The organism is Microbacterium saperdae (genome assembly GCF_006716345.1).
Lineage (GTDB): Bacteria > Actinomycetota > Actinomycetes > Actinomycetales > Microbacteriaceae > Microbacterium > Microbacterium saperdae.
Map to the genome: position 1 here is coordinate 842,998 of NZ_VFOX01000001.1, position 56,356 is coordinate 899,353.

The 56,356-nt window shown below is 68.7% G+C and carries 53 protein-coding genes (2 of these 53 running past the window's edge); 40 read left to right on the plus strand and 13 right to left on the minus strand.

The features are described from left to right. The 7 genes from FB560_RS04035 to lysA form a co-directional block, all read left to right on the plus strand. Positions 1–851, plus strand: the 3' portion of a protein-coding gene (locus FB560_RS04035; protein ID WP_170198036.1) for an ABC transporter substrate-binding protein. Its footprint begins 934 nt before the window's first position; 851 of the gene's 1,785 nt are visible here — the last part of the coding sequence; its start codon lies off the left edge, out of view; the stop codon is at positions 849–851. Between the two features lie 5 nt (positions 852–856). Continuing rightward, positions 857–1,915, plus strand: coding sequence for an ABC transporter permease (locus FB560_RS04040; RefSeq protein WP_141871180.1), 1,059 nt, complete (start codon positions 857–859; stop codon positions 1,913–1,915). Then, a complete protein-coding gene (locus tag FB560_RS04045; protein ID WP_141871181.1) occupies positions 1,912–2,826 on the plus strand; it encodes an ABC transporter permease in 915 nt (304 codons plus the stop codon). The genes FB560_RS04040 and FB560_RS04045 overlap by 4 nt, the downstream gene beginning before the upstream one ends. Continuing rightward, the gene (gene nikE, locus FB560_RS04050; RefSeq protein WP_141871182.1) at positions 2,826–4,553 is read left to right on the plus strand and encodes a nickel ABC transporter ATP-binding protein NikE; all 1,728 of its coding nucleotides are present in this window, start codon (positions 2,826–2,828) and stop codon (positions 4,551–4,553) included. The genes FB560_RS04045 and nikE overlap by 1 nt, the downstream gene beginning before the upstream one ends. Further along, the gene (locus FB560_RS04055; RefSeq protein ID WP_211349943.1) at positions 4,550–5,473 is read left to right on the plus strand and encodes a S66 peptidase family protein; all 924 of its coding nucleotides are present in this window, start codon (positions 4,550–4,552) and stop codon (positions 5,471–5,473) included. The genes nikE and FB560_RS04055 overlap by 4 nt, the downstream gene beginning before the upstream one ends. Beyond that, positions 5,470–6,753, plus strand: a complete 1,284-nt coding sequence (locus FB560_RS04060) for an NAD(P)/FAD-dependent oxidoreductase (RefSeq protein WP_170198038.1) — start codon at positions 5,470–5,472, stop codon at positions 6,751–6,753. Before FB560_RS04055 ends, FB560_RS04060 begins: the two co-directional genes overlap by 4 nt. Before the next feature lie 70 nt (positions 6,754–6,823). Continuing rightward, positions 6,824–8,290, plus strand: coding sequence for a diaminopimelate decarboxylase (gene lysA / locus FB560_RS04065; RefSeq protein ID WP_229673277.1), 1,467 nt, complete (start codon positions 6,824–6,826; stop codon positions 8,288–8,290). Positions 8,291–8,301: 11 nt separating this feature from the next. Here lysA and FB560_RS04070 read toward each other — a convergent pair whose 3' ends face one another. Together FB560_RS04070 and FB560_RS04075 are read right to left on the minus strand one after the other, a co-directional pair. Further along, positions 8,302–10,605 (minus strand): arylsulfatase, encoded by a 2,304-nt coding sequence (locus FB560_RS04070; RefSeq protein ID WP_229673275.1) that lies wholly within the window; start codon positions 10,603–10,605, stop codon positions 8,302–8,304. Positions 10,606–10,806: 201 nt separating this feature from the next. Then, a complete protein-coding gene (locus FB560_RS04075; protein ID WP_141871185.1) occupies positions 10,807–11,349 on the minus strand; it encodes a helix-turn-helix domain-containing protein in 543 nt (180 codons plus the stop codon). 524 nt (positions 11,350–11,873) lie between these two features. Between FB560_RS04075 and FB560_RS04080 the strand changes: the two genes are divergently transcribed. The 6 genes from FB560_RS04080 (at position 11,874) to FB560_RS04105 (ending at position 17,446) form a co-directional block, all read left to right on the plus strand. After that, the gene (locus tag FB560_RS04080; RefSeq protein WP_170198039.1) at positions 11,874–12,722 is read left to right on the plus strand and encodes a helix-turn-helix domain-containing protein; all 849 of its coding nucleotides are present in this window, start codon (positions 11,874–11,876) and stop codon (positions 12,720–12,722) included. 202 nt (positions 12,723–12,924) lie between these two features. Beyond that, on the plus strand, positions 12,925–14,241 hold the full coding sequence (locus FB560_RS04085) for a hypothetical protein (RefSeq protein ID WP_141871187.1): 1,317 nt from the start codon (positions 12,925–12,927) through the stop codon (positions 14,239–14,241). Positions 14,242–14,388: 147 nt separating this feature from the next. Further along, positions 14,389–14,685 (plus strand): hypothetical protein, encoded by a 297-nt coding sequence (locus FB560_RS04090; RefSeq protein ID WP_141871188.1) that lies wholly within the window; start codon positions 14,389–14,391, stop codon positions 14,683–14,685. 330 nt (positions 14,686–15,015) lie between these two features. Further along, positions 15,016–15,429, plus strand: coding sequence for a hypothetical protein (locus tag FB560_RS04095; protein WP_170198040.1), 414 nt, complete (start codon positions 15,016–15,018; stop codon positions 15,427–15,429). Then, positions 15,429–16,316, plus strand: coding sequence for a hypothetical protein (locus tag FB560_RS04100; RefSeq protein WP_141871190.1), 888 nt, complete (start codon positions 15,429–15,431; stop codon positions 16,314–16,316). The genes FB560_RS04095 and FB560_RS04100 overlap by 1 nt, the downstream gene beginning before the upstream one ends. 110 nt (positions 16,317–16,426) lie before the next feature. Continuing rightward, entirely contained in the window at positions 16,427–17,446 is a 1,020-nt protein-coding gene (locus FB560_RS04105; protein WP_141871191.1) for a hypothetical protein, read from the plus strand. A gap of 2 nt (positions 17,447–17,448) precedes the next feature. Here FB560_RS04105 and FB560_RS04110 read toward each other — a convergent pair whose 3' ends face one another. After that, on the minus strand, positions 17,449–18,060 hold the full coding sequence (locus FB560_RS04110; protein ID WP_141871192.1) for a flavodoxin family protein: 612 nt from the start codon (positions 18,058–18,060) through the stop codon (positions 17,449–17,451). Between the two features lie 137 nt (positions 18,061–18,197). Between FB560_RS04110 and FB560_RS04115 the strand changes: the two genes are divergently transcribed. Beyond that, complete coding sequence (locus FB560_RS04115; protein ID WP_141871193.1) at positions 18,198–18,401, plus strand: hypothetical protein; 204 nt, start codon at positions 18,198–18,200, stop codon at positions 18,399–18,401. Here FB560_RS04115 and FB560_RS20650 read toward each other — a convergent pair. Then, positions 18,344–18,853 (minus strand): hypothetical protein, encoded by a 510-nt coding sequence (locus FB560_RS20650; protein ID WP_170198041.1) that lies wholly within the window; start codon positions 18,851–18,853, stop codon positions 18,344–18,346. The two genes, FB560_RS04115 and FB560_RS20650, sit on opposite strands and share 58 nt — an antisense overlap. A gap of 185 nt (positions 18,854–19,038) precedes the next feature. Between FB560_RS20650 and FB560_RS04125 the strand changes: the two genes are divergently transcribed. Next, positions 19,039–20,133, plus strand: coding sequence for a fatty acid desaturase family protein (locus tag FB560_RS04125; protein WP_141871194.1), 1,095 nt, complete (start codon positions 19,039–19,041; stop codon positions 20,131–20,133). Here the strand turns inward: FB560_RS04125 and FB560_RS04130 are convergent, their stop codons facing one another. Genes FB560_RS04130 through FB560_RS04140 form a run of 3 tightly spaced genes read right to left on the minus strand, consistent with a single transcriptional unit; the run spans position 20,134 to position 21,604 of the window. Beyond that, on the minus strand, positions 20,134–20,736 hold the full coding sequence (locus FB560_RS04130; RefSeq protein ID WP_141871195.1) for a GNAT family N-acetyltransferase: 603 nt from the start codon (positions 20,734–20,736) through the stop codon (positions 20,134–20,136). It abuts the gene before it with no gap. A 42-nt stretch (positions 20,737–20,778) separates the two neighbouring features. Further along, positions 20,779–21,219 (minus strand): ImmA/IrrE family metallo-endopeptidase, encoded by a 441-nt coding sequence (locus tag FB560_RS04135; protein ID WP_141871196.1) that lies wholly within the window; start codon positions 21,217–21,219, stop codon positions 20,779–20,781. Positions 21,220–21,226: 7 nt separating this feature from the next. Continuing rightward, positions 21,227–21,604 carry an XRE family transcriptional regulator gene (locus tag FB560_RS04140; protein ID WP_229673272.1) on the minus strand — a complete coding sequence of 126 codons (378 nt, stop codon included), beginning with the start codon at positions 21,602–21,604 and terminating at the stop codon, positions 21,227–21,229. Positions 21,605–21,698: 94 nt separating this feature from the next. Between FB560_RS04140 and FB560_RS04145 the strand changes: the two genes are divergently transcribed. The 4 genes from FB560_RS04145 (at position 21,699) to FB560_RS04160 (ending at position 24,365) form a co-directional block, all read left to right on the plus strand. Next, positions 21,699–21,935 carry a helix-turn-helix domain-containing protein gene (locus tag FB560_RS04145; RefSeq protein ID WP_141871197.1) on the plus strand — a complete coding sequence of 79 codons (237 nt, stop codon included), beginning with the start codon at positions 21,699–21,701 and terminating at the stop codon, positions 21,933–21,935. A 101-nt stretch (positions 21,936–22,036) separates the two neighbouring features. Further along, positions 22,037–22,966, plus strand: a complete 930-nt coding sequence (locus tag FB560_RS04150; RefSeq protein WP_141871198.1) for an aldo/keto reductase — start codon at positions 22,037–22,039, stop codon at positions 22,964–22,966. A 38-nt stretch (positions 22,967–23,004) separates the two neighbouring features. Beyond that, positions 23,005–23,388 carry a PLDc N-terminal domain-containing protein gene (locus FB560_RS04155; protein ID WP_141871199.1) on the plus strand — a complete coding sequence of 128 codons (384 nt, stop codon included), beginning with the start codon at positions 23,005–23,007 and terminating at the stop codon, positions 23,386–23,388. Next, positions 23,385–24,365: an epimerase gene (locus FB560_RS04160; RefSeq protein WP_229673271.1), complete on the plus strand. Its 981-nt coding sequence runs from the start codon at positions 23,385–23,387 to the stop codon at positions 24,363–24,365. Before FB560_RS04155 ends, FB560_RS04160 begins: the two co-directional genes overlap by 4 nt. Here the strand turns inward: FB560_RS04160 and FB560_RS04165 are convergent, their stop codons facing one another. Further along, positions 24,366–25,562 (minus strand): ROK family transcriptional regulator, encoded by a 1,197-nt coding sequence (locus FB560_RS04165; protein ID WP_141871201.1) that lies wholly within the window; start codon positions 25,560–25,562, stop codon positions 24,366–24,368. It abuts the gene before it with no gap. Positions 25,563–25,677: 115 nt separating this feature from the next. Between FB560_RS04165 and FB560_RS04170 the strand changes: the two genes are divergently transcribed. From FB560_RS04170 to FB560_RS04210, 9 genes are read left to right on the plus strand one after another with little or no spacing between them, the layout of a single operon-like run. Beyond that, a complete protein-coding gene (locus FB560_RS04170) occupies positions 25,678–26,790 on the plus strand; it encodes a Gfo/Idh/MocA family protein (protein WP_141871202.1) in 1,113 nt (370 codons plus the stop codon). Between the two features lie 16 nt (positions 26,791–26,806). Continuing rightward, positions 26,807–28,291: a GMC oxidoreductase gene (locus FB560_RS04175; protein ID WP_141871203.1), complete on the plus strand. Its 1,485-nt coding sequence runs from the start codon at positions 26,807–26,809 to the stop codon at positions 28,289–28,291. Positions 28,292–28,330: 39 nt separating this feature from the next. Beyond that, entirely contained in the window at positions 28,331–29,641 is a 1,311-nt protein-coding gene (locus tag FB560_RS04180; RefSeq protein ID WP_170198042.1) for a sugar ABC transporter substrate-binding protein, read from the plus strand. Positions 29,642–29,649: 8 nt separating this feature from the next. Further along, on the plus strand, positions 29,650–30,603 hold the full coding sequence (locus FB560_RS04185) for a carbohydrate ABC transporter permease (RefSeq protein WP_211349944.1): 954 nt from the start codon (positions 29,650–29,652) through the stop codon (positions 30,601–30,603). Next, the gene (locus FB560_RS04190) at positions 30,600–31,427 is read left to right on the plus strand and encodes a carbohydrate ABC transporter permease (RefSeq protein ID WP_229673270.1); all 828 of its coding nucleotides are present in this window, start codon (positions 30,600–30,602) and stop codon (positions 31,425–31,427) included. Before FB560_RS04185 ends, FB560_RS04190 begins: the two co-directional genes overlap by 4 nt. Positions 31,428–31,444: 17 nt before the next feature. Next, positions 31,445–32,392, plus strand: a complete 948-nt coding sequence (locus FB560_RS04195; RefSeq protein WP_141871205.1) for a sugar phosphate isomerase/epimerase family protein — start codon at positions 31,445–31,447, stop codon at positions 32,390–32,392. Between the two features lie 31 nt (positions 32,393–32,423). Beyond that, the gene (locus FB560_RS04200) at positions 32,424–33,386 is read left to right on the plus strand and encodes a sugar phosphate isomerase/epimerase family protein (RefSeq protein WP_141871206.1); all 963 of its coding nucleotides are present in this window, start codon (positions 32,424–32,426) and stop codon (positions 33,384–33,386) included. Next, positions 33,383–34,393, plus strand: a complete 1,011-nt coding sequence (locus FB560_RS04205) for a sugar phosphate isomerase/epimerase family protein (protein ID WP_141871207.1) — start codon at positions 33,383–33,385, stop codon at positions 34,391–34,393. Before FB560_RS04200 ends, FB560_RS04205 begins: the two co-directional genes overlap by 4 nt. A gap of 21 nt (positions 34,394–34,414) precedes the next feature. Beyond that, on the plus strand, positions 34,415–35,644 hold the full coding sequence (locus FB560_RS04210; RefSeq protein ID WP_170198043.1) for an MFS transporter: 1,230 nt from the start codon (positions 34,415–34,417) through the stop codon (positions 35,642–35,644). A 19-nt stretch (positions 35,645–35,663) separates the two neighbouring features. On the opposite strand, the gene FB560_RS04215 is transcribed toward FB560_RS04210, so the two are convergent. Together FB560_RS04215 and FB560_RS04220 are read right to left on the minus strand one after the other, a co-directional pair. After that, on the minus strand, positions 35,664–36,635 hold the full coding sequence (locus FB560_RS04215) for an NYN domain-containing protein (protein ID WP_141871209.1): 972 nt from the start codon (positions 36,633–36,635) through the stop codon (positions 35,664–35,666). Next, entirely contained in the window at positions 36,628–37,635 is a 1,008-nt protein-coding gene (locus FB560_RS04220) for a Gfo/Idh/MocA family protein (RefSeq protein WP_141871210.1), read from the minus strand. The genes FB560_RS04215 and FB560_RS04220 overlap by 8 nt, the downstream gene beginning before the upstream one ends. 106 nt (positions 37,636–37,741) lie before the next feature. Between FB560_RS04220 and FB560_RS04225 the strand changes: the two genes are divergently transcribed. From FB560_RS04225 to FB560_RS04260, 8 genes are all read left to right on the plus strand, one after another. Beyond that, positions 37,742–39,127 carry an NtaA/DmoA family FMN-dependent monooxygenase gene (locus tag FB560_RS04225; RefSeq protein WP_141871211.1) on the plus strand — a complete coding sequence of 462 codons (1,386 nt, stop codon included), beginning with the start codon at positions 37,742–37,744 and terminating at the stop codon, positions 39,125–39,127. Positions 39,128–39,269: 142 nt separating this feature from the next. Then, positions 39,270–40,904, plus strand: coding sequence for a TIGR04028 family ABC transporter substrate-binding protein (locus FB560_RS04230; RefSeq protein WP_141871212.1), 1,635 nt, complete (start codon positions 39,270–39,272; stop codon positions 40,902–40,904). Between the two features lie 16 nt (positions 40,905–40,920). Continuing rightward, entirely contained in the window at positions 40,921–41,907 is a 987-nt protein-coding gene (locus FB560_RS04235) for an ABC transporter permease (protein WP_141871213.1), read from the plus strand. After that, positions 41,904–42,797 (plus strand): ABC transporter permease, encoded by an 894-nt coding sequence (locus FB560_RS04240; protein ID WP_211349945.1) that lies wholly within the window; start codon positions 41,904–41,906, stop codon positions 42,795–42,797. Before FB560_RS04235 ends, FB560_RS04240 begins: the two co-directional genes overlap by 4 nt. Further along, positions 42,794–44,422 (plus strand): dipeptide ABC transporter ATP-binding protein, encoded by a 1,629-nt coding sequence (locus FB560_RS04245; RefSeq protein ID WP_141871214.1) that lies wholly within the window; start codon positions 42,794–42,796, stop codon positions 44,420–44,422. Before FB560_RS04240 ends, FB560_RS04245 begins: the two co-directional genes overlap by 4 nt. Next, a complete protein-coding gene (locus FB560_RS04250) occupies positions 44,419–45,441 on the plus strand; it encodes a putative FMN-dependent luciferase-like monooxygenase (RefSeq protein ID WP_141871215.1) in 1,023 nt (340 codons plus the stop codon). The genes FB560_RS04245 and FB560_RS04250 overlap by 4 nt, the downstream gene beginning before the upstream one ends. After that, positions 45,438–46,058, plus strand: a complete 621-nt coding sequence (locus FB560_RS04255) for a CMD domain protein (RefSeq protein ID WP_141871216.1) — start codon at positions 45,438–45,440, stop codon at positions 46,056–46,058. Before FB560_RS04250 ends, FB560_RS04255 begins: the two co-directional genes overlap by 4 nt. Further along, the gene (locus FB560_RS04260; RefSeq protein WP_141871217.1) at positions 46,055–46,663 is read left to right on the plus strand and encodes an alkylhydroperoxidase domain protein; all 609 of its coding nucleotides are present in this window, start codon (positions 46,055–46,057) and stop codon (positions 46,661–46,663) included. The genes FB560_RS04255 and FB560_RS04260 overlap by 4 nt, the downstream gene beginning before the upstream one ends. 10 nt (positions 46,664–46,673) lie before the next feature. Here FB560_RS04260 and FB560_RS04265 read toward each other — a convergent pair whose 3' ends face one another. Further along, positions 46,674–47,618 carry a quinone oxidoreductase family protein gene (locus tag FB560_RS04265; RefSeq protein WP_141871218.1) on the minus strand — a complete coding sequence of 315 codons (945 nt, stop codon included), beginning with the start codon at positions 47,616–47,618 and terminating at the stop codon, positions 46,674–46,676. A 23-nt stretch (positions 47,619–47,641) separates the two neighbouring features. Continuing rightward, complete coding sequence (hrpA, locus tag FB560_RS04270; RefSeq protein ID WP_141871219.1) at positions 47,642–51,583, minus strand: ATP-dependent RNA helicase HrpA; 3,942 nt, start codon at positions 51,581–51,583, stop codon at positions 47,642–47,644. A 43-nt stretch (positions 51,584–51,626) separates the two neighbouring features. Between hrpA and FB560_RS04275 the strand changes: the two genes are divergently transcribed. The 4 genes from FB560_RS04275 to FB560_RS04290 all read left to right on the plus strand — a co-directional run bounded on the left by FB560_RS04275 (position 51,627) and on the right by FB560_RS04290 (position 56,249). Next, positions 51,627–52,853 (plus strand): heparan-alpha-glucosaminide N-acetyltransferase domain-containing protein, encoded by a 1,227-nt coding sequence (locus tag FB560_RS04275; protein WP_229673269.1) that lies wholly within the window; start codon positions 51,627–51,629, stop codon positions 52,851–52,853. 67 nt (positions 52,854–52,920) lie between these two features. Further along, on the plus strand, positions 52,921–53,757 hold the full coding sequence (locus FB560_RS04280) for an aldo/keto reductase (RefSeq protein ID WP_141871221.1): 837 nt from the start codon (positions 52,921–52,923) through the stop codon (positions 53,755–53,757). Positions 53,758–53,830: 73 nt separating this feature from the next. Further along, positions 53,831–54,400, plus strand: coding sequence for an FMN reductase (msuE, locus tag FB560_RS04285; RefSeq protein ID WP_141871222.1), 570 nt, complete (start codon positions 53,831–53,833; stop codon positions 54,398–54,400). Positions 54,401–54,437: 37 nt separating this feature from the next. After that, a complete protein-coding gene (locus FB560_RS04290; protein ID WP_141871223.1) occupies positions 54,438–56,249 on the plus strand; it encodes a thioredoxin domain-containing protein in 1,812 nt (603 codons plus the stop codon). 12 nt (positions 56,250–56,261) lie between these two features. Here FB560_RS04290 and FB560_RS04295 read toward each other — a convergent pair whose 3' ends face one another. Then, positions 56,262–56,356, minus strand: the 3' portion of a protein-coding gene (locus tag FB560_RS04295; protein WP_141871224.1) for a hypothetical protein. 124 nt of this gene lie beyond the right edge of the window; only the last 95 of its 219 coding nucleotides appear in the window; its start codon lies beyond the right edge, outside the window — the gene reads right to left on this strand; the stop codon is at positions 56,262–56,264.

Consider the following 56,356-nt stretch of genomic DNA (forward strand, 5'->3'; position numbering starts at 1 on the left):
GCGCCAAGATCCTGCAGGGTCTCGGAGACCCGGGGACGGGCACGGTCCCTCCGCGGTACCCGGCGTTCCACTGGAACATCGCCCCCGAAGATCTTCCGCTGGCGTACGACGCCGACGAGGCAAATCGGATGCTCGATGAGGCCGGCTACGAGCGCGGCGCGGACGGAGTACGACTGGACAAGTCCGGCAACCCGATCGACCTGCGCATCATGGGGCGCTCCTCGAGCTCGAACAGCCAGCAGGCTGCCGACTTCATCGGCCCGTGGCTGGAGGAGATCGGTATCAAGACCACCGTCTCGATGCTCTCCGACGCCCAGGTCAACGACGAATCGGTGCTCGGACGCTACGACATGTACTTCACCGGATGGGGGATGGGCCCCGATCCCGACTTCATGATGTCGATCAATCTCTGCAGCTCGCGACCCAACGCGGACGGGTCCGGCGCGACGAGCGAGTCGAACTGGTGCGATCCCGCGTTCGATGAGCTCTACGCCCAGCAGCACTCCGAGACCGATCCCGACAAGCGTGCAGCGCTGGTCCTGGAGATGCAGCAGCTGAAGTACGACGCGGCCGTCAACAACGTCATGTTCTTCGACGCCCGCTTCCAGGCGTACCGCTCCGACCGTTTCACCGACGCGCAGCTGCAGCCGGCCGAGGGCGGAGTGCTGCTCCGTCAGAACGGCCCCTGGGGCGTCTACTCGCTCACCCCGGTGGCCGGTACCGGCGACGAGACTGCCGCCGACGGCGGAGCGGCGGGCTGGTGGATCGCCGGAGGCATCGGCGCCGTCATCCTGGTCGGCGGAGGGATCCTCCTGAGCCGCCGCCGCGCGCAGGCCGGCGACCGGGAGTAGTCGACATGGCTGACAACGTGGTGACCGGAGGGGGCGACACGCTCGTCCCCTCCGGGGCGCCCGCTGCCGAGATCGACGAGCCGCGCCGGGGCACCTCCTGGGCGCGGTATGCGCTCGGCAAAGCCGGGGGTGCGCTCGTCTCGCTGCTCATGGTGATCGTCCTCGGATTCTTCGCGTTCCGGATCCTCCCGGGAGACCCGGTGCGCTCGCTGACACACGGCCGTCGCGTGAGCGTCGACCAGCTGGAGGCCATCCGTCGCGAACTGGGGCTCGACCAACCGCTCCCGAGCCAGTTCTGGCGATACCTCACGGATCTGCTGCGCGGAGATCTCGGGTACTCCTACACGAACAACGAGGATGTCTCCCAGCTGATCCTCGAGCGGATGGGACCGACTCTCCTGCTCACCGGAACCGCGTTCGCGATGTCGCTTGCGCTGGGACTGTGGCTCGGTCAACGCGCGGCGTGGCGACGGGGCAGCCTCTTCGATCGCGTGCACACCGGGATCGCGCTGACCCTGTGGTCGGTGCCCACCTTCTGGTTCGGGCTGCTCCTGCTGCTGTTGTTCGCCGGAACGCTCCACTGGTTCCCCACCGGCGGCATGGTGACGGCGGGGACACGCCTGGAGGGCATCGCCTACGTGCTCGACGTCGCCCACCATCTCGTCCTGCCCGCGATCACGATGGCAGCCGTCGTCTACGCGCAGTACCTCCTGGTCATGCGCGCCTCGCTGCTGGAGGAGATGACGGCCGACTACCTGGTCACCGCGCGGGCGAAAGGTCTGAACGAGGATCGCGTGCGTCGTGTGCACGCTGTCCCGAATGCCCTGCTCCCGACGGTGACGTTGATCTTCCTCGCCATCGGCGGTCTCATCAGCGGAGGCGTCTCCGTGGAGACCGTCTTCTCCTGGCCGGGGCTCGGCTACCTCACCTTCCAAGCGCTCAGCGCTCCCGACTTCCCTGTGCTGCAGGGGACGTTCGTGGTCTTCTCCGCCATCGTCATCGCGATGAACTTCATCGCGGACCTGGTCTATCGCGTTCTCGACCCAAGGCTGCGTACCGCATGACTCAGATCCTCGAATCCCCGCGTCCCGCCGCCCGCAGTGTCGCAGCGGCCCGACGACGAGCCCGACTCGCGGAGGTCTGGCGCGAGTTCCGCACCCACCGATCCGGTGTCATCGGTCTCGTCATCCTGATCATCGTGATCGCGCTGGCGGCCCTCGCCCCCGTGCTGTTCCCGGCAGAGATGCTGGACGTCACGAAGATCGACAACCCCCTGAACGCGCCCCCCAGCGTCGGCCTCCCGCTCGGCACCGATCCGTCCGGTCGCAGTGTCCTCGCGATGCTGGTGTGGGGCGCCCGCGCTTCGCTGTTGGTCGGCTTCGCCGCCACGCTCGTGTCGATGGTGATCGGCACAGCCGTCGGGATGGCCTCGGGACACTTCCGGGGCGCGACTCAGGCCGTGCTGCTGCGCATCGTCGACTTCTTCCTCGTCGTGCCCTCGCTCGTGCTGGCGATCGTCCTCTCCAGCGTCCTGGGGGCGGGAGTGACGACCATCATCGTCGCGATCGGCGTGACCTCCTGGGCGTCGACCGCGAGGTTGGTGCGCTCTCAGACGCTCACCGTGGAGTCGCGCGGGTACATCGAACGCTCCTGGGCACTCGGCGCCGGGGACGGACACATCCTATGGAAGCACGTGCTCCCCGCCGTCCTGCCGCTGGTGCTGGCGAACACCACGCTCACCGTCGGATCGGCGATCATCTCCGAGTCCACCCTGGCCTTCCTGGGGCTCGGGGACCCATCGACGATCTCCTGGGGCTCGATGCTGAAGCTCGCGCTCGATACCGGAGCCGCGACCGCCGGGTACTGGTGGTATCTGCTCCCCCCTGGCCTCGCCATCGTGGTCGTCGTGCTGGCGTTCACGCTCGCGGGCCGCGCATTCGAAGCTGTTGTGAACCCGACGTTGCGAGGTCGATGATGCCGAGTCTGAAGTTCGAGGATGTCCGAATCAGCTACTCCACGTTCGAGAAGGGCGGCCGAGGCACCGTGGAAGCGGTGCGCGGTGTCACTCTCGACGTGCCGGAGGGGTCGACGATCGGACTCGCCGGTGAGTCGGGATGCGGAAAGTCCACGCTCGCGATGAGCGTGCTGCGGCTGTTGCCGCGGAACGCCCGCATCGACGGGCGCATCCTGCTCGGGGAGGAGTCGGTCGCCGATATGGGGTGGCGGCGGCTGCGTGCGGTCCGCTGGACCGAGGCGGCGATCGTGTTCCAGGGAGCCATGCACTCGCTCAACCCCGTGCAGCGGGTGGGCGATCAGATCGTGGAGGCTCTCGTGCTGCACGCGACAGGGAGCCGCGAGAAGTACCGTGAGCGCGCCGAGCAGGACCGGCGTGTGGCCGAGTTGCTGCAGCAGGTCGATCTGCCGAAGTCGAAGGCGCGGTCGTACCCTCATGAGCTCTCCGGCGGGCAGAAGCAGCGCGTGATGATCGCCCTCGCACTTGCGTGCGAACCGGAGATCATCATCGCGGACGAGCCGACGACCGCCCTCGACGTGATCGTGCAGGCGCAGATCCTGAACCTGCTGAAGCAGATGGTCCGTGAACGCGGTCTGTCCCTCATCATGATCAGCCATGACCTCTCCGTGCTCGCGTCCACCTGCGAACGCATCGTGGTGATGCAGCAGGGGAAGATCGTGGAGGAGGGGCCCTCGGCCGAGGTGATGTCGAATCCGCAGCATCCGCACACGAGGGCGCTCGCAGCGGCGTTCCCCACCATCGGCGACTGGTCCTCGCGTCTGGCGCTCCCGACGTACACGTCTCCCGAGGCGCCGGGACCGAACGGCCCCGGCTCGCGTCCGGCTCCCGACCTGACCGAGATCTCGTCGACGCCGACCGGCCTGCTCTCGCTCACGGATGCGGTGATCGCGGTGCGCGGCGTGACGGTCTCCTTCGGCAGGGGCGACCGCGGACACGTGGCCGTCGATGACGTCGACCTCACGTGCCGACCGGGCGAGATCATCGCGCTGGTCGGGCAGTCGGGATCAGGGAAGACGACTCTCGCGCGCACGATCCTCGGGCTGCAGCAGCCGACCAGCGGCGACGTCATGTACCGAGGGCGCCCGCTGTCCACGCGCCGGAAGGGTCTCAAGGACTACCGCTCGCGGGTGCAGTTCGTCCTGCAGGATCCTTCGGCGGCGCTGAACCCGCGACAATCCGTGTACGAAGCCGTCGCCGAGGGGCCGCGGTTGCACCGGCTGCCGGGCGATGAGCGTGACATCGTGGCACAGGCTCTCGCAGACGCCGAGCTGACACCGCCGGAGAAGTACTTCCAGGCGATCCCGCAGGAGTTGTCGGGAGGGCAGCGCCAGCGGGTCGTGATCGCGGGAGCGCTCGCTCTCGGTCCGGAGTTCCTGGTCGCCGACGAACCCGTCGCGAGCCTGGATGCCTCTGTGCGCGCCGGCGTGCTCGCACTGCTGCTCCGCCTGCGCTGCGAACGGGGGCTGGGGGCTCTCGTCATCACCCACGACCTGGGGCTGGCGTGGAACATCGCCGATCGCGTCGCCGTGATGTATCGAGGCAGGATCGTCGAGCACGGCACGGTGGAAGACGTTCTCCTGGACCCGCAGCACGAGTACACGAAGCGTCTCCTCTCCGTCGTCCCTTCGCGGGAGTTGCGCGAGCGTCCGACGGGAGAAACCCGTTGAGCGCGGCCACGCTGCCAGGACCGGTGCGGCACGGCGATCGGGTCGCGCTGGTCGCGCCCTCGAGCGCGATCTCCGAGGAACGGCTGGCGGAGGCGCTCGATCTGCTCGCGACGTGGGATCTGGAGCCGGTGCTCGGAGCCCACGTGCGGGACACGCATCCCCGTGCGGGCACCTACCTCGCGGGCACGGATGCCGATCGTGCGGCGGATCTAATGCAGGCGTGGACGGATGACTCGGTCACCGCCGTGCTCTGCCTGTGCGGAGGGTACGGAGCCGTGCGGATCCTGGACCACCTCGACGTGCAACGGCTGCGGCCCGCGCGCCCCAAGCTCCTGGTCGGGTCGTCGGACATCACCGGACTCCACGAGTTCTGGGAGCGCGAGCTCGGAGTGCCCACCCTGTTCGCGCCGATGCTCGGCACCCACGACCTCATGAGCGACCCGGGGAACATCACCGCGCTGCACCGCTCGCTGTTCACCGCGGTGGAGAATCGCACGCTGCAGGCTCCGGGGGCCGAGGCGATCGTCGAAGGGCAGGCAGCGGGGACGCTCACGGGCGGCAACCTGAGCCTGCTCGCCATGACCACGGGATCTCACACGTCCGGCTCGCGCGCGGCGGGGAAGATCGTGCTCCTGGAGGATGTCGAGGAGAAGACCTACCGGATCGACGGCTTCCTGGTCTCGCTTCTGCGCTCGGGCTACTTCGACGGCGCGGTCGGAATCGCGCTCGGCACCTGGCATGAGTGCGGACCGCTGCCGGAGATCCGTGCTCTCGCCGAAGAACTCCTCGCGCCGCTCGGCATCCCGCTCATCTGGGGGCTCCCCTTCGGGCACGGCCCGAGCGTCGACACGGTGCCGCTGGGGGTGCCGGCGCGGATCATCGCGGATGCCGGTCGGCCGCGGATCGATCTGCTCCGGTGAGCCGCGCCGGAGGTCGCCCGAGCCGGCACGTGGTGGTCGTCGGCGGCGGGCTCATCGGCCTGTGCGCCGCCTACGCCCTGATGAGAGAGGGACACCGGGTCACGATCATCGAGCGCGATCACCTCGGTGCCGGAGCGGCGACGGGCAACGCGGGCGAGCTGACCCCGCAACAGGTCGCTCCGCTCGCCTCGCCGCACACGGCGCGCGATGTGCTGGCCGGAGTCTTCTCGTCGTCGTCGTATCTGTCCATCGCCCCATTGCGGCTTCCGCAGCTCGCGGGCTTCGGGATGGGGTTCCTGCTCTCCTCGACGCATCGGCGACGGGCTCACGCCACTCGGGCGCTCGCCCAGTTCTCCGCGGCGATCTTCCCCGCTCTGGACCGGATGACCGATGACGGCATCGACACGTCGGGTGGCGGCAGCGGGTATCTGATGACGTGCACCGACGAACGCGAGCTGGTCGCGGCGCACACGCGCTATCACGCTCGCGCCTCGGAGCGATGGGGTGAGGCACCCGGCGCGATCCTGCGCGGAGAGGACCTGCGCTCTTTCGAGCCGACTCTGGCTCCTGGGATCGAGGCCGGGTTCCTGCTGCCGGCGGAGCGCTACCTCGATCCGGTCACGTTCGTGGCCAGCCTCGCCCGGCGGATCACGCAGCAGGGCGCTGATGTGCGAACCGGGCTCACCGCCACGCGGCTCGCCGCCGGCGCTTCCGTGGTGTGCCGTGACGAGGCAGGCAGGGAATCCACCATCAGCGGTGATCGGGTGATCGTCGCCGCGGGAGCCTGGACCTCTCCGCTCCTGCGCCGCTCGGGGATACGCGCCACGCGGATCGTGTCGGGCAAGGGATACAGCTACACGGTGCCGGTCGAGCGGATGCCGCGACACCTCGTGCACTCCATCGATCGGCACTGCGTGGTGATCCCGATGAACGATCGACTGCGTGTGGTCGGAATGATGGAGTTCGACGAGCGCCCAGATGCATTCCACCCCGCCCGCCTCCAGGTGCTCACGAAAGCAGCCGGGGGGCTGATCGCCGGCGCAGATTGGGACAGACGGACCGAGGAATGGGTCGGAGCGAGACCCATGACCGCCGACGGGATGCCCGTGCTGGGCTCGCCGGCGGGAAGGCCGGAGATCCTCGTGGCGGCAGGGCACAACATGCACGGTCTCTCCCTGGGGCCGGTGACCGGCGAGCTGCTCGCGGCGCTGATCGGCGGTCGGAGCCCGCAGGTCGCGGGGTCGCCGCTGGATCTCGGCCCGTTCGCGCTCGACCGTTGAGCGACGCTCCGCCCGCGGCGGCGACCCCGCTGCGATGGCCATGCCAGAAGACGAAGAAGATGGGGAAACGATGACGACCGACGTGTCCGATCCGAACGAGATCGACCAGCGGGTCTTCCCGCCGACGGCCCGGCGCGATCCGCGGACCGGAGAGCTCCTGCTCGGAGCGGTGCGCACGTCCGCGTTGATCGCCCAGTACGGCTCACCGCTCTACGTGCTCGACGAGGATGTGGCCAGGTCGCGTGCTCGCCGGATCCGCGCGGCGCTCGAGGCGGAGGCCGAGAGGATCGGCACGACGGCGACCGTCTACTACGCGGGCAAGGCACTGCTGTGCGTCGATGTCGCGCGGTGGATGGCGGAGGAGGGCCTGGCCATCGACGTCGCCAGCGGCGGCGAACTCGCCGTCGCGCTCGCCGCCGGCGTGGAGCCGTCCCGGATCGGATTCCACGGCAACAACAAATCGGAGCAGGAGATCGGCCGGGCGATCGCGGCGGGCGTCGGCACGATCGTCATCGACAGTGAGATCGAGACGGAGCGCATCGCGGCGGCCGCGAAAGCAGCGGGAGTCACGCAGCGCGTTCGGCTGCGGGTGAACAGCGGTGTGCACGCCTCCACCCACGACTACCTCGCCACGGCGCACGAGGACCAGAAGTTCGGTCAGCCCCTGCGCGATGCGCCGCGTCTGGTGGCCGCGATCCTCGCGCATGACGGCTTGGAGTTCGTCGGGCTCCACTGCCACATCGGATCGCAGATCTTCGGTACTGACGGGTTCAGAGAGTCAGCCCGACGCCTGATGCGCGTCTATCCCGAATTGGCGCGGCTCGCCGGACGGTCGATCCCCGAGCTCAACCTCGGGGGCGGGTTCGGCATCGCCTACACGAGTGCGCAGGCCGAGGATGTACCGACGATCGCCACCGTCGCGCGTGAACTCGCCGACATGGTCGCCGACTGCGCGCGCGAGTTCGGGGTTCCGGTTCCTCACCTGGCCTTCGAGCCGGGGCGCGTCGTGGTCGGACCGGCGGGGGTCACGCTCTACACGGTCGGGACAACCAAGCCGGTACCGCTCGCGGGGAGCGATGCGGCCGGTCCCGCCGATCTCGGCTACGGCGAGCGCCTGTATGTGAGCGTCGACGGCGGGATGAGCGACAACGCGCGCCCTGCGCTGTACGGAGCCGACTACCAGGTCCGCATCGCCAACCGGACCAGCGACGCGGCGGCGGCCCTCGTGCGCGTCGTGGGCAAGCACTGCGAGTCCGGCGACGTCGTCGTGCAGCGTGACGTGATCCCCGAGGATGTACGACCGGGCGACACTCTTGTCGTCGCTGCCACGGGAGCATATTGCTGGTCGCTCGCGAGCAACTACAACTACCTGCCGCGGCCGCCCGTCGTCGCCGTCTCCGGTCGCGGGGTGCGCCTCATCGTGCACGGGGAGACCGAAGACGATCTGCTGGCGAAGAGTGTGTCCTGGCGCCCTGGCGGTGCTGTTCACACCGCCTCCTCACAGGACGTGGTTCACCGCCCGTCATCCGGGCGGTGAACCACGTCCGCTCAGTTCGTGTACTTCACGTCGACGGTCTTGATCTCACCGTCGAACGGGAACGGTGCACGGTCGAAGTAGTCGAGGGAAACTGATCCGCCGAGGCAGATGCCGATGTCGAGGCAGTCGTTGGCGCTGAACAGGCCGGGTGCGCTGACCGGGACGATCCCTGTTGCGATCTCCTCGCCGTCGACCGAGATGGCGATGCTGAGTGCGCCGCCGGGCTGGGGATCGAGATACTTCGTTTCGACGATGACCTCGGCGCGGCCTGCGGCCAGTCGCTCACGGGACCGGATCTTGGTGCGCTTGACGATGAAGAGATTGTGTTCGTACCAGAGATATCCGTCGTCCAGGTAGCAGGTGAGCCCGCCGCCCGCGCCCCCCAGGGCGTAGAGCACGCCGCTCGCGTTCTCGGGCACTACGGCGTCGATGGTCACCGTGTTCGCCCGGTTGCCGAGCTGTGGCGCGACGACCTCGGGCATCCGGCGGAGATCTCCGGTGAAGTTCCAGCTTCGGTACGGCGTCGAGATCCGCAGTTCTGGATGATAGATCGGGATCCAGAGTGCGCCGCCGATCGGGAAGACGCTGTTCTTGGCGGCCTCGATGGTGAAGAGCTCCTTCATCTGGGCGAGTTTCTCGGGATGGGAGTCCGCGACATCGTTCGCCTGGGTCCAGTCCTCTGCGAGGTGGTACAGCTCCCAGGAATCGTGGTCGGGTGTCCAGTCTGCGATGCCTTCCGGCACGCCGGGTACCCAGGGCGCCCTGGGCCCGAAAGCCGACGCCATCCAGCCGTCGTGGTAGATCGCCCGGCTGCCCATGATCTCGAAGTACTGCGTGAGGTGCGTTTCCTCGGCGTCGGCATCCGTGAACGCCTCCGCGAAACTGGAACCATCGATAGGGTCCTGTGGGATACCGTTCACGACGCGTGGCGGGCTGATGCCGAGGAGATCGTAGATCGTCGGCACGATGTCGGTGCAGTGCACGAACTGAGCGCGCGGTGCGGGATCCGGGGCGATCCTCGCCGGCCAACGGACCGCCATGGGGTTGCGTGTGCCGCCGAGGTGCGAGGCGAGCAGCTTCATACCTTTATAGGGCGTGCTGCCCGCCCACGCCCACCCTGCGTGATACATGTTGTCGGACTTCGGCGTCCCGAGCACCTCCACACCTCCCATCTCGTTCATCGCCTGGATGTGCATCGGGACGGTGGAGGGGATGCCGTTCTGGGCGAGCAGTTCGCTGATGGTGCCGTTCTGCCCTTCACCTGATGAGCCGTTGTCGCCCCAGATGTACATGATCAGAGTGTTGTCGCCGTAACCGAGGTGCTCGATCTCGTCGACCACACGGCCGGCCTGCACATCGGCGTGCTCGGCGAAACCCGCAGCAAGCTCCATCAACCGGGTCTGGAACTCGCGCTCGTCCTCGGGGATGTCGTCCCAGGCGGGCATGCGCGGGTCGCGGTCCGTGAGGGTGGAGTCGCCGGGAATCCAGCCCTTCTCCTTCGCCTGCTCGAACACGAGCTCCCGGTACTCATCCCAGCCGCCGTCGAACCGGCCTGCGTACTTGTCGGCCCATTCCTTCATGATGTGATGCGGACCGTGGATGGCCCCGGGCGCCCAATACATGAAGAAGGGCTTCTCGGGGGAGAGCGCGCGGTGATTGCGGAGCCAGCCGATCGCGTCGTCGGCCAGGTCCTCACTGAGGTGATAGCCGTCCTCGGGAGTTCTCGGGGGCAACACGCTCGTGGTGTTGCGTACCAGGTTGGGCTCGTACTGCGACGCCTCGCCTGCGAGGAAGCCATAGAAGTACTCGAAGCCGATGCTCGTCGGCCAGTTGTGGAACGGACCCGTCACACCGGTCTCGATCGCCGGGGTGTTGTGCCACTTTCCGAAAGCCGCCGTCGCATAGCCGTAGTCCTTGAGCACCTCCGGAGCGAGGGCGCTCGACTTCGGTATCTCTCCCGCATAGCCATCCCAGTCGTTCGCCAGCTCGGCGATCTGTCCGTTGCCGATGCGGTGGTGGTTGCGGCCGGTGAGCAGTGATGCCCGTGTCGGTGAACACATCGCGGTCGTGTGGAACCGATTGAACCCGATTCCCTCGTCGATGACACGGGACAGGGTATCGGTCGCGACCGCGCCCCCGAATGTGTCGGGCAGGCCCGGCCCTGCGTCGTCCATCAGGATGATGAGGATGTTCGGAGCATCATCCGGAAGCCGCGAAGGCGCGACCCGCTGTTGATACACCGATTCCTGCATGGTGCGCCCGGCGACGCTCGCGGTCGGCGTCGGAGGGAAAGGGAGTACGTCCTGCGGGTTCACGATATGCAGCCACCTTCGTCTGGGGAACGTCGCGACCGGCAGAAGGCGCACGCGACAGCGGAACCCCTCACACTAGGAGCGACCGCCGGCGGCTGCCGTGGCCTCATCCTCTTCGGATGAGACACAGGTGTCGAAGCTGATCATCGTGCTGCCACCACGACAGTCCACGGCGGCGGCGCAGAGTCGTGCACGACCTCCGAGTCAACGTGGCTCGTGGGCGATACGGCGAAGAGCCTTCGGGGTGGTGCGATACACCTCATCGAGTGCACGGCGGAGACTCATCGGTGAACGAAAACCTGCATGTTCGGCGATCTCACCGATCGTCAGCGGGCGGTAGCGGTCGTCGGTGAGCAACGAGTGCGCGAGACGTGTTCGGTGACGGCGGATCTCCCTCGCGATGCTACTGCCGCTTTCGGCGTAGGAGATTTGGAGGGTACGCAGCGCAACTCCGACTTCTTCGGCCACAAGCGCGGGTGTGAGGTTCGGGTCGCGGCATTGCTGGCTGATCACGGCATCAGCTCGATCGCATAGCCGCTCAGCCAGCGGGTGGGTTGAATTCAACGCTGTGCGGTCAAGAACCACCGCCGCGCACATCTCCGTCACCAACTGGCTGATCGCGTATCCCTCGATGTTCGACGTCTCCGCGTCAGTGGCAAGCGCCCCTTCGACGAATTGTTCAACGGACCGGTCGAGAACGCGACGCTCTGTGAACCTCATCGGATGCGGGGGGAAGTCCGGTGCCATCGTGACGACTCGATCGCGGGGCGCCAGTAGCAGCAGTACCCTCCAGTTCCCGGAGCAGCGGAAGCTGGGCACCTTCCCGAATTGAGTCAGGACGAGGGAACTCGCGACCTCTACCTCGCGCCACGGTTCCGGCCATGCCCGCTTCTGTGTGGCCCTGCTGGATATGCACAGCAGCAACGCATGATCCGGGTGAGCGGTCGCCGTGTCAATGGAGAACTCGATCGGAGAGTCGCCTTCGATACGCAGAAGAACGACGTCGCCTGTTTTGCGAGCGCGAGCTCGCCGAGGAGTGCTTCGGCGCGCCTGCACGCCATGAAGTGCAAGGTCTATGGGGTGATGCTCGGGTGCGGGCTGCTTCACGTCTCTCCGACTCGCGACTAGAGGGGATCATCGAAATCATGTCTTGCGGGTGCATGCGACAGGCCCATCTCATCCTTGAAGGATGAGACGGGCTGAGTAGCTCCGGTGCGTCTCGGTACCTTTCGAGAACAGATCGGTCAATGGCTATCCGGGGAGGGACGCCGATGACGGAGGTGCTGAAGCGCAGCCTCAAACACGGTTGGAGCTACGACGCTCAACCGCACGTCTACGAATATGACGAGACAGCGAGCGACGAGTTCGGGTTCGCCCGGTTGTGGAGCGGTGGGATGAGCACCGTCCTCCAGAGCCGCGAAGGAATCGTCCATGTCGCTGTGATCGTCGAAGGATCCGCGGAGGTGATGGTCGACGGCAGCAACGTCCAGATCGAGACGGGTCAGATCATTCTGCTCGACGGTGACTGCGAACTTCATGCCCACTCGCCGAAGCCATGGGCGCGTTACGGCTGGTTCTTCCGCAACAGCATCCTTCGGGGACGGGAGTATCGCCCCCTCCTGGGTGAGCCGCGTTCGATCACGCGCGAGTCGCTCCTCGCCATGACCTCTGTCGCCAACACGTCGCTCGACGCGAACCGAGCCGGGGTGAAGCCGTCCATCCATACGCGGATCGCCATGGAGCATCTTGCTGCCGCTGCAGCCTATGATCATTCAGCCCGCCTGCGCACTGATCCTGTTCACAGAGACGGCCTTTTCCTTGCCGCGCAGAGCCTCATCTCCGAGCGGTTTCGCGACCCGGCGCTGACCGTCGAGGTGTTGAGCAGAGACCTCGCCGTGAGCGCCAGCTCGCTGCATCGCGCCTATCAGCCGATGGGCACGAGCCCGCGGAGAGAGATCGAGCGTCATCGCGTCGCGGAAAGTCTGCGCCGGCTCGCGCTGGACGTCGGGACTGGCGCTCCCCCGATGGTCGACATCGCCGCCGAGTCCGGATTCACCTCGGTCGTCACGATGCGGCGTTCGCTCACGAGGGCAGGACACCGCTCGCCACGCGGGTACTGACCGATCCCACGCTCGTCGCTGCCTCACGGCTCGAGGACGTCGACAGCGCATTTCGTGTCACGCAGAACCTCTTTGTCGCAGATGCGGCCCACGCTCTTCAGCCGGGAATGCCGTGTCGAGAAACTGGCACTGCTTCACCACCCGCCGCTGAGAAGCCGCGGTGGAGCAGCACCCGAATCCGTGACGAAAGGCAACCAGCGCTGTGAACGATTCACCCTCCGAGTCCACGAGCGACGACACCCAGGCGACCACGAAAGCGGGACTCTCCCGTCGCGTCGTGGTCCAAGGTGCGGCGTGGAGCATCCCTGTCATCGCGCTCGCTGTCGCCACACCTCTCGCGGCCGCCTCCGGAGCCGCCGCTCTGAGCTTCACTCTTCCCACCTACGCCGGGACCGCCTGCACGGAGATCACAAACGTCCAAGCCGCCCTCACGAACTCGTCCGGTGCGCCGGACCCCGGTAAGCCGGTCACGGTCACCCTCTCCGACGGCTACACGTTCGCCGACGGGTCCACGACCTACACCGGAACGACCGACGCGAGCGGCAAGGCCACGCTGCCCGCTGTTCGAGTGCCGGCGACCGGAGGTGCTGCGTCCTTCGTCGCAGCCGCCGGCGCTATCAATGCATCGGCTCCGGTGACGGCGCCCAAGGTCACGGTGGCATTCCGACGCAGCATGACCACGGGTCAGGTTCTCAGCTTTCCCACCGTGCCCCCCGGTTCCACCGCAATCGGCGACACGTTGTTCCTGAGTCCGGATGGCGACTTGCGGTGGGGCGACCTGCTCCTCGCTACTGGCGTGACATCTGCCGGAGTGCCCGCACGGCTGTCGCTCGATGACATAGTCGTGCCGTTCATCTCGTCATCGGGCGTCGCGAGCCGGTGGCGGTCCGCCACCGGCCAGGTCCAGACCTTTCCGAACGTGCCAGCCGGGTCCGTCGCGATCGGTGATACGACTTTCCAGGCGCCCAACGGTGATCTGTGGATGGGAGACGTACGCTTTGCGACCGGCGCCCTGTCTGTGGGAGTGCCTTTCCGAAGCACAGCGAACGACTCATACACATCGTTCGTCTCGTCGTCCGGGATCGCGAGCCGGTGGCAGGCTAGCACCAACCAGACCATTACGTTCCCGAACGTTCCCGTGGGCTCCATCGCGATCGGCGACAACGCCTTCCAAGCGCCCAACGGCGACCTGTGGTTTGGTAACACCCTCGTTGCTACCGGAGTCATCGCGGCGAGTGTCCCTGCGCGAACGAGCGATAACGTGGCGTACATCTCGTACATCTCCTCGTCGGGCGTCGCGAGTCGCTGGCGGAGTGATCCCACTCAGACCATCACGTTCCCGAATGTTCCGTCAGACGCGATCCCCGTCGGTGACAACTCCTTCCTCACCCCGGCCGGCGACCTTTGGTTGGGGAACTTCCTCGTTGCAACGGAAGTCTCGTCCGCGGGAGTTCCGTCGCGGGTTTCCAGTAACGACGCCTTCACCCCGTACGTGGTCGCCCCAACGTGTGCGTGGTGATGCTCGCCGGTCCCGAATGACCGGCTAGAGCGGCGAGGACCTCCGGGAACGATGTTCGGCCCCCAGCCGGACTCTCTTCCTGGAGGTCCTCGCAGTCGCTGGCGCCAGGCGTGCCGGAAGGCGCGACACCGACGGGAGGGGAGATCCGTGAGCGGTGCAGACGGCTTCGACGATGCCTTCCGCTTCAGCAATAACGGCGCACGTTCTGCGAAGGACGGGAGCGGCCTGAAACGGAGCACATATGTGCCACCTCAGCGTCCGGCGACGGTGGAATCACGCAAGGAGCGGCGACGACGCCGCCGGCAGAGACGGCAGCTGCAACGCGTCTATCGTGCCCACCGCCCTGAGCGCCGCTGGACAGCTCGGTTGAAACGAATCGCATTGGTTCTGATCCTCGTGCTCGGTCCGCTCTTCTTTGCGTACGTCCTCTTCATCTATAAGTGAGCCGTGGTCTCGCACACCCGGGCCAGTAGTGCAGGACGCGACTGTGGCTCACCGACTACCCGTACCTGTTCCGAACCAGGTCGCGCTCTGAAACGAAAGGTCCCTCATGCGTGTCCCCACACAGGAGACGGTCACGGTGTCAGTGGTCATCAGAGACCAGCGCGGATTCACCCACATCTACGAGGACTTCGTCACACGCCCAGAGGCGGCTCAACGGGCTCTCCAGGCCTTGGCCGCGGAATCCGTTCCTACAGTCCCCAACGATCCGTCCGGCGATGTGAGTAAACAGGCCCCGAACGCGCAGAGGGTCCCGCGATGACAACGCGTCGCATGGTCGAGATCTTGATCTCGCAGGCGTTTCCATCCGAGGTAGTGCAACCGGATGCTGCTCAGACACTGGTCGCGATCGGTGTCGTTGCGCTGCTTGTGGCCGTGGCCGCCGGAGCAGTATTGGCTGTGGTGCGAGCGGCCCGCCTGCAGCTTTCGTCGGAGTGGCGCTGGATGCTGGCCGGAACCTGGGGCGTGTGCACGCTCGGTTCTGCCATCGCGGCCACCTCAACCTCACAATGGGCCGCCACGATCGCTGCAGCCGTCTCACTTCCTTTGCTGCTGCTGTTGAGCAGCACTGCGCCGGTGCGCTTGTTCCTCGCGGATGCCGGCGTTGCTGCGAACGATCGAGACACTCCCACCAAGACCACGCCGCGCAGCGAGTCTGTCGCGAGCGATCGAAAGGACCACAATTGATGAACTCGAATGCCCCGCTCACCAAGGATCGAGCAGGGATCGACCGGCGAACAGTGCTCCGGGCATCGGTGTGGAGTGCGCCGGTCATCGCCGTGGCCGTCGCCACTCCGCTCGCGGCCGCCTCGATGGAGCAGCCTGCACTCACGTTCGAGGTCAGCCCGCTCGTTGACGTGGATGCCCCGTACGGCACCCGCTCCTTGCGCCTCTCCAACCCGAGCTCGACCGATTTCACCGGACCTCTCACCTTCCGAATGCCTGCGATGAGCGAGGCGACGCCATTCCTGATCCCTGGTGCGGTGCACAGCGGAGACGGCAACGACGACATCTGGACGATCCCTTCGATCACCGTTCCGGCGGGCGAGACGGTCATGCTCGACGTCGCCTGGCCTGGCCCGTTCCCCCTTGCGCCCGAGGCGCAGTCCCTCACCGTCGTTACTGACCCTGCACGCGGAACCATCACCACCACCGGAAACACGGAGATCACATCCCCCTATCAGTACCTCTGGGCGGCAGTGACGCCTGGCGGCGATGGATCCCCGGCAGGGACGACCTCGATCTTCATCGGCAACACGACCGAGACGCCGTATGGCACCCCGGTTTCGCCGCGTTTGCCCCTCTGGACGCTCCCTGTGGTGGCCGCCGTACCGTTGTCCGTGAATGGCACGAGGTACCCGGGGGTCAAGACTCTGGAGAACAACCAGCTGCTCGTGGCCTATCCCGACATCCCTGTCGCTGTCGAAGCGCGCACCGGCAAGCAGCTGTTCACGCTTCTCTGGGGGGCGGGCGGCGTCGGGGTCAACGGGCAGCAGCACAGAGCGCTCATCTCGATGGGAGGCCTGTCTGTCCTCGGCGACATCCTGATTCACTCCAGACACCGCGCTGTATGAGCCTCCTCTTTCGGTGATATCGCCAGCCGCTACTCATCAGGGAGGCGCCCAACAGCGGCTGCCACCGCGTCGACCCTCCCGGGCTCTGTTCGCACCCTAGGATTGCTCCGATGACCGACTCCGCCCTCGACACCCAGGTGCATCGCACCGTGGGGCGGCGTCTGATCCGAAACCCGCTGATCTGGGGTGCGTTGCTGCTCCTGGCCGCGCTCATCTGGACGCTGGCCGGCGATGACCTGAGCTTCTTCCCCTTCCTGTTGATGCTCGTCGGTGGGTGGTGCTTCGGCTTCGCGTTCGTGAACGCGACCCTGCGGATGGTGCCCGCGCGCAACGGGGTCTTCCTCCATGCCGGTGTCGCGATCGTGCTCGGCGCGGCCATCGCCTTCGTGGTCGAGTATGGAGAAGACCTGCTCGCGTCGTTTCCTGACCCGGTGCGCGCGGGGGCCGTCGTCGTGCAGCTCGCGGCGATCCCTGCGGCCGGGTGGATCTGGCTCGGCCTGGTGTCGCGCATCACCGATGTCATGACTCGGCGTGAGGCGAAGAAGCGCCCGGTGCCGGTCACACCGGAGTGGGAGCGTGAGGAGAGCGGAGACGGGTCCGGCGTGCGCTTCCCCGGCATCCCGCTGCGCATGCGCGCGCTCACCGGTGCGATCATCGCGATCGTCGTCGTCTTCGGGCTGGGTGGCACCGCGCTGGTGATCGCCTTCGACGACGTGGTGCTGCGTCTGGGCGCGCGTCTGACGATCATCCTGGTCGGCGTGGTGATCGCGCTGCCCGTCTACTTCATCTTCACCGCCCTGCTGCGCCGCCGGACGGAGTCGTGCCTGGTGGCGTTCGGCAACGACGAGCTTCGCGTCACGGTGGGGGAGTCGACCCACGTGATCCCGTTCCGCAGGCTGGAGCGCCTCGTCTGGCGCACGCGCAGCGACTATGCGCGCATCGAGGTGCAGGGCGACGGCGTCGACCTCTCCCTGGTCGCCGGGCTCGCCAAGCCTCCGCGCGGTCTCACGGCGGAGCTGCCTCCGCTCCCGCGCCGGGTCTTCCGCCGGCTCGAGCTCGCCGGCATGACGCAGGAGAGTTCGCGGCGTCGCGACGTCACCATCTTCACGCGGTCCCCTGAGCAGGCCTGAGGTCAGCGCACGGGGTATTCGCGCTCGCGCAGCGCGCGCGCCAGGTGCGCCGCATTGCCGGCGGCCGTGGTGAGCGCCGCCTTCACCTTCTCGGGGATCTCGTCGAGATCCTTGTAGTCGGTCGTGTGCATCGCCTCGCCGTTCCAGTACACCGAGGACTGGGCAGGGATCGTGTAGCCGACGTCGTTGAGGGACTGGAAGAGGATGGCGGCGATGTGGTGCGCTCCGTCCTCGTTGCCCACGATCCCGGCGATCGCGACCTTGTCGAACAGCGTGGGGCGCCCACGTGCATCCGTCTCGCCGAGTTCGGCATCCAGTCTTTCGAGCACGCGCTGGGCGACGCTGGAGTGCTGGCCCATCCAGGTCGGGGTGACGAACACCAGGATGTCGGCATCCAGGATCCGTGTGCGCAGCGCCGGCCACTCATCGTCGCCGCCCATGTCGGTCTCGACGCCGGGACTGATGACGGAGTCCACCGCACGGGCGATCTCTCCCGTCACGCCATGGGTGGCCAACTCCTCGAGGATCTGGGAGGCGAGCAGATCCGAACTCGACGCGGAGGGGGAGGGCTTCAACGTGCAGGAGAGGGCGATCGCTGTCAGTGGGGTGCTCATACCCACAGATGAGACCAGATCGGGCACCGGGCTCACAGGGGGTTCCGTCATACGGGATCGTGCGCTAGTCGCGGATCGGCACGCGGGCGCGGCCGCCGACGGTATCCTGGATGACGGCCGCTACGACAGGAGATCCCGTGATCCTCAGCTTCATCTTCTTCATGATCCTCTTCCTCGGAGGCATCTACCTCATGGGTCTGGCGCAGTCGCTCGAGGACTTCCAGGCGATCGTGTTCTGCGGTGGCCTCCTCCTCACCTCGCTCTCGCTCGCGTTCATGATGCGTCAGGGCGGCTCGGCAACGCGGCGCTCGAACAACTGGGCAGGCAAGGCCACGGACTGACCTGCGTCCCCTGCCGATGTGCGCGCGATTCCGACGCGCGCATCGGATCTCCAGCCTGTGAGTCGCACAGGTTGCAGGCGTAACGTCAGTACATGAATGCACAACTGAAAATCGTGGGGCAGAGCCCCGAAATGCTGGGTCTGGAGACCGTCCTGGTCGGGTCGCTTCCCGCGACTCTGCTCACGGACGATGCACCGGACCGCTACACCGTGGAAGCGGTGTTCACGCGCAAGACGGACCGCGACGAGGTCGCCGCGATCCAGGGCAGCGAGATGCGCGCCCACCTGTCCGCGAACGGATACCCGACCGTCGAACTCCGCGTCGCGGATCGTCGTCTGGAGATCGCGAACACCAACCTGGAAGAGCTCCGTGACGGCCTCGCTGCCGTCATCGCGGAACGACTCGCCGAGATCAGCGCCGACCTTCAGGCTGACCGCGAGATCGCCGCACATCGCTTCCAGGACGCCTCCGACCGCGAACAGGTTCGCGCGGCATCCGTCGCGGCCCTGGCGGAATCGGTGGTCTTCGCCCGCCGCGCTGCGCCCGTCATCGGCGATGACGATGCGCGCATCGAGGACTGGGTGGAAGAAGGCGGCGCCTCCCGCTTAGCGGGCGACCCGCCGGAGAAGAGGTCGTCATGGGTGACATCCGCCCGACCGTCCGCACACGTCCGCGCGACAGCGCGCCGCGTGCGACGAGTACGTTCACCGAGTTGGCTCAGCAGGTCCGCAGTCGCGGCCTCCTGCGACGGCGGTACGGCTACTACTGGACGAAGCTGGTCGCCGCTCCCGTCATCGTGGCCGCGTCCGTGCTCGCCTTCATCTGGATCGGCGACACCTGGTGGCAGCTGTTCACCGCCGCAGCGCTCGCGATCCTGTTCACCCAGATCGCCTTCCTGGGCCATGACGCCGCGCACCGGCAGATCTTCGTCTCGGGCCGCTGGAACGACTGGATCAGCCTGATCCTCGGCGACCTGCTGGTCGGCATGAGCTACGGATGGTGGCAGCACAAGCACACCCGTCATCACGCGAACCCGAACAAGCTCGGCGCGGATCCCGACATCGAGCTTCCGGTCATCGCGGTGACAGCGGAGACGGCGATGAAGCACCGCGGTCCGACCATCAGCTGGCTACGCGGTCATCAGGGTCTGCTCTTCTTCCCGATCCTCTTCCTCGAGGGCATCTCGCTGCACGCCTCGAGTGTGCGGCGCGTCCTCACCCGTGGGCGTCTGGAGCGGCGGTGGGTCGAGATCGTCTTCCTGAGCGTGCGGATGATCGGCTACCTGGTGCTGGTGTTCCTGGTGCTCTCACCCGGTATCGCTTTCGTGTTCCTCGCGGTGCAGCTCGGACTCTTCGGGTTCTACATGGGGGTGGCGTTCGCGCCCAACCACAAGGGGATGCCGGTGGTGCCGCGCGACATGACGCTCGACTTCCTGCGTCGGCAGGTGCTCATGAGCCGCAACATCCGGGGAAGCCGATTCCTCGACGTCGCGATGGGTGGACTGAACTACCAGATCGAGCATCACCTGTTCCCGTCGATGCCGCGGCCGCACCTGCGGCGGGCCGCTCCGCTGATCGCCGAGTACTGTCAGGACCACGACGTGCGCTACACGCAGACCGGGCTGTTCACGTCCTACGCGATCGTGGTGCGCTACATCAACCGCGTCGGACTGGGGGAACGCGACGTGTTCTCCTGTCCGCTGATCGAACAGCGCGCTGCCCTGACCGCCTGATCAGCGACGCTTGGCCAAGCGAGCCTCGAGGTTCGCCTTCACCGCCGGCCACTCCGGTTCGATGATCGAGAACTCGACGCTGTCGCGCAGGGCGCCGTTGCGGTAGCGCGACATGGCGCGCATCACGCCGTCCTGCTTCGCACCGAGCCGCTCGATGGCGGCGCGCGACTGGAAGTTCACCCACTGCGTCGTGAGCCCGACGCGGAAGACGCCCAGCGTCTCGAAGGCGTGCTGCAGGAGGAGCAGCTTGGATTCGGCGTTCGTGCCGGTGCCGTGCGCCGAGGGCCGGTTCCAGGTGTAGCCGATGTGCAGCCGCGGGACGTCGGCGACGATGTCGTAGTACGAGGTCAGGCCGAGTACCCGACCGGAGGAATCGAACGCCGTGAACGGCACCATCTCACCGTTCTCGCGCAGGGTGATGCGCCGCGCGATCTCCTCCTCGACGCCGTCGGGGGCCGGCACCGAGGTGTACCAGGCGGTCTTCCAGAGATCGCCCTCCTGCACGGCCTCGATCAGGGCATCGCGGTGCGACGTCTCCAGAGGGCGCAGCTCGACGAGCGTTCCGGTCAGCGTGACGGCAGAGGGGGAGACGAGAAAAGCCATGCCCGCCATTCAACCAGTTCGATCTCGACCAGGACCGCAGGTTCAGTCGGCTGCGACGCGATGCGCCCATTGGCCGGATCCCATGCGCGGCGCGACGTAGACGCTCTCTCCGATCCGCTGCAGCAGCCGGCGGTACGCATCGACCAGTTCCACCGTGACGCCGAGCTCGAAGGCCAGACTCGCGCGATGGGTGCCGCGAACCGCTTCGGCAGCCGCATAGGCGGCGGGCGAGATGAGCAGCCGTGCCGCCCATTCGTCCGCGCGGCGCTCCTGGCGGGCGCGAGCCTCGGGGTGCGCCGATACCGTGTGGCCGAGCGTCGCGTGCCCGAGTTCATGCGCGAGCACGCTCGTCGCGGTGCGGACACTCATCCCCGGGGCGAGACGGATGGTCATCGCGGCATGGTCGTATCCGCCTCTGGTGGGACCAGGGCGCTCCACCAATCGGAGGCCACTCTCCTCGACGAGTCGAAGGAGGTGGTCCATGATGCTCCTACTGGTACAGGTCGTCGGTGTCGCGCTCGTGCCCGACGGGGGATTCGAAGGCGACTTCGGGGATATTCTCGTCGGTGCCTGCGACATCGGTCCGGCGGCGGAACGGGGTCAGTGTGCCGGCTCCTCTGGCGCTGTCGGCGCTCAATCGTTCTTCGGCCCTGGCCAGCACGAGATGGGGGGCGACCCGGACCTGCGCACACACGGCGTAGACCACCGGGACGGGGATGGCCCGCTTGCCGGTGACGTAGTTGTCGAGCGCGCTGCGGGCGACCCCGATGTCGCGCGCCATCGCCGCGATGCTGCTCCCCGCGGCGGCGATCTCGCCCCGCAGCTGGCGGCCGACCGCGGCGTTGAACTCCTCGGAGAGTGTCTTCACACGTGTCACGATAGCACCGGCCTGTACCCAATATGCTGTCATGCTGGTCCGGTGATCGCTTGCACGTCGACAAACAGGGCGATAGTGTCTTCGTGTGACGACAGATGATCGACGCCTGGTGGCAGAAGCGGTCGCCACGCAACTCGGCAGAGCAGGGCGCTCTCGACGTTGGCTGTCGGAGCACGCCGGAATCGGCTACTCCACGCTCCGGCGCAGGATGCAGGCGCGCTCCGACTTCACGGTCACGGAGCTCGCCGCCATCGCGCTGGCGCTGGACCTCTCGCCCGCCGTGCTCGTCCCTTCCCCTCGGGGTGCGGGCGCGGATTCATAGGGAAGGCGTGTCGGTCGGGACCCCGCTGGGGCGGCGGTCTCGACCGACATGTCGCTCGTTCCTCCCCGCGTGGCGGGAACGCACCGGGGTATCGTGGCGGGATGAAGACCGTGCCCTTCGGATCCACCACCGCTCCCGCCGTCATCGCTGGAATGATGCGCATCGACGACAAGGACGATGCGCACATCCGCACTCTCTATCGTGCGGCGCGTGACGCCGGAATCGACTTCTTCGACCACGCCGACATCTACGGCGGCAGCATGCACCACTGCGAGACCCGGTTCGCCGACGCCTTGCAGCTGAGCTCTGCCGAGCGCGATGAGATCGTGCTGCAGACCAAGTGCGGCATCGTCCCGGCCCAGGGCATGTTCGACTTCTCGTACGAGCACATCACGGCGCAGGTCGAGGGCTCTCTGCGGGCGCTGCGCACCGACCGCATCGATGTGCTGCTGCTGCATCGGCCCGACGCGCTCGTGGAACCGGACGAGGTCGCCAGGGCCTTCGATGAGCTGGAGGCTTCGGGCAAGGTGAAGGCGTTCGGCGTCTCCAACCACACGCCGCGCCAGATCGATCTGCTCCGCACGGCGGTGCGCCAACCTCTCGTGGCCAATCAGCTGCAGCTCTCCATCACGCACGCGCCGATCATCGCGCAGCCGGTCGCGGCGAACATGGCGGGCTCGGACCAGAGCATCGTCCGCGACGGCGGCGGGATCGTGGAGTACTGCCGCATCAACGGCATCACGGTCCAGGCGTGGTCGCCGTTCCAGGGCGGCTTCTTCACCGGCGTCTTCCTCGGCAACCCGGATTACGCCGAGCTGAACGCCGTGATCGATCGATTGGCCGCGTCGTACGATGTCACGCCGATCGCGATCGCGACGGCGTGGATCACCCGGCACCCCGCGAAGATGCAGGTCGTTCTCGGAACCACCACGCCCCAGCGCGTGCAGGACGCGGCGGCGGGAGCCGACGTCGAACTCACCAGGGCGGAATGGTACGAGCTGTTCCGGGCCGGCGGGCATCTGCTGCCTTAGCCGGACCGCGGAGCCGGTTCGTCGTCTACCCTGAACTCATGTCGTTCCTGCTCTCGATCCTCGTCATCGCGCTGATGATCGGCGCGCTGATCGACATCATCACCCGCGACGACTCGCAGGTGAAGTTCCTGCCCAAGATGGTCTGGATCATCATCGTCATCCTGCTGCCGCTGATCGGCAGCCTCCTCTGGTTCGGACTCGGCCGGGAGTATGGCAGCGAGGGCATCGCGATCCCGCGGATGCGCCGCGCCCCGCGTTCGGCTCCGGCAGACGTGCGCCCCGCGCCGGCGCCGCCGAGGGACACGCGGACGACCGAGCAGCAGATCGCGGATCTCGACCGCGAGATCGAGGAATGGCGGCTCCGTCAGGAGATCGAGAGGCGCAAGGGCGACGCCGACGAGCAGGGCCAGGTCGGCGCGTGACGCGACGAGCGGTGCTCGGCGGCGGCTCGGGGTTCCTCGGCGCTGCGCTCAAGGATGCGCTCGAGGCTGACGGGTACGAGGTCAGCGTGATCGGACGGAACGGTCCGGACGCACGGTGGGACGATCCCGCGGCGATCCTCCGTCTGGTCGACGGCGCGGATCTGCTCGTCGGACTGGCCGGCAAGGCGATCGACTGCCGCTTCACGGATGCGAACCGCGATGAGTTCCTGCGGTCGCGCCTCGACACCACGAGGGCCCTGCATGACGCGGTGGCGAAGGCGGCGAACCCGCCGACGGTCTGGATGAACGCGAGCAGTGCGACCATCTACCGCTACGCGCTCGATCGTGCGCAGACCGAGGCGGACACCGACTTCGACACCGGCTTCTCACCGGATGTCGCGCTCGCGTGGGAGGAGGAGTTCTTCCGCGGCGAGCTCCCCGGCACGCGACGCGTCGCGATGCGCATCACGATCGTGCTCGGAGACGGCCCGGCGACCGACCTCTTCTTCCGTCTCGCCCGCTGGGGGATCGGCGGCCCCCAGTTCGACGGATGGTGGTTCCCGCATCGCCGCTACCGGGGGATCGGTCCGCACCCGACGGAGCCCGAGCAGCCGCTCGGGAAGCACTCGAAGGGGCGCCAGAAGTTCAGCTGGATCCACATCGACGATCTGGTGGGCGCGGTGCGCTTCGTCCGCGATCACCCGTCGATCGAGGGGCCCGTCAACTTCTCGGCGCCGACCCAGACCGACAACCGGGGACTGATGGCGACGCTGCGCCGCGTCGTCGGGATGCCTGTCGGGCTGCCCTCCTGGCGGTTCATGCTGGAGCCGGCGATGTGGGTCCTCCGTAAGGAGCCGGAGCTGGTCCTCAAGAGCCGCTGGGTGGCGCCCCGGGTGCTCGCCGATGCGGGCTACGAGTTCGCGTACCCCGAGCTGGAGCCGGCCTTGCGTGACGTCTGGGAGCAGAGCAGAAGCTGATCAGCGCGCCGCCGCCGCCACTCGTGCATCGACGTTGGCGGGCGACAGCACCTCGCGCGCCACGAGCACAGCGGCGCCCAGCACCGCGGCGCGCTCGCCGGTGGGGGACTGCACGATCGCGAGATGCTGGGTGGCGAGCGGGATCGAGCGCCGGTAGACGACCTCGCGGACTCCCGCGAGCAGGTGCTCTCCGGCGCGGGCGATGCTGCCGCCGAGCACGATGACCGAGGGGTTCAGGAGGTTGACGACCGTGGCGAGCACCTCGCCGACGTCGCGGCCGGCCTGGCGCAGGGCCTCGATCGCTGCGGGGTTGCCGGAGCGGACGAGCTCGACCACGTCGTTGCTCGTCTCGGCGTCGGCTCCTTGAGCGCGGAGGGTGGCCGCGATCGCGCTGCCGCTCGCGAGGTCCTCGAGGTCACGGTCCTCGTCGTTCGCTCGGGGGGAGTCGGGGGAGTGCGGAACCCGCACGTGGCCCATGTCGCCCGCCGAACCCTGGGCGCCGCGCTGCAGCGTCCCGCCGGCGATGATGCCGGCGCCGATGCCGGTGGCGACCTTGACGAAGATCAGGTCGGTGGTCTCGGGGAAACTCGCGGTCTGCTCGCCGAGTGCGAGCACGTTCACGTCGTTGTCGACGAGAACGGGCACGTCGAAGGTCTGCTGCACGTAGGCGGGGATGTCGAAGCGGTCCCACCCCGGCATGATGGGCGGGTTGTACGGCCGCCCGGAGGAGTGCTCCACCGGTCCCGGCACCCCGATGCCGACGCCGACGATCGGGATCGCCCGCAGCGTCGCATCGTCGAGGAGCGTGCGTCCCTCCGCCACCACGCGGTCGAGCACCGCGACCGGTCCGCTCGCGATATCGAGTGCGTGGGTGATCGAGGCGAGGATGCGGCCCCCGAGGTCGGAGACCGCGACCGTGGCGTGCGAGGCGCCGAGGTCGACCGCGAGCACGAGCCCGGCCCGCGGGTTGAAGGCGACACGCGACGGCGGGCGGCCGCCGGTCGATGCCGCCTCTCCGGCGGGGATCACCAGTCCCGAGGCGAGGAGCGCGTCCACGCGGGATGACACGGTGGATCGCGCCAGCCCCGTGAGATGCACGAGGTCGGCCTTGGTGCGGGCGTGGCCATCGAGAAGGAGCTGGAAGATCTCGCCGGCCCCGGTCGAGGCGCCCCCGAAACTGCGGTCGGCGTCGCTCATAGGGTCAGTAAACCACAGACCCTTTCGATCTCTGTGGAGCGAGATTCGTCGATCGAAATAAAACTTCTGACGAAGAGGTAGCAAAAGTGTGCTGACGTGTGTCAGAATCATCGACATGACAACGGACGTCACTGACACCGGGGTCGGAACGATCCGATCCGGCTTCCTCGGCGGAGGATTCATGGCCCAGGTGCACAGCCGCGCAGCACGCGCGGCGGGTGCCACCACGGCCGTCCTCGCCAGCTCCACTCCTGACCGCGCCGCACAGGCGGCACGGGAACTCGGCATCGATCGCGCAGCGCGCGACATCGACGAGCTCCTGAGCGGCGAGGCCGACATCGTGCACGTCTGCACCCCGAACGCGACGCACACCGCACTCGCCCTGCGCGTGATCGATGCCGGCAAGCACGTGATCTGCGAGAAGCCGCTCGCCACGACCCTCGCCGAGGCGCGGGAGCTGGCAGCCGCCGCGGCGGAGCGGGGAGTCGTCGCCGCGGTGCCGTTCGTGTACCGCTACCACCCGATGGTGCGCGAGGCGCGGGCCCGTGTCGCGGCCGGAGAGATCGGTGCGCTGCTCACAGTGGACTGCGGGTACCTGCAGGACTGGATGCTGCTACCGGAAGACGACGACTGGCGCGCGACCTCGGCCGAGGGCGGCCCTTCGCGGGCGTTCGCCGACATCGGTTCGCACCTGTGCGATCTGCTCGAGTTCGTCGCAGGAGAGCGCATCGTCCGACTCACCGCCCGGACGCGGCGGGTGTACGACGAGCGCGGCGGGCACACCGTCACCAATGAGGATGCGGTGTCGATCCTCGTCGAGATGCAGTCGGGCGCCATCGGCACGCTGCTCATCTCGCAGATGGCGGCGGGTCGCAAGAACGCGCTCACCCTCGAGCTGCACGGCGCCCAGTCCAGCATCCGCTTCGACCAGGAGCGGCCGGAGGAGCTCTGGATCGGCAACCGCGCGGGCAACCTGCAGCTGTTCCGCGACCCGACGTTCGCCCACGAGGGCGTCGCACGCTTCTCCCGCGTTCCTGCCGGTCACGGGCAGGGCTACCAGGACGCCTTCAACGGCTTCGTCGCCGACGCCTACGCGGCCATCAGCGGCGAGACCCCCGACGGGCTGCCCACTTTCGTCGACGGCGTCCGCGCCGCTCAGCTCACCGAGGCCGTGTTGGCCGCGGCGCGCGAAGAGCGTTGGATCGACGTCACCCCTGACCAGGCTTGAGCGACAAGGAATCGACATGACAGACAACTACGACCTCGTCATCGTGGGATCGGGCCCCAACGGAGCCGTGATCGCCGCCCAGGTGCACGCGCAGAGCCCCGAGGCGTCCATCCTGGTGCTCGAAGCAGGACGCGAGATCACCCAGGTGCCGGGGGAGCACCTCGTCGAAGCGGACGAGAGCGCGCTGAACGCCTCCTACGAAGACCTCATGCGCCGCGCGCGTCAGATCGAGTACGTCAAGGGCGCCGTCTCGATGAACGAGATCGAAGGGGACGCCTGGCAGGCCGATGTGCCCGGGGTCTTCCCCGCCGCGTTCTTCGGTCACAACTTCGCCGCCTTCCCCGGGGCCTCCGTGGCCTGGAACATCGGAGGCATGGGCGTGCACTGGACGGCGGCCACGCCGTGGCCGTACGCGGAGGAGATCCCCGACTTCCTCCCCCGGGAGGAGTGGGACGCCGACCTCGAGACCGCGCGCGGGCTGCTGCGCACCTCGGTCGGTCCGCTCGTCGACAACCCGTTCACGGAGCCCATCTTCGCGGCCATCCGCGAGGCCGTCCCCAGCCCCGACCCCGCACGAGAGTTCGGCTACATGCCGATGGCCGGCGTCGCGCACGGCGACCGCCCCTTCGCCCGCACCGGTCCCCGCGACATCGCGCCGTTCGTCTTCGACGGCAGCGCGCCGAACGTGACCTTCCGCACCGGCGTCTTCGTGACGCGGCTCGAGAACGACGGCACCCGCGTGACCGGACTCGTCACCAAGGACGTCGAGACCGGTGCCGAGACGGTGTACCGCGGCGCGCAGATCCTCGTCGCCGCCGATGCGCTGCGTACGCCGCAGCTGCTGTGGGCATCCGGCATCCGTCCTGCGGCTCTCGGTGTGCGGCTGAACGAGCACGCCTCGATCGACGGCGACGTCGTGATCGACGCCGCCCGTCTCGGGCTCGCTGACGCCCCCGTACCCGTTCCTCCGGCCGGCGAGCCGTTCATCGGCTCCTACTGGAGCCCCTCGATCGGCGCCGCACGCCCCGCGCACGGACAGCTCATGGAGCGCGAGTTCGACGGCCGGCACGTGCTCGGCGTCGGCTGGTACTGCGCGACCGAGATCCGTCCGGAGAACCGGATCGAGTTCTCCGATGAGATCACGGACGCGCTGGGCATGCCCCACATGACCGTGCACTTCTCCTACTCGGAGAACGATCTGGCCGAGATCCGCCGCACCATGGACGTGCAGCGGGCCGCGGCCAACGCGATCGGCACCTTCCAGGACGCCGAGTCCGAGGTGCTCCCCGCCGGGGCGTCGCTGCACTACACCGGCACCGTCCGGATGGGCCCGATCGACGACGGCACGAGCGTGGTCGACACCGACGGCCGTGTCTGGGGCTTCGACAACCTCTACCTCGCCGGCAACGGCGTGGTCCCCACCGCGTTGACGTGCAACGCGACACTCACGGGAGCGACCCTCTCCGTGCGTATCGCGCGCGCCGTCAGCGCCGCACTCTGACCTGCACTACCCGATGAACACCACTAGGAGATGATCGCGATGCACACATACCCTTCCTCGCGACGCCGGGCAACGATGCTCGGAATCGCGCTTGTCGCGTCGAGCGCACTGCTGCTGACCGGCTGCGGACGCGGCGACGACACCCCGGCTGCGGGAGGCGACTCGACCACGGTCGACGACAAGCCCGCCACCGGCACGCTCGAGGTCTGGACGCAGGGTGCCGACGGCGCCGAGCTGCCCCAGATGTTCGAGAAGTTCAAGGCCGACAACCCCGACGTCGACATCAACATGACGCAGATCCCCGAGGCCGAGTTCGCGTCGAAGATGACCGCGGCCATCACGGCGGGCACCGTCCCCGACCTGATCTACTCGTTCACCGAGACGCAGTCCTCGCTGATCGCGACCGGCGGTTTCGACCCGGTGCCGGACGGACTGGTGAACAAGGATGACTTCTTCGAGGTCATCTGGGACAACTCGGTCTACGACGACGTGGCCTACGGCGTGCCGTGGTACGCGTACTCCGACATGGTGATCTACCGCACCGACCTCGCCGAGGCCGCCGGTGCCGAGGCGCCGAAGGACTGGGACGGCCTGCGCACCTTCGGCGAGAAGCTCAAGGAATCCGGCATCGAGTACCCTCTGGCGCTCTACGCCGCGTACGACTCGTACACCGCGCGCCAGCTGCTGACCTTCGCGGCGCAGAACGGCGGCTCCTTCATCTCCGACGATCTGTCCGAGTGGACGATCAACTCCCCGGAGAACGTGGAGGCGCTGGAGTACTGGTCCGGGCTCATCAAGGACGGTCTGGCATCGCCGGACGGACCCGCGTTCCTCGACACGGTCTCGTGGTCGACCACCGGCAAGAACGCCGCGATCATCGACGGCGGCCCCTGGTTCGTCGGCTGGTTCGACGACGCCAACGGCGAAGGCTGGGCCGACGAGCACCTGTCGCTGTCGACCATGCCGGTCGGCCCCGACGGCGATGCGGCCACCACGGTCGGCGGCGGCAGCTGGTTCGTGCCGACCGACTCCGAGAACAAGGACGCCGCGTGGAAGTTCGCGCGCTTCATGTCGGAGCCGGAGAGCCAGGTCGAATGGTTCAAGATCTTCAAGAACATGCCGGCTGTGAAGTCCGCATGGGAAGACCCGGCCCTGGCCGACGACCGCCTGCTCGCCACGGTCGAGGCCGGTCTCGAGACCGGAATCACGCTGCCGAAGGTCTCCACCTGGAGCCAGGTCGGCACGGTCATCGGTGAGCAGATGGAGAAGGTCGTCCGCGGCGGACTCTCCGCGCAGGACGCGCTCGACGCGGCGCAGCAGCAGGCCGAGTCGATCGGGATGGGCAACTGACACCTGCCATGTCCACCACAGCGACTCGCACCATGGTCACCTCCGGGGCGTCTACCCGACGCCCCGGAGGCACCAGGAAGATGCGCGAGGGAAGCAAGGCGGAGACCACCACGGCGTGGCTCTTCCTCTCGCCGTTCCTCGCCCTCTTCCTGCTCTTCACGGGCATCCCCGCCATCCTGGCCATCGGAGCCAGCCTGACGGACATGACCGCGCGGGACATCCGTGACCCTCTGGGGGTCAACTTCACCGGCTTCGAAGGCTTCGCGAAGGTCATCACCAACCCCGGCTTCCAGAGTGCGTTCTTCAACACGATCATGTTCGTGGTGCTGTGCGTGCCGATCAGCATGGCGCTCGGCCTCGCGCTGGCGCTCATGCTCAACAACGGCATCCGCCGTCTCAAGACGTTCTTCCGTGCGGCGGTCTACGTACCCGTCATCACCAACATCGTGGCGGCGGCGGTCATCTGGCAGTACGCCTTCTCGATCACCGGCCCCGTGAACTCGTCACTGGGAGACCTCGGTCTGCCGGAACCGAACTGGCTCGGCGAGCCGGGGTGGGCCATCACCACCGTCGTGCTGATGGGCGTCTGGCGCACCACGGGAACCTGCATGATCCTGTTCCTCGCCGGTCTCCAGGCCGTGCCGGAGGAGATCTACGAGGCGGCAGCGACAGACGGAGCCGGCACCTGGCGCCGCCTCTGGTCGATCACGCTGCCGCTCCTGCGTCCGACGACGCTGCTGATCACCGTCCTGATGACGGTGTCGTTCCTGAACATCTTCGAGGAGCCGTACCTGCTGACCAAGGGCGGGCCGCTCGGCTCCACCAAATCGATCGCGGTCTGGGTCTACGAACAGTTCGGATTCGGGAACGTGTCGGCCTCGATGGCCGGATCCGTCCTGCTCCTCCTGCTCGTCGGGATCGTCGCGATCGTCCAGTTCCGAATGCTGAGGCCGAAACATTGAAGACTCTGTCTCCGACGCGTCAGGCGCTGAACTACACAGCCCTCATCGTCGTCACCGTGTTCATGCTCCTTCCCTTCGTCTGGGTGTTCTTCGGATCGTTCAAGACGCAGTCCGAGTTCCTGGGCAACCCGGGGGCCTGGTTCCCCGAGTCCTTCCAGATCGACAACTACATCCAGCTGTTCGCCGACCGTGAGTTCGGCACGTACATGATGAACAGCTTCGTCGTCTCCGGCGTCGCGATCGTGGGCAACGTGCTGTTCAGCGCGATGGCCGGCTACGCCCTGGCGAAGCTGCGCTTCCGGGGGAAGAACTTCGTCTTCCCGCTCGTGATCATCTCGATGATCGTGCCGTACGTGGCGCTGTTCGTGCCGCAGTTCGTCGTGGTCGTGCAGATGGGACTGGTGAACTCGCTCGTCGCGATCATCCTCCCGGTCCTGATCCTGCCGCTGTGTGTGTTCATCATGCGTCAGTTCGCGCACGGGGTGCCCTTCGAACTCATGGAGGCTGCTCGTCTCGACGGCGCGGGGGAGGGACGACTGTTCTTCCGGATCTTCCTCCCGCTCACCGGGCCGGGGCTGGCGACGGTGGCGATCCTGTCGTTCCTCACCTCCTGGAACAACTTCCTCTGGCCGCTCGTCGTCGCCCAGTCGCAGGACACCTACACGGCTCCGGTCGGACTGTCCGTGGCTTCCCAGGCATCCAACACGATCTCCTTCGGACTGCTGCTCGCCGGCGCCGTCGTCGTGCTGCTGCCGATCCTCATCCTCTTCCTCTTCCTCCAGAAGTACTTCATCCAGGGTGTCGCCACCGCGGGGCTGAAGTAGAACCGAACGGAACCGCCATGCAGATGAAAGACCTGAAGTTCGCGCTCAACGCGATCCAGTGGATCAACGTCAAGGAGAACCCGGACGATCTCGACAGCGCGAGCCTGTGGCGCTTCGCGGATCCCTCGTTCGTCGCCGAGTACCCGCAGGTGCTGGCGGAGATCAGGAACGCGGGGTTCTCGGCCACGATGCTGGAGGTGCTCGACACCCAGACTCTGCAGAACTACGCCGCGATGGTCGAGGTGTCCGGTCTGGAGCTGGCTCCCGGCTACGTGCAGGTGCCGCTCGCGAGCGATCACGGCGGACGTCTGGAGCGCGGCTCGTTCGAGCGCATCCACTGGTTCGACGCGGTGCGCCGCAAGGCGGAGGAGTCCAACTACTTCGGACTCGACACGATCTTCCTCGCCGCCGAGGTGGACCAGACCGCCATCCGCTGGGAGAAGCCGGCGATCGGCGTCGACTTCTCGCAGGATCGACTCGACGAGCTCACCGACCTGATCGACGAGGCCGTCGACGTGCTCAACGCCGAGGGCGTGCGCCCCGGCCTGCACAACCACGTGGGCACGTGGATCGAGACCGAGCACGAGTACGAGCACGTGCTGAACAGCATCGATGCCTCGCGCCTGGGCGCTTCCTTCGACATCGGTCACCTGGAATGGGCGGGCATCGACGCGAAGCAGGCCATCGCGAAGTGGGCGGATCGCGTGCAGGACCTGCACGTGAAGGACCTGAACCTGGAACTGGCCCGCCGCAGCCGTGAAGAGGGGGTCAGCTACGAGCGCGCGACCGACCTGGGGCTGTACCTCGAACCGGGACTCGGCCAGATCGACATCGTCGACACGCTCTCCGTGCTCCCCGACGGCTTCGGCGGGTGGATCATCATCGAGGTGGACAGGGCCAGCATGGATCCGGTGGCCAGCGCGCGCCACACGGCAGCCTGGGTCGCCGACGTCACCGGTTCCTGACGGACCGGGCCCTGAAGAACGGAGAACAGCGATGGCGCTGACACAGCATCACTTCTCACTCAACACGCTGCAGTGGATCACGGTCTCGCTCGGCGAGTCCACCGGTGAGCCGGGAAGCGTGGGATGGGAGTTCGACCTGTCGACCTTCCTGCCCAAGCAGCCCGTCATCCTCGGGCAGGTGGCCGAGGCGGGGTACTCCTCGGTCATGCTCGAGGTGCTGCCGACCCAGACGCTGCAGAGCTACGCTCGCGTGGTCGCGGACTCGGGCCTGCGGCTGTCGCCCGGCTACGTGCACATCGGGCTTCCCGAGGAGTTCGACCGTGACCACTCCGGGGACCCGGAGGCGCACTTCCGCTGGTTCGACGCGATCCGGCGCCGGGCCGAGGAGACGACCTACATGGGTCTCGACCGCGTCTTCCTGGCGGCCGACATGGCGCCGGGGCGTCCGCGGATCGACGACGCGGCGGCGATCGGGCACGCCTTCGACCGTGCGCGGCTGGATCGCGTGGCGAACGTGATCGGCGAGGCCGCCGAGGTGCTCAGGGCCGAGGGCGTGACGGCCGCGCTGCACAACCACGTCGGCACCTGGGTGGAGACCGAGGAGGAGTACGAGTACGTGCTCGACGCCATCTCGCCGAGCCTGCTCGCGGCCGGGCCCGACATCGGGCACCTGGCCTGGACCGGCGCGGATGTCGTGGAGTGGGTCGCCGCGCACGCCGACCGCATCTCCGACCTGCATGTGAAGGACATGGACCTGTCGATCGCCGCCGAGGCGCGGGCGACGCACACGCCGTACTTCGATGTGATGAGCCGCCGCTTCTTCCTCGAGCCCGGTCGCGGGGACGTGCCGATCGTCGACGCGCTCGCCGGGCTGCCGGAGGACTTCGACGGTTCTGTGATCATCGAAGTGGACAAGCCCAGCATGGAGCCGTTCGCGAGCGCGAAGGCGAGCTGGGCGTGGATCGCCGAGAACTATCCGGAGGCCGCACGATGACCAGCACGCATCCCGTCACGCTGTTCACGGGGCAATGGGCCGACCTGCCCTTCGAGGAGGTGGCCCGGCTCGCGAGCGAGTGGGGGTACGACGGACTCGAGGTCGCCGCGTCCGGCGACCACCTCGATCTGCAGCGCGCCGACGAGGATGAGGCCTATCTGGCCTCGCGCAGGGAGATCCTGGACCGCCATGGGCTGAAGATCTTCGCGATCTCGAACCATCTCGCCGGCCAGGCCGTGTGCGATGCGCCGATCGACTTCCGCCACCAGGCGATCCTGCGCGACTACGTGTGGGGGGACGGCGACGCCGAGGGCGTGCGCCAGCGCGCCGCGGAAGACATGAAGCGCGCGGCCCGCGTGGCGCGCAAGCTCGACATCGACACGGTCGTCGGCTTCACGGGGTCGTCGATCTGGCCCTACGTGGCGATGTTCCCGCCGGTGCCCGCATCGGTCATCGAAGGCGGTTTCGAGGACTTCGCCGCCCGCTGGAACCCGATCCTCGACGTGTTCGACGGCGAGGGTGTGCGCTTCGCGCACGAGGTGCATCCGGGCGAGATCGCGTACGACTACTGGTCGTCCGTGCGGGCGCTGGAGGCGATCGACCACCGCGAGGCCTTCGGGTTCAACTGGGACCCCTCGCACATGATGTGGCAGAACATCGACCCCGTCGGCTTCATCGTCGACTTCGCCGACCGGATCTACCACGTGGACTGCAAGGACACCCGGATGCGACCGCAGAACGGCCGCGCCGGCGTGCTCGGCTCGCACCTGCCCTGGGGCGACCCGCGGCGCGGCTGGGACTTCGTCTCGACCGGGCACGGAGACGTGCCGTGGGAGGACTCGTTCCGCGCACTCGACGCGATCGGCTACACCGGCCCCATCTCGATCGAGTGGGAGGACGCCGGCATGGACCGGTTGCACGGCGCCGCCGAGGCCGTCGGATTCGTGCGGTCGCTGCTGTGGCCGAAGCCCACCGCCTCCTTCGACGCCGCCTTCAGCAACCAGTAGGCCCGGGTGTTCTGGGAGCCCTTGCGGGCTCGATTCACCCGGGAAGCGCTGACCCGCTCCTTCGTCGCGCTGCGCATCCGCGACTACCGCCGATGGAGCATCGCGCAGCTGCTCTCCGGGGCGGGCGCCGCGGCCTCGCAGATCGCGATCGCCTGGCTCGTGATCGAGCTCGGCGGCGACGGCATCGCCCTCGGCGCGGTCACGGCCTGCATGATGCTCCCCACGCTCCTGCTCGGTCCGTTCATCGGGATCCTGGTCGACCGCCACACGCGGCGCGCGGTGCTCCTCGTGACGGCGGTGGCGCAGATGCTCATCGCCGGCGTGCTCGCGGCCCTCACGTTCGGCGGGGCGTTGGAGCTGTGGATGCTGATGGCGCTCTCGCTCGCGCACGGTGTGGCCTTCGCGGCCGACAACCCCGCCCGTCAGCTGCTGGTGATGGACATCGTCGGTCGCGAGCGGATGACGAGCGCCGTGAGCATGAACGAGGTGATCATCAACGGCGCCAGGGTCATCGGACCCGCGATCGCCGGGGTGCTGCTCGTCGTCTCGGACGCGGGCTGGTGCTTCGTCGTGAACGTGCTGATGTTCGTGCCGTCGATCTTCGTGCTGCTGTCGCTGCGTCCGGTCGCCCCTGCCGGCCGTACGGAGCCGGCGGATTCGACCGCTGCCGCCGCGCGCCCGATCGGCGCCTGGCGATTCGCGATGCACACACCCGCCATCCGTGCGACGCTGCTCCTCGCCGTCTGTGCCTCCGCGTGCTACAACATCGCCGTCGTGGTGCCGCTCATCGTCGCCGATGTCTTCCATGCCGACGGCGGAACCTATGGTGCGCTCGCGGTGGCCTTCGGACTGGGCGCGCTGCCCGGTGCGTTCTTCTCCGCGACCGGTCCGACGATGCCCCGCAGCGCGGAGGTGCGGGCGATGGCCGTGGCGATGGCGGCGGCCGTGCTGCTCTCGGCCGGCGCGCCGACGCTGCCGCTGCTGTTCGTCGGCCTCGCGGCGGTGGGCATGGTCGTGATGTGGTTCATCGCCAGGGCGAACGCCTTCGTGATGCTCTCGACGCCCACCGCGATCCGCGGACGTGTCATGGGCATCTGGGCGATGGCGTTGCCGGGATCGACCGTGGTGACAGGCCTGCTGATCGGCGGGCTCGCCGACCTCACGGACCCGCGTATCGCCTACGGCGCCGTCGGACTCGTCACCGCCCTGGTCGTCACGCTGTCGTGGCGGGGGCTGCGCTCAGCGCGTTGACCGAGCACAGCCCGGAGTCTCAGTGGTCGCGCAGGCGCACCAGGCGCTCGTGCCCGGTCTCCTCGAGCTCGGCCATGTCGTCGCGGGACTTCAGGAAGTCCGAGAACGAACGGTAGCCGAGCGCCTTCTCGCTGAACGACGGGTCCATGCGACGCATGTGCGTCTTCACGGCCGAGCTGTGCAGCCATTCGTCGGCATCGCCCTTGTCGTGCCCCAGCCGCAGGGCGCGTTCCAGCAGCTGTGTGGCCTCGCCCTGCTCATCGAGCTTCGGCGGAGCGGCCTCCGCCGGCGCGGACTTCGCCTTGACGCGCGAGCGGCTCTTCGCCTTCGGGGCGTCCGCGGTCGTCTCCGCCGGTGCGGCCGTGGTCTCGACGGGCACCTCGGCGGCCGGGGGCGTGGCGGCCGGGGCGGGTGCCTTGACCGGCCGCACGACGCCGGACAGGGAGTCGTAGGCCTCGAACTCGTCGCATGCGGCGGCGAGGGACTTGGCGGTGGAACCCGCGACGCCCACGCCGATCACATAGCGGCCGAGGCGCTTGCAGCGCTGCGCGAGCGGCACGTAGTCGCTGTCGCCGGCGACGATCACCACGTGGGTGAGGTCGGGGAGGCGGAACATGTCTTCCACGGCATCCACGGCGAGGCGGATGTCGGCGCCGTTCTTGGCATAGGCCGCTGCGGGGAACAGCTGCACCAGGTCGACGGCGCGGGCCACCAGCTGGGAGCGGTAGACCGCGTTCACCGGCGATGACCAGTCCGCATAGGCGCGGGTGAGCACCAGCGTGCCGAAGGAGGCGGCGTAGTCGATGATCGCGCCGACCTCGATCATCGCCTGGCTCAGGCGCTCGGCGACCTCGGGATCGTTGGGCTGCTCGGAGATGCGCTGACGGTCCTTGGCGTAGGCGTTGCGCCCGTGCACCCGGTCGTACCAGGAGATGACGATGTTGTCGAAGTCCAGATAGACCGCGACGCGGGAGTCCGTGGGCTCAGCCATTGTCGGCGTCCTCTCCGGGGTAGCGCACGCCGATCTGGCGGCGGATCTCGTCGAGGGTGCCCATGATCGCGACGCTCTCGGCGATCGGGAGGATGTCGCCCTCGAGAAGGCCCTCGCGCACGAGACGTTCCGCGGCGAGCGCCTCGTACTGCATGCCGCGTCCGTCCGCGTCGGAGGCAGGGCGACCGTCGAACTCCTCGATCACCTCGCCCTGTGGATCGATCACCCGCACGACGGAGGGGGACCACCAGTACCGCTCGATCTCGATGCGCGCCTCGGTGCCGAGGATGACGGCGGTGTTCGGCCCTGCTGCGCGCGAGGACGACAGGCTCGTGGAGACCGCGCCGCCCTCGTGGGTCATGACGGTGGCGACCTCGGCGTCCGCGCCCGTCTCGATCAGGCGGGCGACGCTGTGCACGGAGGTGGGCGCTCCGAGGATGTCCCAGATGAACGAGAGCGGGTAGATCGCCAGGTCGAGCAGTGCGCCGCCGCCGAGCTCGAGCGCGTTCAGCCGGTGCGTGGGATCGGAGGGGAGCAGCTGCGTGTGGTCGGCGCTGACCGCGCGGATCTCGCCGAGCGTGCCGGCGGCGATGATCTCGCGGACGCGGACCATGTGCGGCAGGTAGCGGGTCCACATCGCCTCGGTGACCAGCAGGCCGCGCTCGGCGGCGAGACGCTGCAGGTCCTCCGCCTCGGCGTGGTTGAGCGTGAAGGCCTTCTCGACCAGCACGTGCTTGCCGTGTTCGAGCGCGAGGCGCGCGTTCCGGTGGTGCATCGGATGCGGCGTGGAGACGTAGATGATGTCGACGTCGGGATCGGCCACGAGCGCCTCATAGGACGCATGCGCGTGCGGGATGTCGAAACGGTCGGCGAAGGCGTCGGCCGACTCCTGAGATCGGGAACCGACCGCCACCAGATCGATTCCTGCGGTGCGCAGATCGGATGCGAAGGCGCCGGCGATGCCGCCGGTCGCGAGGATGCCCCAACGAAGACCAGTCATCCTCTCAGCGTAGAGGGTGCGCCCTGTGTGTCGGACTGTTGCGCTCTGTGACCTGCGACTTCGGCCCTCCTCGCCCCGGCCTCGGCGTGCTCCTACCGTGTCGGGCATGACCGAACCCCTCATCGTCGGCGCCATGGTGCGCACTCTCGGCGCATACCCCTCCGGCTGGCGGCAGGACGGGGCGCACCGCGATCCCGCCGGTGACGCCGACATCCTGCGTCGGGTCGCACAGGCGGGAGAGGAAGCGGGGCTGGACTACCTCTTCTTCGGCGACTGGCTCGCGACCGGACCCGATCTCGAGTTCCGCGACCCCTATCTGCTCGCGCGCATCGACCCGGTGAGTGCGGTGCTGTTCCTCGCCGGCGTCACCTCGCGCATCGGACTCATCGCGACGGTCAACACCACCTATGCCGACCCCTATACGACGGCGCGCTCGCTGGCGTCCCTCGACGTGCTCACGCGCGGACGCGCGGGGGTGAACCTGGTCACCGGCGCCGAGCCGCGGGCTGCGGGCAACCATGGCCGCGACGCGCACGCGGACAACGAGAACCGCTACGACCGGGCGGAGGAGTTCGTGACGGCACTCCGCCGGCTCTGGGATTCGTGGAGCGAGGATGCCTGGATCGCGGATGCCGCGCGCGGCGTGCTGATCGATCCGGACGGGCTGCGCCCCGCAGCCCTCCAGGGCGCGCACCTGGGCGTCAGCGGTCCGCTCAACGTCGCGCGGCCGCCGCAGGGGCAGATCCCGATCGTGCATGCCGGCACCTCTCCGCGTTCGCGGGCACTGGCGGCGACCGAGGCGGATCTCGCCCTGATCGCGGCGCCGACGCTGGCAGACGCGATCGAGGTGCGCAGGGTCCTGCGGGCGATCGCCGCGGATGCCGGTCGCGACCCCGAATCGCTGAAGGTCATCGCACCCGTGCTGCCCGTGGTCGCCGACACCGACGCCGACGCGCATCGCATCGTGGAGCGCCTGCTCGCCCTCGTGCCGCTCGCCGAAGGTCATCAGCGCGATCGCACCGCGTTCCCCGCGAATCGCACGGTCGCGGCTCTCGCGGATGCGCTCTCGGTCGCGCCGGATGATCCGCTGCGCACCGCCGCGTTCGACGATGAGGTGACGGCGGACCAGGCATCTCGGCTGGGTGCGATCGGAGCCCAACTGATCGAGCGGCTGGCGCGCATCGCCGGGCTCGGCGTGGCGACGCGGCATCCGCTCACCTGGCGCCACCTGGTCGCGGCGCACGCGGTGCCGGCCGCATTCGTGGTGGGCGGCGCGGCGACCATCGCCGACCACTTCGAGACGTGGCGCGACGGGGGAGCCGCCGACGGCTTCAACGTGCTGTCGGCGTTCCAGCCGGCCCAGTTCGAGGCCTTCACCCGTCTCGCCGCCCCGGAACTGCGGCGCCGCGGACTGCTCGGACGCGAGGGCGAGACCCTGCGCGAACGTCTCGGCGTGACCGCGCAGTCGGCGCTCCAGACCGTGCGCGCGTGACGCCGCATGACGTCAGGAGTCGTCCGGTGACGGGCGGCGTCTGCCCGTGACGGCCCAGTCGCCGTGCTCTCCCCGCAATCCCTAGCGTGATCCACACCTCGCACTTCCATCCCTGCATCCCATCCCTCCAGGAGGCCCCCGCATGAACCGCCGCACTGTCCGCGCCGCAGCCGTCGCCCTCCCGCTCGTGATGGCGGCGAGCCTCGCTGCCTGCGCCACCTCTCCCGCACCGGCGAACGCTCCGGCCGAGGCCGGCGACCCGATCACGGGCGGCACGCTCACCTACCTCGAGCACCAGGCGTACACGAACCTCTACCCGCCGCAGGCCGGCTTCTACCCGAACGGCGGCGTGGTCAACAACATCGCCGCACGACTCACCTGGCAGAACCCGGAGTCGCTCGAGATCGAGCCGTGGATCGCCACGGACTGGACAGTGAACGACGACGCGACCGAGTACACCTTCAACCTGAAGTCGGATGTGACCTTCTCCGACGGCACTCCGCTCGACGCGGAAGCCGTGAAGAAGAACTTCGACACCTACGGGCTCGGTGATGCCGAACGAGGGCTGACGATCTCGGAGGCGATCAACAACTACGCCGGCAGCGACGTCGTCGACGAGGACACCGTGACGTTCCACTTCACGGCACCGTCTCCCGGCTTCCTGCAGGCGACGTCGACGATCAACTCCGGTCTGCTCTCGCCCGAGACGCTCGACGGCACGATCGAGGACTTCGGCGCCGGCAACGCCGAGGAGATCATCGGCTCCGGACCCTTCACCGTCACCGACGAGAAGCTGGGCACCGAGTACACGCTCGCCGCACGCGAGGACTACGACTGGGCGCCCGAGAGCGCGACCAACCAGGGGCGTCCGTACGTCGACGCGGTGCACGTGCTGGTCACTCCGGAAGATTCGGTCCGCATCGGATCGCTGCTCGCCGGACAGGCCGACTACGTGCGCTACGTGCAGGCGTTCGACGAGGACCGCGTCGAGAGCGCCGGGTTCACGCTGTACGCCCCGCAGACCCGCGGCGTCAACAACTCGATCGCCCTCCGCCCGGAGAACCCGCTGCTCGGCGACATCCGCGTGCGGCAGGCGATCATCGCGGCCGTGAACGCGCAGGAGGTCGTCGACACCCTCTTCACCGAGAACTACCCGGTGGCCACGTCGGTGCTGTCCTCGCAGGCCGTCGGATACAAGGACGAGTCGGAGCACTACGTCTACGACGCCGACAAGGCGGCCGAGCTGCTCGACGAGGCCGGATGGGTCCCCGGATCCGACGGCATCCGCGAGAAGGACGGCGAGCGCCTGTCGATCACGGTCTACGAGGCCAAGCCGCAGCCGCTGTCGAAGCAGACGCTGGAGCTGGTCGCGCAGCAGCTGGCTCAGGTCGGCGTCGAGCTCAAGGTCAAGCCGGGTGACGCCGGAAGCGCCGCGGAGGACACCCGCGACCCGCTGAAGACCGGCTTCTACCACTCGATGGTCGGACGTGCGGATCTCGACGTGATCAAGAGCCAGTACTTCACGAAGAACCGCGATGTGCTGATCTCGCAGGACGCGAAGCTCGATGAGCTGCTCCTCGCGGTGGCCTCCGAGCCCGATGCCGACAAGCGCATCGCGGCATCCCAGGCCGTACAGGACTACATCGCCGAGCAGGCGTACGTGATCCCGCTGTTCGAGGAGCCGCAGGTGTACGGCGCCGCCACCTACGTGCAGGGCGTGGCCTTCGAGTCGGTGGGTCGTCCGACCTTCTCCGGCGTCTGGCTCGCCGAGCACTGATGCACACGGATCACTGATGAGTTTCGTCCTCCGACGAGCCGGGCAGGCCGCGATCGTACTGATCGCGGCCTTCACCGCCACGTTCTTCCTGCTCCAGCTGCTGCCGGGCGATGCGATCCTGATCAAGTTCTCGGATCCGAGCCTCGGCCTGTCGCCCGAGCAGCTCGACAGCATCCGCGCCACCTACGGCGCCGATCTTCCCTGGTGGGAGCAGTACGTGCACGCCGGGCTCGGCTTCCTGGCCGGCGACTTCGGGTACTCGACGCAGTTCGGCACGCCCGTGCGGACGATGCTCGCGGAGGCGCTGCCCGCCACGCTCCTGCTGGCCTCGCTCGGGCTGATCGTCGCCTTGCTGATCGCGATCCTCATCGCCGGGCTGTCCTCGCTCGCCCCGTTCGCCTGGCTGCGCGACGGACTGCGCCAGGTGCCGGGACTCTTCGTCGCCGTTCCCGTCTTCTGGCTCGGCATCCTGCTGATCCAGGTGTTCTCGTTCGGACTCGGCTGGGTGCCGATCGTCGGTGCCGATCCGGTGAGCGGCCTGATCCTGCCGGTGCTGACGCTCGCGGTGCCGATCTCCGCGCCGCTCGCCCAGGTGCTGGTGCGCGCGATCGACCAGGTGCAGGCGCAGCCGTTCATCACGGTCGTCCGCGCGAAGGGCGCGCCTCCGCTCTGGGTGCTCACGCGGTCGGTCGCCCGCAACGCGACCCTGCCCACGCTGACGATCGCGGGTGTGCTGTTCGGCGAGCTCGTCGGCGGAGCGGTCGTGACCGAGACCGTGTTCGGGCGTACCGGCATCGGGCGCCTCACCGAGCAGGCCGTGTCGAACCAGGACATCCCGGTGCTGCAGGGCGTGGTCCTGCTCTCTGCGCTCGGGTTCGTGCTGATCAGCTTCGCGGTGGACCTCGTCACACCGCTCATCGATCCGCGGCAGCGCCGTGTCGCACGCGTTTCCGCCCCGACCGCTCCCGCGAAGACGACGACCCTCCAGGAGGTGTCGGCATGACCGTTCCTGTTCTCACACCCCGTCCGGCCACGGACGAGCAGACCCCCGCACCCGGCGAGGCGGCGCCGGCGAGCCCGCGGAGGATCCGCCGCCTGCGCGGCCGCTCCTGGGGCCTCTACCTCGCGGTCGCGGTCGTCTCCCTCGCCGTGCTCTGGGCGCTCATCCCCGGAGTGTTCGCCCCCGGCGACCCGCTGACCGGCACCCCCGCCGACAAGCTCCTCCCGCCCAGCGCGGCGCATTGGTTCGGCACGGACACGCTCGGGCGTGATCTGTTCGGCCGTGTCGTGCACGGGGCGGTGCACTCGCTCTCCGGAGCGCTCATCGCCGTCACCGTCGGGCTCGCGCTCGGCACGCTGCTCGGCGCGATCGCCGGAGCGCTGGGCGGCGTCGTCGACGACGTGCTGATGCGCATCGTCGACGTGCTGCTGGCCATCCCCGGCCTGCTTCTCTCGCTCTCGGTGATCATCCTGCTCGGCTTCGGGACCGTGAATGCGGCGATCGCGGTCGGCCTGGGCAGCATCGCGGCCTTCGCCCGGCTCATGCGCGCCGAGGTCGCGCGTGTGCGACGCACCGAGTACGTCGAGGCCGCCTACGGCAGCGGCGCGACGTTCTTCACCGTGCTGCGTCGGCATGTGCTCCCGAACTCGCTCACCCCGATCGTCGCGCTCGCCGCGTTGCAGTTCGGCAGCGCGATCCTGGCGATCTCCACGCTCGGCTTCCTCGGCTACGGCGCGCCGCCGCCCACTCCGGAGTGGGGCCTTCTCATCGCCGACGGACGCAACTACATCGGGACGGCCTGGTGGTTGACCGCGCTCCCCGGCCTCGTCGTCGTGGCGGTCGTCCTGAGCGCCAACCGCATCAGCCACCGGATCGGAAGGGCGGCCCGATGAGTGTTCTCGCGGTCCAGGACCTGCGGGTCTCCTACGCCACCCGTACGGGGCAGCGTGATGTCGTGCACGGCGTCTCGTTCGAGATCGGCGAGGGCGAGACCCTGGCGCTGGTCGGGGAGTCGGGGTCGGGCAAGTCCACCACGGCGCATGCACTGCTCGGGCTGCTGCCCGCCGGTGGGCGTGTCGAGGGCGGCAGCGTGCGACTGGGCGAGCTGGAGATCGCGGGGTGGACGGATCGCGCGCTGCGCAGCATCCGCGGACCCGAGATCGGCCTGGTGCCGCAGGACCCGACCACCTCGCTCGACCCCGTGCGCACGATCGGTGCGCAGGTCGAGGAGATCCTCCGGCTGCACGGCCATCGCGACCGACGCTCCCGGCGTGCGCGGGCCATCGAGCTGCTCGACCGCGTCGGCATCGACGACCCCGACCTGCGCGCACGGCAGTATCCGCATGAGCTGTCCGGCGGCATGCGCCAGCGGGTGCTGATCGCCACCGCGATCGCCCTGCGGCCGCGACTGCTGATCGCGGACGAGCCGACCAGCGCGCTGGATGCGACCGTGCAGCGCCGCGTGCTCGACCTGCTCGACGAGCTGCGCCAGGAGGAGGGCACGAGCATCCTGCTGGTCACCCACGACCTGGGCGTCGCGGCCGACCGTGCGCAGCGCCTGGTCGTGCTCAAGGACGGCCGCATCGTCGAACAGGGCGCGAGTGCGGATGTGCTGGCCGCGCCGAGCGACGGCTACACGCGGCAGCTGCTCGCCGATGCGCCGGCGTTCACGACCGGTTTCCGTCGCCCGGAAGCACCGCCGTTCCTGCGGGATGCGGCCGCGGTCGCCGCCGAGAACCCCTATGCGATCGTGGCCGAGGGCCTGGTCAAGGAGTTCTCGGTCGCCGGACGCGAGCGCTTCTGCGCCGTGGACGACGTGTCGTTCCGTGTGCGGCGGGGGACGACACACGCGCTGGTGGGGGAGTCCGGGTCCGGCAAGACGACCACGGCACGCCTCGTGACGCGCTTCCACCGTCCGGATGCCGGCTCGATCCAGGTCGACGGCGACGATGTGACCACCGCATCGAGAAAGCAGCTGCGTGCGCTGCGGCGGCGCATCCAGCTCGTCTACCAGAACCCGTTCGCCTCTCTCGATCCGCGTCAGCAGATCGTCGACATCATCGCCGAGCCGCTGCAGAACTTCGGCGTGGGTTCGCGCAAGGAACGGCAGCAGCGCGCACTCGCCCTGATCGATCGGGTGTCGCTGCCCTCCGACGTCGCGCAGCGCACCCCGCGCGAGCTCTCGGGCGGCCAGCGCCAGCGGGTCGCGATCGCCCGCGCCCTGGCGATCGATCCCGAGATCGTGGTGCTCGACGAGGCCGTGTCCGCGCTGGACGTGACGGTGCAGGCCCGCATCCTCGAGCTGCTCACCTCGCTGCAGGACGAGCTCGGACTCACCTACCTGTTCATCTCGCACGACCTCGCCGTCGTGCGGAGGATCAGCCACACGGTCTCGGTCATGCGCCGTGGCCGGATCGTCGAGGAAGGGGTCACGGAAGAGCTCTTCCACGCCCCGCAGCACGACTACACCAGGGAGCTGCTCGCCGCGGTTCCCGGACGAACGGAGGTCTCCCGATGAGCGCACCGTCCATCGCGTTCTTCACGCGCCTGCTCGACGATGCCGCACCCGCGGAGCGCTACGCCCTCGCGACCGCGCAGATCCAGCAGGCCGAGCGCCACGGCATCGGCCGCGCCTGGGTCGCGCAGCATCATTTCCATGCCGCGGAGGGAGGGCTCCCCTCACCGCTGGTGTTCCTCGCGCACGTCGCGGCGCAGACGTCCCGCATCCGCCTGGGCACGGGGGTCATCACGCTCTCGATCGAAGATCCGGTGCGGGTCGCGGAGGATGCGACGGTCGCCGATCTGCTCTCCGGTGGACGCCTGGATCTCGGCCTCGGCAGCGGGGGCACCCCCTCGTCGTTCTCTCCTTTCGGGGAGGACGTGCGCGACAAGGCGGTCACCTACGACCGCAAGCTCGGCGTGCTGCTCGACGCTCTGGGAGGACGCGACATCGGCGAGGGCAACGCCCTCTACCCGGACGCGTCCACGCTCGAGGAGCGCATCTGGCAGGCGACGTTCTCCGTGCCGGGTGGGCATCGCGCCGGCGTGCACGGCCACGGACTGCTGCTGTCGCGCACGCAGCCGCGTCGGGCCGACGCCCTGCACGCCCCCCTCTCGGCGTTGCAGGAGCCGATCGTCGACGCGTACCTGGAAGCCCTGCCCGCGGGCGTGGCTCCGCGGATCACGGCCTCGCGCACGGTGTTCGTGGCCGACGATCGCGCCGAGGCGCTGCGCTTCGCCGAGGTCGGACTGCGCCGCGCGGCCGAGGGCTTCCGGCGGCAGGGGCAGACGATCCCCGGCGACGACAGCATCGAGGAGCTGATCACTGCGCTGGACACGCATCTGGGCACGCCGGAGCAGGTCGCCGAGTCGCTCGCTGCGGATGCCACGCTCGACCGCGCCACGGAGGTCGCCTTCCAGGTGCACTCGGTCGACGCTCCGCATGAGCAGGTGCTGCGCTCGATCGAGCTCTTCGCGGAGCAGGTCGCTCCGGCACTCGGCTACACCGTGAACCCCACACTCAAGGAGAAGGCATGACACACGACATCGTCGATCAGATCGCGGGGGTGACGCCGGAGCTCGACGCTCTGCGCCGTCGCCGGCCGGTCACGAGGGAGCAGCTGCAGGCGAGCTTTGACGCCCTCTTCCGGCCGGTCTCGGCGGAGCACGTCTCGCAGGAGGAGCGCGAGCTGATCGCCGCCTTCGCGACGAGCCTCGCCGGGAGCACGGACGAGACCGCCGCGTTCTACGCGGACCGCGCGCGGCACGCAGACCCCGAGCGCGCGGACGTCGTGCTCACCGAGGCGGCCGCTGCGGTGGGGAGCGGACCGTTCGGCTCCTACACCGAGCTCGGACTGCAGGACGAGAGCACGGATGGCGAACGGTACACGCCGTCGGATGCGGTCACGGCGGCGTTGGGCGAGCGTCTCGGCGCCGCACTCGCGCACACGCACCTGCTCGTGTTGCGGCCCCGTGAGGCCTCCGGTGCCGACCTCGGACGGCTGCTGGCCGCCGGGTGGTCGGCAGACGGGATCGTCACGCTGTCGCAGCTCGTGTCCTTCCTGGCCTTCCAGCAGCGCGTGATCACGGGCCTGCGCGTGCTCGCGGCGGCCGGCATCGCCGCCGTCTCCGAGTCCGAGGAGGAGGCAGCATGACCGCCGCGCACACCGCGCTCCTGCACCAGGACTCCCCGCATCCGCACGCCTTCACCCGCGCCGAGGTCGGGTGGACGCCGCACCTGGCCCCGCTCGCCGAGGAGGAGCTGACCGCGCGCCACTACGACGGGCTGGTCGACGCCGCGCGCGCGAAGAACGACTACTTCCGTCTGCTCGCCCGCGACCCGGAGGTGCTGAAGGCACGGACGCTGGTCGACAAGGACATCTTCTACAACGTCGCCGAAGGGCTGCCGCGCGCCGACCGCGAACTCGCCGCGACCGCGGCCTCTCGGCGCAACGGCTGCGTGTTCTGCGCCTCGGTGCACTCGCGCTTCGCGGCGCACTACAGCAAGCGCGTCGACGAGGTCGATCTGCTGCTCGACGAGGGGGTGGATGCAGAGCTCGGCGAACGGTGGAACGCGATCGTCGCGGCCTCCGTCGCGCTCACCGACACCCCGAGCGCATTCGGGGAGGCGGAGATCGCGCGACTGCGTGCCGTCGGGCTCGACGATCTCGAGATCGCCGACGTCATCCACGGCGCCGCGTTCTTCAACTGGGCCAACCGGCTGATGCTCTCGATCGGACGACCGGTCGCCCCGACCTGATCTGATCAGCTCAGGGGATCAGCACGATCTTGCCCGAGGCGGCGCCGGATTCCACGAGTTCGTGGGCCTGCGCCGCTTCGGCGAGAGGCAGTTCGGGGCCGAGTTCGATCGTGAAGTCGCCGGAGGCGAGCAGGGCGATCGTCTCGGGAAGCGCCTCGGCGCGCCAGGCGAGCTCCTCGGCGGTCAACGGGTGCGGCGATCCTCCGGAGAAGGCGCGGATGCCGAAGGACGCGCCATCCGGCCCGCGCACGATGGTCGCGATGCGGTCGCGGTCGGCGACGAGAGCCAGAGATGTCTCGATCGCCTCGTCCGTGCCCGCACAGTCCAGCGCCACGGTGACGTCCTCGGTCGCGGCTCCGCGCACGCGCTCGAGCAGACCTTCGCCGTAGGCGACCGGGATCGCGCCGAGCTCGCGCAGCTGATCGTGCCGGGCGGGACTCGCGGTCGCGATCACCGTCGCGCCCCAGGCCACCGCGAACTGCACGGCCGCCTGTCCGACGGATCCGGAGCCGCCGTGCACGAGCAGCACATCGTCGGCGGTGACCCCGAGGGAGCGCAGCGCCTGGTACGCGGTGCCGGCGGGGATGCCGATGCCGGCGCCCTCCGCGGCGGTGACGGAGTCGGGGAGGGGCGCGAGGTTCGCGGTCGGGACGAGCAGCAGGTCGGCGTACGTGCCGACCGTGTCGCGGATCGCGACGCGGTCTCCCACCGCGTAGTCGTCGACGCCGGGGCCGACCGAGTCGATCACACCGGCACCGTCGTAGCCGACGGGGCGGGGCTCGGTGATGGGCGGCGAGGGACGCCTGCCGCCGCGGATCTTGGCATCGATCGGGTTGACGCCCGCCGCCTCGATGCGCACCACGACCTCGCCGTCACCGGCGAGGGGATCGGGTACCTCGCTGAGATGCAGGACGTCGGGGGAGCCGATTTCGGTGTAGACGATCGCGCGAGCCATGCAGCCAGGCTACCCGCCGCAGGTCACCGTCCGGCGAGTGCCTTCAGGATGCGCTGGGGCGACACCGGCTGCGCGGTGCCCAGGCGCTGTGCGAACACGCTGATCCGGTACTCCTCGAGCAGCCAGCGCGTCTCGACGAGCGCGGGGGATGCTCCGGGGGAGAGCGGGATCGTGCCACCGGCATCCTCGAACGCCTTCGCCATGCGTTCGTACTCGGTCATGCGCGCACGGTCCTTGCCCGGTTCGCTCGCGAGCATCTTCAGGCGGTCGAGCATGCCGGCGAGGTATCGCGGGAAGTGCGCCAGCCGCTCGATGCCGGCCGCCGAGACGAAGCCGGGATGCAGGAGGCCGGACAGCTGCGTGCGGATGTCGTTGAGCGGCCCCAGCAGAGCGAGCGAGTTCTGCGACTTGATGCCGCGCTCGACCTCGCGCGACGAGGTCAGGATCCGGGCGACTAGCGAGACGCACGCGAACAGGTCGTCGACCAGGGCGGCGGAGACCGCATCGCGCACACGAGCGAAATCGGCCTCGGTGCGGATGACGCCGCCCGGCACGATCCGTTCGATCGCGGCACGCGCGACCGCGGCGCGGCAGTCCTCGATCAATGCCGCGGCGGAGGAATACGGCGAGGCGGCGAGTGCCAGCTTCTCCTGGCTCGTGAGGTGCTCCTGCACGTACGACGAGGGGGACGGCACCGCGAGCAGCACCAGCCGCAGCACGCCGTCACGGGTCGCGGCCGCCGCGGCATCCGCCGTCGACTCCACGCGCACCGACGCGGTCTTGCCCTGATCGACGATCGCGGGGTATCCGCGCACGACGCCGCCGGCGACGCGGGTGCCGAGCACCTCCGGGAGATCGCCGAACGTCCATGCGGTGAGGCCGTCCTGCTCGATGGGCCCGCGGGCCGAGGCCGCCGCCACCGAGGCCGACGCCTCCTTCGCACCGCCGCGCGGACGCGGAGGTGCCGCGATCGACCGGGCCACACTGCTGCGCGCCCGGTCGGACAGCTGCTGCTGCAGCACGGTGAGGTCGCGGCCGGAGCCGGCCGTCCTCCCGCGCTCGTCGACCGCGCGGAAGTTCATGCGCAGGTGCGCCGGCACCCGCTCCTCCTCGAAGTCGGCCGCCGAGACGAGCTGATTCGCGAGGGGCTGGATGAGCCGCGCGAGCGCCTCCTTCAGGGTGCGTGCGGGCAACCCGCCGTGCGACTCCGGGCCCTCGCCCTCGAGCTCGGCACCGAACTTCTCCGCCCAGTCCGCCGCGGGCACCACGTGGCGCCGGATGGCCTTGGGGAGGGCGCGCAGCAGACCGGTGATGAGTTCGGCACGCAGCCCCGGCACCTGCCAGTCGAATCCACGGTCCTCCACCTGCGCGAGCAGTGCGAGGGGGATGACCACGCTCACGCCGTCGTCGGCGGCGCCGGGCTCGAAGCGGTAGGCGAGGCCGAGCACCTGGTCGCCCTGCGTCCAGCGCGTCGGGAATTCGCTCTGATCGGCCCGCTCATCGTCGTCGAGCAGATCGCCCTCGCGCATCACGAGCAGCTTCGGGGTGCTCTGCAACGCCTCGCGCCACCACGCTTCGAAGGAACGGACATCGAACACGTCGGCGGGGATGCGCTCGTCGTAGAAGCGGTACACGGCCTCATCGCCGGCGAGGATGTCGCGACGTCGTTCCCGTTCCTCGAGCTTCTCGAGACGCTTGCGCAGTTCGCCGTTGCTGCGCCAGAAGGCGCTGACGCGCTTGTCGATGCGCGTCGGATCCCATTCGCCCTCGACCAGCGCATGGCGCAGGAACAGCTCGCGTGACGCCGCCCGATCGATGCGCGCGAACTGCACGCGCCGCCGTGGGATGATCTCGAGCCCGAACAGCGTCACCTTCTCGAATGCGACGGCCGCGCCGGCATCCTTCGACCAGTGCGGTTCGGTGACCTGACGCTTGGCGAGGTCGCCGGCGAGCGATTCCGCCCAGGCCGGATCGATCGCGGCGACCGTGCGGGCGAACGTGCGCGACGTCTCGACGATCTCGGCGGCGATCACCGCCGGGGGACTCTTCTTGCGCAGGCCGGAGCCGGGGAAGATCGAGAATCGGATGCCCCGGGCGCCGCGGTACTCCGCGATGCGACGTTTCGGGTCCTTCGCGGGGGAGTGCGACTTGCCTGCGGGCGCGCTGCGCTCATCGAGGATGCCGATCTGCGACAGGAGACCGGACAGGAGGGCGCGGTGGATCGCGTCGGGGTCGCTCGTCCCGGCGTCGCCGCCCTGACGGTCGGGCGACTTCACGAGCGTGCGCAGCTGCCGGTGCACGTCGAACCATTCCCGCACCCGCACGTAGTTCAGGTGCTCGGCGCGGCACAGCCGTCGGAAGGCACTGGATCCGAGCTCGCGCTGCTGCTCGCGCAGGTGATTCCAGAGGTTCAGGAGAGTCAGGAAGTCGCTGGTCGGATCCACGAAGCGCGCGTGCAGCCGGTCGGCCTCCTCGCGGCGCTCCTCCGGACGTTCCCGCACATCCTGGATGGTCATGCCCGACACGATCGCGAGCACGTCGCGCGTCACGGTGGAGGCAGAGCTGGCGCGGCCCGCCTCGATCAGCATGCGGGCGAATCGCGGATCGATCGGCATGCGCGAGATGTCGCGACCGATGCGGGTGAGGTGCGGGGAGCCGTCCCGGCGAGACGGTTCGACGGCTCCGAGCTCGGTGAGCAGATCGAACGCGGCCTTCACTCCGCGGGAGTCCGGCGGGGTCAGGAAGGGGAACGCCGCGATGTCGCCGAAGCCCAGCGACAGCATCTGCAGGATGACCGATGCCAGCGAGGTGCGCAGGATCTCGGGCTCGGTGTACTCGGGGCGGCGGTCGAAGTCCTCTTCGCTGTACAGCCGGATCGCGATGCCGTCGCTCGTGCGGCCGGCGCGGCCGGAGCGCTGGTTCGCCGAGGCCTGCGAGATCGCCTCGATCGGCAGGCGCTGCACCTTCGAGCGGTTGCTGTAGCGGGAGATGCGCGCTGTTCCGGTGTCGATCACGTAGCGGATGCCTGGAACCGTGAGGCTCGTCTCGGCGACGTTGGTGGCCAGGATCACGCGGCGGCGCACACCCGCGACACGGCTGCGCTCGAAGACCCGGTGCTGCTCCGCGGCGGAGAGGCGTCCGAACAGCGGGAGCACCTCGGTGGGGGAGCGGTCGTGGGCGTAGGCGCCGCGCACCGCATCCGCGGCGTCACGGATCTCGGCCTCGCCGGGCAGGAACACCAGCACATCACCGGGCGCCTCGCGGTCCAGCTCGCGCAGCGCAGCGACGATCGCCGAGACCTCGTCCTCCGGCTCTCCCTCGACTCCTTCTTCCGTCTCCTCCGTCTGTCCGCGATAGCGGATCTCCACGGGATACGTGCGGCCCGACACCTCGATGATCGGCGCCGGCACCGGATCCTCGTCGGCTCCTGATCCCGATGAGGGGGCGAAATGCCGCGCGAAGCTCTGCGGATCGATCGTGGCCGAGGTGATGATGACCTTGAGGTCGGGGCGTTCCGGGAGGATCCGCACCAGGTAGCCGATCAGGAAGTCGACGTTGAGCGAGCGCTCGTGGGCCTCGTCGATGATGATCGTGTCGTACCGCGTGAGCAGTCGGTCGCGGTGGATCTCGTTGAGCAGGATGCCGTCGGTCATCAGCGCGATGCGCGTGTCGTCGGAGACCTTGTCGGTGAAGCGGACCTTGTAGCCGACGAGGGTGCCGAGCTCGACCTGCAGCTCCTCGGCGACGCGCTCGGCGATCGTGCGCGCGGCCAGGCGACGCGGCTGTGTGTGCGCGATGCGCGTGCGCCCGAGCTCGAGAGCGATCTTGGGCAGCTGCGTGGTCTTGCCCGAGCCGGTCGCGCCGGCGACGATCACGACCTGGTTGTCGCGGATGGCGTCGGCGATCTCCTCCCTGGCCGCACTGACGGGCAGCTCCGGGGGATACGAGATCACGGGTGTGGACATAGCCCTCCATCGTATGCCGCGAATCGCCCCCTACGATCATCGAGTGACCATCGCCCTTCGCCCCCTCCAGTGGATCCGAGAGTTCGGACGACCACCCCGCATCCTCGGTCTCGACATCGCGCGCGGTCTCGCGATCCTCGGCATGGCCGGCGCGCACATCGGCGAGACCGAGCCGTTCCAGTGGCTCGACCCCACCACGTGGACCGACCTCGTGCACGGACGCTCCTCGATCCTGTTCGCGGTGCTCGCGGGCGTCTCTATCGCCCTGATGACCGGGCGCAGCACCCTGCCCGACCGCGAGCGCATCCCGAGCATCCGCCTGAACCTGATCGGCCGAGGCGCCGTGATCTTCCTGATCGGGCTGGCGCTCGAGATTCTGAACACCCCGATCGCCGTGATCCTCACGCTCTACGGGCTGCTGTACGTGGCGGTGATTCCGTTCCTCCGGTGGCGGGTGTGGCAGCTGCTGGTCGCCTCTGGAGTCCTCGCGCTCGCCGGTCCCGCTCTGCTCGCCCTCCTCGGCGCGGTGACCCTGAACCCCTACGGTGCGGGGATCGGCTTCGTGTTGTACGGCACCTACCCCATCACGGTGTGGATGGCGTTCGTGCTGGGCGGACTCGCCCTCGGGCGCCTCCGCATCGACCAGGTGCGTACCGCCGGCGTGGCACTCGGGGTCGGGGTGCTGCTCGCTGCGGCCGGATACGGCCTCGGCGCGCTGGGTTCCGCGACGGGAGTCACGTGGTCGAGCGCCAGCTTCTCGTGGAGTTCCGGCTCGTCAGGGGCGAGCGACATGAGCATCCTCCCCGGGGAGGACTCGGCCGAGGGGAGTTCATCCGAGGAATGGGTCGAGCCGAGCGGATGGGACACCTACCCGCAGTCGCTCGCCGATGCCGATCCGCTCGGCTCCGCCCTGATCGCGTTCCTCTCCGTCGACCCGCACACCGGCGGCACGGCCGAGATCCTCGGCTCCGGAGGATTCGCCCTCGCGGTCATCGCGCTGTGCATCCTGCTCAGCCGCCCGTTGCGCTGGCCGCTTCTCCCGCTGGGGGCGCTCGGGTCCATGCCGCTGTCGGCATACAGCGGTCACGTGCTCGTGATCGCGCTGCTCTCGGGACCGGGCGGGTACTTCACGAGCAACGTCCTCTGGGCGGTGATGGCGGTCGGACTGCTCGTGGTCACGACCCTGTGGTCGGTGTACGTCGGGCGGGGGCCGCTCGAGCGTCTCGTGGGGTGGAGCGCCGCGAAGATGGCCGCCGTGCCGACGCGCTGACGTCATCCGGCGAGATGATCCGTCACGGTCAGGGCGTGCCTGTCATCACAGGTCGTAGGGTGGATGCATGACCATTCCTGCACTCGAACTGAACGACGGCAACTCCATTCCGCAGCTCGGCTACGGCGTCTTCAAGGTGCCGCCGGCCGAGACCGAGCGTGCCGTGAGCGAGGCGCTCGAGATCGGCTACCGCCACATCGACACCGCCGCCATCTACGGCAACGAAGAGGGCGTGGGCGCAGCGATCGCGGCATCCGGCATCGCGCGTGACGAACTGTTCATCACCACCAAGCTCTGGAACGACCGTCATCACGACGAGGAGCCGCGTGCGGCGATCGGCGAGAGCCTCGACAAGCTCGGCCTCGAGAAGGTCGACCTGTACCTCGTGCACTGGCCCACCCCTGCCAAGGACGACTACGTGCACGCCTTCGCCAAGATCGTCGAGCTGCGCGAGGCCGGACTCACCCGCAGCGTCGGCGTCTCGAACTTCCTGGTTCCGCACCTCGAGCGTGTCGTGGCCGAGACCGGGGTCGTCCCGGCTGTCAACCAGATCGAACTCCACCCGGCCTACCAGCAGCGCGACGTCGTCGCCTGGGCTGACGAGCACGGCATCCGCATCGAGGCCTGGGGGCCGCTCGGCCAGGGCAAGTACGACCTGTTCGGTACACCGGCGGTCGCCGAGGCGGCGGCGGCGCACGGCGTCACCCCTGCACAGGCCGTGCTGCGCTGGCACCTGCAGAAGGGGATCATCGTGTTCCCGAAGTCGGTGCGTGCCGAGCGTCTGCGCGAGAACCTCGATGTCTTCGGGTTCACGCTCACGGATGCCGAGATCGCGGCGATCGACGCGCTCGACCCGCTCGACGGTTCCGGCCGTGTCGGCGCGCACCCCGACGACGTGAACTGACCTCTCAGATCGCACATGACGCCCCGTGTCGCTCCCCGCGACATGGGGCGTCGTCGTGGGTACGGTCGAACACATGACAGCTCGCTACCGCGTCGTGGCCGTGTCGGGATCCCTGCACGAGCCGAGCAAGACCACCGCCCTCATCCGCGCCATCGCCGAGGCGGTGGCCGAGCGTGCCGAGGTCGACGTGGAGATCATCGAGCTGACCGACATCGGCCCCCGGCTCTCCGGCGCATTGCGGCGCGACCAGCTGCCGCCCGAGGTCGAGGAGAAGCTCCAGGCCATCGAGGCCGCCGATCTGCTGATCGTCGGGAGCCCGGTCTACCGCGCGTCGTTCACGGGGTTGTTCAAGCACCTCTTCGACTTCGTCGGCCAGTACGACCTGGTCGGAAAGCCCGTGCTGCTGGCCGCCACCGGGGGAGGAGAGCGCCACGCGCTCATCATCGAGCACCAGCTGCGTCCGCTCTTCGCGTTCTTCCAGGCGCTGACGCTCCCGCTGGGCGTCTACGCGAGCGACACCGATTTCGATCGCTACGAGATCGTCTCCGACGTGCTGCGCTCGCGCATCGCCCTCGCCGCCGAGCGCGCCCTGCCGCTGGTCGGCTATGCGGCTTCGCGTCCGGTCGAGCTCCTGGTCGGCTGACAGCCCGTCACCGCTACGGGCGGCGTAGCGTGAGGGCATGACCAACCGGCTCGCCGACACGCTCAGCCCGTACCTGCGGGCGCACGCCGACAACCCCGTCGACTGGTACCCGTGGGGGCCCGAGGCATTCGCCGAGGCGCAACGCCGCGATGTGCCGCTGCTGATCTCGATCGGCTACTCGACATGTCACTGGTGCCATGTGATGGCGCGGGAGTCCTTCGCCGATCCCGATATCGCCGCCCTCATGAACAGCGGCTTCGTCGCGGTGAAGGTCGACCGCGAGGAGCATCCCGACGTCGATGGGGCCTACATGGCCGCCGCCTCCGCCTTCACGCAGAACCTCGGGTGGCCGCTCACCGTGTTCGCGACCCCGCGCGGAGGCACGTTCTTCGCCGGAACCTACTGGCCGCCGGACGCGCGACCCCCGCTGCCGTCGTTCCGCGAGGTGCTCGCGGCGGTCGGGGAGGCGTGGACGCAGCGTCGCACGCAGGCCGAGGAGTCGGCGGATGCCGTGTCCGATGCCCTGCTCCGGGCTGCGGAGGCGGCGCCGACGGACCTGCCCTCGGCAGCGGCGCTGGTGACGGCCGCCGAGGCGATCGCCGCGCGCGAGGATCAGCAGTTCGGCGGGTTCGGTGGAGCCCCGAAGTTCCCTGTCGCGACGACGCTGCGCTTCCTGCAGAGTCCCTTGCTCGTGCGCGAGGCGCCGAACGCGGCGCGCTCGGCGCGGCGGGCGCTCGTCGCGATGGCGGGTTCCGACCTCCGCGATGCCGATGGCGGGTTCTTCCGCTACGCCACCCGGCGAGACTGGACCGTGCCGCACTACGAGCGGATGCTGACCGACAACGCCCAACTGCTCGAGGTCGCGTTCGACGCCGGTGACGCCGAGACCGCCCGGGGGATCGCGGGCTTCCTCATCACGACGCTGCAGCGGCCGGAAGGCGGATTCGGTGCTGCGCAGGACTCCGAGTCCTGGATCGACGGGCGTCGCGATGAAGGCGGCTACTACCAGCGACCCGTGTCGGAGCGGTCAGGGCTGGAGCCCCCCTCCGTCGACGGCAAGCTCATCACCGGGTGGAACGGCCTGGCGATCGGCGCGCTCGCGCGGTCCGGCGCGCGGTGGGGTGAGCCCTCCTGGATCGATGCGGCAGCGCGGGCAGCCGAGACGGTTCTGCGGGTGAACCGCGGCGCCGACGGTGAGTTCGTGCGGACGTCACTCGACGGCGTCGCCTCGGCTGCCGTCGCGACCGGCGCGGATCTGGCGCTGCTCGCCGACGGGCTGTTCGCGCTCGCGCTCGCGTCGGGCGAGGCATCCTGGGCGTCTGTCGCCCGCGACATGCTGGATCAGGCTCTCGACGGCGGGCGCAGCGATCCTCTGCTCGCGGCGCACGGAATCGCCGCTTCTCCCGACCAGACGGATGGCGACCTGCCCTCTGATGTCGCGGCGATCGCCACCGCCGCCCTGACCGCATGGCGACTCGGGGCGGGGGAGCGGTATCGGGAGGCGGCCGTGAGTGCGGTGCGTGACCATGGCGCCCGCGGGATCGACCAGCCGTTCGCCCACGGCAGCCTGCTGCTCGTGGCGGCGGGCCTGGTCGACCCGCCCCGGCAGATCGTGGTGGTGACGGAGGACGTGACCGGTGCACTGGCGGTGACGGCGCTTCGGGCCGATGCCGACACCGTCGCCGTGGTCACCCCCGCGCAGGCACGTTCGTTCGCGGATGCCGGGTTCGAGCTGTTCGAGGGCAAGGGTGATGTGCCGCCCGGCGGTGAGGGGCTGGCCTACGACTGCCGCGCCTTCGTCTGCCGTCTGCCGGTCGATGATCCGCGCTCTCTGTCGCTGGAGCGCTGACTCGCGCCGGACTCAGCGCGCGTTGCGCGGATGCTGCCGCGCGGTGCGTTCGTTCCCTCGGCGGTAGTTCCCGGTCAGTCGCGCCATCAGCAGCTGCGTGTCGCCGC

What these genes read in the sequence shown, in the direction of transcription:
- FB560_RS04245 (WP_141871214.1), top strand. Translation starts at nt 42,794, where the DNA reads ATGAGTGTTCTCGCGGTCCAGGACCTGCGGGTCTCCTACGCCACCCGT.
- FB560_RS04195 (WP_141871205.1), top strand. Translation starts at nt 31,445, where the DNA reads ATGCAGATGAAAGACCTGAAGTTCGCGCTCAACGCGATCCAGTGGATC.
- FB560_RS04095 (WP_170198040.1), top strand. Translation starts at nt 15,016, where the DNA reads ATGGTCGAGATCTTGATCTCGCAGGCGTTTCCATCCGAGGTAGTGCAA.
- FB560_RS04165 (WP_141871201.1), bottom strand. Translation starts at nt 25,562, where the DNA reads ATGAGCGACGCCGACCGCAGTTTCGGGGGCGCCTCGACCGGGGCCGGC.
- FB560_RS04150 (WP_141871198.1), top strand. Translation starts at nt 22,037, where the DNA reads ATGAAGACCGTGCCCTTCGGATCCACCACCGCTCCCGCCGTCATCGCT.
- FB560_RS04255 (WP_141871216.1), top strand. Translation starts at nt 45,438, where the DNA reads ATGACACACGACATCGTCGATCAGATCGCGGGGGTGACGCCGGAGCTC.
- FB560_RS04045 (WP_141871181.1), top strand. Translation starts at nt 1,912, where the DNA reads ATGACTCAGATCCTCGAATCCCCGCGTCCCGCCGCCCGCAGTGTCGCA.
- FB560_RS04205 (WP_141871207.1), top strand. Translation starts at nt 33,383, where the DNA reads ATGACCAGCACGCATCCCGTCACGCTGTTCACGGGGCAATGGGCCGAC.
- FB560_RS04185 (WP_211349944.1), top strand. Translation starts at nt 29,650, where the DNA reads ATGTCCACCACAGCGACTCGCACCATGGTCACCTCCGGGGCGTCTACC.
- FB560_RS04200 (WP_141871206.1), top strand. Translation starts at nt 32,424, where the DNA reads ATGGCGCTGACACAGCATCACTTCTCACTCAACACGCTGCAGTGGATC.
- FB560_RS04220 (WP_141871210.1), bottom strand. Translation starts at nt 37,635, where the DNA reads ATGACTGGTCTTCGTTGGGGCATCCTCGCGACCGGCGGCATCGCCGGC.
- FB560_RS04040 (WP_141871180.1), top strand. Translation starts at nt 857, where the DNA reads ATGGCTGACAACGTGGTGACCGGAGGGGGCGACACGCTCGTCCCCTCC.
- FB560_RS04225 (WP_141871211.1), top strand. Translation starts at nt 37,742, where the DNA reads ATGACCGAACCCCTCATCGTCGGCGCCATGGTGCGCACTCTCGGCGCA.
- FB560_RS04240 (WP_211349945.1), top strand. Translation starts at nt 41,904, where the DNA reads ATGACCGTTCCTGTTCTCACACCCCGTCCGGCCACGGACGAGCAGACC.
- FB560_RS04135 (WP_141871196.1), bottom strand. Translation starts at nt 21,219, where the DNA reads ATGGACCACCTCCTTCGACTCGTCGAGGAGAGTGGCCTCCGATTGGTG.
- nikE (WP_141871182.1), top strand. Translation starts at nt 2,826, where the DNA reads ATGCCGAGTCTGAAGTTCGAGGATGTCCGAATCAGCTACTCCACGTTC.
- FB560_RS04100 (WP_141871190.1), top strand. Translation starts at nt 15,429, where the DNA reads ATGAACTCGAATGCCCCGCTCACCAAGGATCGAGCAGGGATCGACCGG.
- FB560_RS04105 (WP_141871191.1), top strand. Translation starts at nt 16,427, where the DNA reads ATGACCGACTCCGCCCTCGACACCCAGGTGCATCGCACCGTGGGGCGG.
- FB560_RS04215 (WP_141871209.1), bottom strand. Translation starts at nt 36,635, where the DNA reads ATGGCTGAGCCCACGGACTCCCGCGTCGCGGTCTATCTGGACTTCGAC.
- FB560_RS04075 (WP_141871185.1), bottom strand. Translation starts at nt 11,349, where the DNA reads ATGGCACCGGACTTCCCCCCGCATCCGATGAGGTTCACAGAGCGTCGC.
- FB560_RS04155 (WP_141871199.1), top strand. Translation starts at nt 23,005, where the DNA reads ATGTCGTTCCTGCTCTCGATCCTCGTCATCGCGCTGATGATCGGCGCG.
- FB560_RS04125 (WP_141871194.1), top strand. Translation starts at nt 19,039, where the DNA reads ATGGGTGACATCCGCCCGACCGTCCGCACACGTCCGCGCGACAGCGCG.
- FB560_RS04180 (WP_170198042.1), top strand. Translation starts at nt 28,331, where the DNA reads ATGCACACATACCCTTCCTCGCGACGCCGGGCAACGATGCTCGGAATC.
- FB560_RS04280 (WP_141871221.1), top strand. Translation starts at nt 52,921, where the DNA reads ATGACCATTCCTGCACTCGAACTGAACGACGGCAACTCCATTCCGCAG.
- FB560_RS04175 (WP_141871203.1), top strand. Translation starts at nt 26,807, where the DNA reads ATGACAGACAACTACGACCTCGTCATCGTGGGATCGGGCCCCAACGGA.
- FB560_RS04080 (WP_170198039.1), top strand. Translation starts at nt 11,874, where the DNA reads ATGACGGAGGTGCTGAAGCGCAGCCTCAAACACGGTTGGAGCTACGAC.
- lysA (WP_229673277.1), top strand. Translation starts at nt 6,824, where the DNA reads ATGACGACCGACGTGTCCGATCCGAACGAGATCGACCAGCGGGTCTTC.
- FB560_RS04235 (WP_141871213.1), top strand. Translation starts at nt 40,921, where the DNA reads ATGAGTTTCGTCCTCCGACGAGCCGGGCAGGCCGCGATCGTACTGATC.
- FB560_RS20650 (WP_170198041.1), bottom strand. Translation starts at nt 18,853, where the DNA reads ATGTGCGGCGATCTCGCGGTCAGCCTGAAGGTCGGCGCTGATCTCGGC.
- msuE (WP_141871222.1), top strand. Translation starts at nt 53,831, where the DNA reads ATGACAGCTCGCTACCGCGTCGTGGCCGTGTCGGGATCCCTGCACGAG.
- FB560_RS04250 (WP_141871215.1), top strand. Translation starts at nt 44,419, where the DNA reads ATGAGCGCACCGTCCATCGCGTTCTTCACGCGCCTGCTCGACGATGCC.
- FB560_RS04260 (WP_141871217.1), top strand. Translation starts at nt 46,055, where the DNA reads ATGACCGCCGCGCACACCGCGCTCCTGCACCAGGACTCCCCGCATCCG.
- hrpA (WP_141871219.1), bottom strand. Translation starts at nt 51,583, where the DNA reads ATGTCCACACCCGTGATCTCGTATCCCCCGGAGCTGCCCGTCAGTGCG.
- FB560_RS04110 (WP_141871192.1), bottom strand. Translation starts at nt 18,060, where the DNA reads ATGAGCACCCCACTGACAGCGATCGCCCTCTCCTGCACGTTGAAGCCC.
- FB560_RS04170 (WP_141871202.1), top strand. Translation starts at nt 25,678, where the DNA reads ATGACAACGGACGTCACTGACACCGGGGTCGGAACGATCCGATCCGGC.
- FB560_RS04130 (WP_141871195.1), bottom strand. Translation starts at nt 20,736, where the DNA reads ATGGCTTTTCTCGTCTCCCCCTCTGCCGTCACGCTGACCGGAACGCTC.
- FB560_RS04290 (WP_141871223.1), top strand. Translation starts at nt 54,438, where the DNA reads ATGACCAACCGGCTCGCCGACACGCTCAGCCCGTACCTGCGGGCGCAC.
- FB560_RS04265 (WP_141871218.1), bottom strand. Translation starts at nt 47,618, where the DNA reads ATGGCTCGCGCGATCGTCTACACCGAAATCGGCTCCCCCGACGTCCTG.
- FB560_RS04230 (WP_141871212.1), top strand. Translation starts at nt 39,270, where the DNA reads ATGAACCGCCGCACTGTCCGCGCCGCAGCCGTCGCCCTCCCGCTCGTG.